The sequence below is a fragment of the Ruegeria sp. BG11 genome, assembly GCF_056538565.1.
Window position 1 is genome coordinate 223419 of sequence record NZ_JBQFTH010000006.1, and the last position, 55832, is coordinate 279250.

The window sequence follows — 55832 nt, forward strand, 5'->3', positions numbered from 1 at the left end:
AGATATCCTTGTACGACGACGTCGATGTAGCTCAGCAGCAGCGGATGATGATCTGTCGGAGCATTGTGCCGGTCCTTCGGCACCGCATAAACAGCGATTTCAACATCCTGCGTAAGCGGATGTGCGACCGACTGCGTGGCGGGAATGCGGTCATAGGCCCATTCACGCTCATCCAGCGCGGCCCAGTCGTTTTTGGGTACGTGGGCAATCATACCTTCGATCTCGGAATCTGGATCAGGGACCGCAGTTAGGAACGCGACCGAGCGCAAGTCGGTGTGCTTCCATGCCCGCCGCCAACCTTTGAGCTTTGCGGGCCGGGGATCGGGAAAGTCGTGTGTGGCCAGGTTCACTAGGCTGCCATAGCCAAAGAAATAGGGGTCTGCCATCAGCGCGAGATGTCCTTTGGGTCGATTGATGTATGTCAAACCGCTTTTTTGCCGGACATGCAATAAGATCACATCATTGATTTAGGGAGGCCCTTATGCGGATTACCAAACGGACGAATATCGCCGTGCGCCTGTTGATGTATTGCGCGGCGCATCCCGAAAGGCTGGTGACCAAGGCCGAGATTGCCGAGGTTTGCAACATTTCCGAGAACCATCTGGCCCAGGTGATCAACCAGTTGAGCCAGCTGAACTATCTGAGCACCCAACGGGGCCGCAATGGGGGCATGTCGCTGGCGCGCTCGGCTGATGAGATCCGGGTGGGGGCTGTGTTTCGCGATGTCGAAGGCGCATTGCCGATTGCCGAGTGTTTTGCGGATGCCGACAACACCTGCCCTCTGACAGATGCGTGTCGATTGAAGCTGGCGCTGAAGGACGCGGCTGAGGTGTTTTATGCCTCGTTGGACGATATCACGCTGGATGCTTTGGTTTGCGACAACGATCCTTTGTTGAAAATCCTGCAACCCGTCGCCTGCGTGCGTTAAGGGGTCAATCGCTGGCGCGCAGGATGCGGGCTGGTCTTACCGACAGCGGCCGCAGGGCGAAGGCAAGCCCAGCACCCAGTGTCACGACCATTCCGGCCAGTACGATGCCAACCGCCGAAGGCCAGATAACCGTATAGCCGGTGTCGAAGATGTAGGTGGCGACGGCCCAGCCCCCCAGGATGCCGACCAGAAGGGCGACGCCCCCGGCGGCCGCTCCCAGCAAGACAGCGCGCAGAGCAAAGCTGAACAGGATGCGCTGTCGGTTCGCCCCAAGTGTTTTTAGAACCGCAGCCTCGTAGCGTCGCGCAGGCTCTCCGGCGGCGGCTGCGCCGATCAGGACCAGAAACCCGGTCAAAAGCGAGACACCTGCCCCGTAGGAGGTTGCCGCCGCCAACCCGGCCAGCAGGCCCGACACCCGGTCAATCGCGTCCCGCACCCGGATCGCGGTGATATTGGGGTACTGGTTGGCCAGATCGCGCAGGATCGCGGTTTCGGCCTGTTCCTCGGCATAAACGGTGGCGATGAAACTGTGTGGTGCACCGGCCAGCGCCGAGGGGTTCATCGACATTATGAAGCCCATGCCTGCCGTCGAAAAGTCAACCTCGCGCAATGAGGTCAGGCGGGCCGTGATATCTCGGCCCAAGATGTTGACCGTCAGTTCATCTCCAAGGGTCAGGCCCATCTCTGCGGCCTCTTCCGCGGCGAAGCTGACCTGTGGTTCTCCAGAATAGTCTTCGGCCCACCAATCGCCTGCTGTAACGCGGGCGTTTTCGGGCGGGCGGGTCGAGTAGGTGATGCCTCGGTCGCCTTCCAGAACCCAATGGTCCCCGGCTGTGTCGCGCGCGGGGCGTCCGTTGATCTGGGTGATGATGCCGCGCAGCATCGGTGCGCTTTCGATGCGGCTGACGGATGGGTCGGATTCCAGACGCTCGGTGAAGCCCGGCATCTGGTCTTTTTGGATGTCGACAAAGAAATAAGATGGCGCTACGTCAGGCAAGTTGCCTGAGATCGCATTGCGTAAGGTCCCGTCAATCTGCCCGACGGCTGCCAGAACAGACAGGCCGAGACCGAGGGACAGGACCACCGATGCCGCGCCCTCCCGCGGGTCTGAAATAGCCGAGAGCGCCCATCGCAGGGCGGGACGACCGCGTGCGGCGGGTTTGCCCGCCCGGGCGAGGCGACCGATGGCGATGGCCGATAGGGAAAGCAGGATGAGCGCGCCTACCAAGCCAGCGCTGGTCCAGAGCGTCAGTCGGGCCGAGCCGCTGAACCACGCGGCGATTGCGATCAGCAGGACCAGCCCGAAACCGGTTGCCATGACATAGATGGGTCGGGGGAGGGCGCGGGCCGTGGTCAGCGCATCTCGAAACAGGGTGGCGGCCCGCACTTCCTCAGTTCGGGCCAGTGGCCAGAGGGTAAACAGGAAAGCGGTCAGAATGCCGTAGATCGCAGCCTCGGCCAGAGCTTGCGGGTAGAGGGCGAAAACCGCCGGGATCGGCAGCATGCTTTCGATCATTGGAGCCAAGGCCAGCGGTAAGACCCCGCCCAATGTTACGCCGATGGCTATTCCGATGCCCGACAAGAGCCCGATCTGGATCATATAGGTCTGGAAGATCGTCGCGCGGTTGGCCCCCAAGGTGCGCAAGGTGGCGATGGTTTCGGTCTTTTGCGACAGGTACGCTCGGACGGCTGCGGATACACCTATGCCTCCGACTGCCAGCCCCGAAAGGCCGACCAGAACCAGAAACGCGCTGAGGCGGTTGACGAATTCAGTGATGCCAGGTGCCCCGTTGCGGGCGTCGGTCCAGCGCATGCCGGTGCCATCGAAGGCTTCCTTGGCCTGCTGGGAGAGGTCTCCAAGATCAGTGCCTATGGGTAGATCAAGGCGGTATTTGGTCGAAAACAGCGTGCCCGGTGCCAATAGGCCGGAGGCCTGCAAGTCCTCGGTTCGGACCAGTGTTCTTGGCCCAAGGGCGAACCCGTCCGCAGCACCGTCTGGCTCGTGGTTCAGGACCGCCATCAGGACAAACTCCTGTGTGCCCAAGGCAAAACGATCTCCGACCGCCAGCCCTATCCGGTCGATCAATGCGGGTGCCATGACGGCACCAGGCAGTCCGTCTGCGCCCGCAAAAGCGTTGCCCAGAGGTATGTCCGGGACCAGAGTAACGGCCCCCACCAAAGGGTAAGTGCCATCCACCGCTTTGACTTGTGTCAGGGCCCGCTCGGTTCCGATGTCTTGCGCGGCGACAGCCATAGACCGGAAATCGACAACCTCGGATACCAGTTGCGCTGTCTCGTCCATCCAGCGCCGTTCTTCGTCGCTGGCAAAGCGATAGGTGAACTCAAGCTGCGCGTCTCCGCCCAGCAAGGCGGCCCCTTCCTGCGTCAACCCTGTCTGGATGGCCGAGCGGACCGTGCCGACCGCAGCGATGGCGGCAACCCCAAGGGCGAGACAGGCGAGGAAGATACGGAAGCCGCGGAGGCCTCCGCGCAGTTCACGACGTGCCAGCCGTCCGGCAAGTCGCAGGCTCATTCCGCGGCCTCTTGCTTGGTCTCATCCGAGATGCGACCGTCGCGCAGGCGCACAACGCGGTCGCAGCGCGCCGCCAGAGATGGGCTGTGCGTTACCAACACCAAGGTCGCGCCGTGCTTGTCCCGCAGACCGAACAGTAGATCGACGATAGCGGCACCGTTGGTTTCATCCAGATTGCCTGTAGGCTCATCCGCCAGAAGGATCTGAGGGCGCGGGGCCGAGGCGCGGGCTAGGGCAACCCGCTGCTGTTCACCCCCCGACAATTGCGCCGGATAGTGGTCGCGCCGATGGGACAGGCCGACGGTGTCGAGTTCTGCCTCTGCGCGGGTGAATGCGTCCTTGTGGCCGGCCAGCTCCAACGGGGTGGCGACGTTTTCCAGTGCTGTCATGGTAGGGATCAGGTGGAAATTCTGGAACACGATACCCATCGTGTCGCGCCGAAAGCGGGCCAGCGTATCCTCATCCATTGTCGTCAGATCCTGACCCAAAGCCGAGACGCGACCGCCGGTCGCTTGCTCCAACCCGCCCATCAGCATCAGCAGCGAAGATTTGCCCGACCCGGATGGCCCGATCAGCCCCAAACTCTCACCCTTCATCACGGACAAAGAGATTTCATGCAGAATATCGACCCGCCCGGCATTGCCATCCAACGACAAAGAGGCATTTTGGAGCGTAAGAACAGCTGAAGTCATCGGTCTTTCCATCGGAGGGCAGTCAATTGGGATATGGAGCGTTTGCAGCTTTGCGCAAGGTTCTGGTTTCAGGGCTGTTTGTCAGTTGGGGCTATACTGCAACAGCCGAGCCTGTCGTAATTGCAGCGCTGGGGGACTCGCTGACCCAAGGCTATGGGCTGGTCGAACAGGATGGGTTCGTCCCACAGCTGGAACGCTGGCTGCAGGCGAACGGGGCTGAGGTTCGTTTGATCAACGCAGGTGTCTCGGGGGACACAACGGCGGGCGGCGCGGCGCGGGTCGAGTGGACTTTGACGCCAGATGTGGACGCGATGATCGTTGCGCTGGGTGGCAACGACTTGCTGCGGGGTCTCGACCCCGACCTGTCGCGCGCCAACTTGACCGCAATCCTGAGCGCGGCTGAAACAAGCAAAGTCGACGTGTTACTGATCGGCATGCAGGCCCCCGGCAACTATGGGCCGGACTATAAACAGGCGTTCGACATGATTTACCCGGACTTGGCTGAACAGTTTGATGTCCTCTACGCCGAGAGTTTCTTTGACGGTCTCGCCTCGGGTGGTGATCCGAACGCAGTCAGCCAATACATGCAGCCGGACGGGATTCACCCGAATGCTAAAGGAGTCGCGCGGATTGTCGAGGCGCTTGGCCCATCTGTGCTGGAACTGGTCAAGATGTCGGGTGAACAGGGCTAGGGGACGTTAGACCACTGTGACAACCGTTCCGATTGGCACACGGTTGTAGAGATCCACCACGTGTTCGTTCATCATCCGGATACATCCGTTGGACGCTGCCCGTCCGATGGTCTGCGGCTGCGTTGTGCCGTGGATGCGGAAATAGGTGTCGACCCCGTTCTGGAACAGATAGAGCGCCCGCGCGCCCAACGGATTGTCCCCCCCGCCGGGCTGAACATAGTCGTTATCCTTGAAACGGGCATAGGCCACCGGATCCCGCTCGATCATCTCTTGCGTGGGCCGCCAGGTGGGCCATTCCTTCTTCACGTCGATGGTCGCAGTGCCGGTGAACTCCAACCCGGCTTTGCCGACCCCACAGCCATAGCGGACCGCCTTGCGCGGTTCGGTCACGTAATAAAGGTAGAATGATCGCGGCACGACCAGCAGTTGCCCCGGCTGAAACTGCTTTTTGATCCGGACAAATTGCGGTGTGGGATCATACTCGGCAGCCTTCTTGGCAACGGCAATACCGGGGAGAAGGCTCAGGGCCGTTCCAGCCAGAAAAACACGACGTGTGAACATGTGCGCCTCTTGAATTGACCTGAAAAATCATCACTCGAATTCCAGAATGATATCTTAATTGGTCAATTATGGGGCAGATATTACGAAATTGTGATGTGATGCCTGACGGCCACAAAAAAGGGCGAGGTTTACCCCCGCCCGTCAGAGTGGCTTATGCCAGCTCGATATTGTCCGCGCTTTCGCGACCGTCACGACCCGAGCGCAGCTCGTAGGTGACTTTCTGGTTGTCGGCCAGACCGGTCAGGCCCGAACGCTCGACAGCTGAGATATGAACGAAGATGTCTTTGCCGCCATCTTCGGGTGCGATAAAGCCGTAGCCTTTGGTGGTGTTGAACCATTTTACGGTGCCTGCAGGCATATCCGTGTCTCCTGTTTAGTGCTGCCCACGTGGATGCGGCAGCCTGGCGTCGTCGGTCTGGATCGAATGACTGAGCGCCGTAGAAGGAGACAGTGGGTCGAAATAGAAAAACGTTAGCCCTTTGGATATGGCATTGGGGCAGGGATGTGGCAAGGGTGGAATCGGTTAACGCGTTGGCAGCCATGAGCGCGTTGGGATGCCTTTATGAGAAACTACCGCCGCGTTCGAATACTCGGAGCGAAGTATTTCTTCACTGTCTCTCTGGCCGACAGGTCGTCCGATTTGTTGGTGCGAAACGTTGCGCATTTGCGTGCGGCTTTTGGGACGCCACGACAGGACCTGCTTTTCTGGTGCGATTCGTTTGTGGTCTTGCCCAATTGTTTGCACGCAATTTGGACTTCGCCACCGGGGGATGCGGATTACTCGACGCGTTGGGGCACAATCAAAGCTTGTTTAACTAATTGTGTAGACAAAACAAGTCGTAGTTCGGGCTTCAGCCCGGCACTCGCGATGTCAAACCTGCCCGTCTTGACAACTGGCAGATTTGCCGGGCTGAAGCCCGGCCTAAGGCAGAACAAACGCGAAGCGACTACTTGGCAACGCAAGTTTTGGAAGCACCGTATCCGTAGTGAAACGGATTGCCGCAACGACAAGGCGTATTGTTGTAGCAATTCGGTCAAGCATGGGCTCGTAGAACATCCAACCGATTGGCCGTATTCGTCGATCCATCGCAACATCCGCGCGGGTCGGGTGGGTCCATAGTGGAGTGATGGTTTTACCTTTGGTAAGCTCGGAGAGCCTTAGTGTAGATACGCGCAATTTGTAGGCCGGGCTTGAGCCCGACACCTACAACACTTCTCGTAGTGCCAAAAAATCTCTAACGGGATGCCTTTGCGGGTTTGTTCGAAATAGTCAGTTTTGCAAGCATGCTAGCGATGAAATCGAGCTGATCAGTGCGGGATCGGTCGGTACGAATTGCCGGTTGTCATCCGTTTATTCCACTCGTGGTTTCGTCGGTTCTTAGGACAACACTATCACCCCAATAAGTGATCTTACTTCGCGTCCCAGTTTCTAACTTAAACCAACAATCACTTTGCTCAATACTGGGGGCACGAAACGCAATTCCGTCAAGCCGTAGCAGTCCCCGACTGGTTCTGACTACTTCCACGATCCAATTTCCGCTTGTTTCTTTGTTTGTTAGCCGAATTCTGTTGGGTAGAGATGGATCAACATGAAGCGAGTAGGCGTAGTCGCCTACTACGAACTCTATCGTTCTTTCGCTGTCCAAATATGGAATGCTCTCGGATATCCGTTCCCATTCCATTGGCATGATCTACCGCGCAAACTTCTTATGCTTCAGGCGCTTGGGCTCCAGCGCGTTCGGTCCCAGACGGCGCTTTTTGTCCTCTTCGTAGTCCTCGAAGTTGCCTTCGAACCACTCGACATGCGCGTCGCCCTCAAATGCCAGAATATGCGTGCAAATCCGGTCGAGGAAAAAACGGTCGTGCGAAATCACAACGGCGCAACCGGCGAAATCGACCAGCGCATCTTCCAACGCGCGCAGGGTTTCGACGTCCAGATCGTTGGTCGGTTCGTCGAGGAGCAGGACGTTGCCGCCCTCTTTAAGAAGCCGCGCCATGTGGACGCGGTTGCGCTCACCGCCGGATAGCAGCGAGACTTTCTTCTGCTGGTCGCCGCCCTTGAAGTTGAAGGACGAGCAATAGGCGCGGGAATTGACCTGCGCGTCGCCCAGCTGGATGATCTCGGCGCCGCCGGTGATCGCCTCCCACACGGTATCGTTGTCCGCCAGATCGTCGCGGGACTGGTCGACATAGGACAGTTCAACCGTGTCGCCCAGCGTGATTGTTCCGCTGTCGGGCTGTTCCTGACCGGTCAGCATCTTAAACAGGGTCGATTTACCGGCACCGTTGGGGCCGATTACGCCGACGATGCCGCCGGGGGGCAGGGCAAAGTCCAGCCCTTCGATCAGTTGCTTGTCGCCCATGTGTTTCGACAGGCCCTCGACCTCGATCACCTTGCCGCCGAGACGCTGGCCGTTGGGGATGACGATCTGCGCGCGGGTCAGCTTTTCGCGCTCAGACTGTTCCGCCAGCTCGTTATAGGCGTTGATCCGGGCCTTGGATTTGGCCTGACGGGCCTTCTGGCCTTGACGCATCCACTCCAACTCGCGCTGCAGGGTCTTCTGCTTGGACTTGTCCTCACGCGCTTCCTGCTCCAGCCTTTTGGCCTTTTGTTCCAGCCACGCGGAGTAGTTGCCCTCGTAAGGAATGCCACGGCCGCGGTCGAGTTCCAGAATCCAGCCGGTGATGTCATCCAGGAAATAGCGGTCGTGGGTGACGATCAGGATGGTACCCTTGTAGTCGATCAGGTGCTGCTGCAGCCACGCGATGGTCTCGGCGTCCAGATGGTTGGTCGGTTCGTCGAGAAGCAGCATGTCGGGCGCTTCCAGCAGCAGTTTGCAGAGCGCCACGCGGCGCTTCTCACCGCCCGAAAGATTGGCGATGTTGGCGTCGTCCGGCGGGCAGCGCAGCGCCTCCATCGAGACGTCGATCTGGCTGTCGAGGTCCCACAGGTTTTCCGCGTCGATCGCGTCCTGGAGGGTGGTCATTTCCTCCATCAGCTCGTCCGAATAGTTCTCGGCGATCTCCATGGCGATTTCGTTGAACCGGTCGACCTTGGCCTTTTTCGCGGCCACGCCCAGCATGACATTTTCGCGGACGGTCAGCGATTCATCCAGCTGCGGTTCCTGCGGCAGATAGCCGACCTTGGCGCCCTCAGCCGCCCAAGCCTCGCCAGTGAAATCGGTGTCGAGGCCCGCCATGATCTTCATCAGTGTCGATTTGCCCGCGCCGTTGACGCCGACGACACCGATTTTCACGCCTGGCAGAAAGCTCAGGTGGATGTTTTCAAAGCACTTCTTGCCACCGGGATAGGTCTTGGAGACACCCTGCATGTGGTAGACATATTGATAGGCGGCCATGTCGCGTCCTCTGGGTCGGGGAAATTGGGTTGAAACGCTTGATATCCAAGCGGGGCGGGCGGGGCAAGCTGGTGGTTTCGTGATTTTTGCTTAGACCTTGGGCGGGCTAGGTTGGCTCAGGTTTGAGAGGCGCGTGAGATGTCAGAACTTGCGGAATTGATTGCCGGGTGGGCAAAGCCCGGTCGGGTCGATTGGATTGGAGTGCGTCCAGCCCGGCGGTCGGAGATCGTCACTTTGGGCGACGCTATGATTTCCGCCGATGGTTTGGATGGAGATCGCAGTCGCAGGGGCAAGAGGGCGGTGACCTTGATCCAGCAGGAGCATTTGGCGGCGATTGGCTCGTATCTAAGACAAGGGCAGATTGCGCCAAAGATATTGCGGCGCAATCTGGTGGTTTCGGGGATTAACCTCTCCGCGCTCAAAGGACGCGAGGTGCAGATGGGTGAGGCGGTTCTGCGCTTTACCGTGATCTGCGCACCTTGCAGCCGGATGGAGGAAGCGCTGGGAAAAGGCGGCTATTCTGCCGTGCGTGGGCATGGCGGGTGGTGTGCCGAAGTGTTGCGCCTTGGACGCGTTCGGGTGGGCGATACGGTGCAACCGATTGATTGACAAGCTGCTTCAGTTCTGAACATCAGCAAGGGATGTTGCGCAGCCAGATACCATATGCTCGACCCGGACAGGTCATTGGGCTGTTCGGAGGGTCCTTTGATCCTCCGCATCAAGGTCATGTGCATGTTACGCTTGAGGCGATGAAGGCTTTCGGTTTGGATCGTGTGTGGTGGCTGGTTTCTCCGGGTAACCCTCTGAAACAGCACGGGCCTGCGCCTTTGCCGCGTCGGTTAGAGGCCGCGCGGGCGGTAATGCAGCACCCTCGGGTGGACGTGACGGATATCGAGGTGCTGACGGGCACGCGGGCGACGGCGGATACTCTGGCGGCCCTCCGGCGGCTTTATCCTCAAGTTCGATTTGTCTGGATCATGGGGGCCGACAATCTGGCACAGTTTCATTGTTGGAAGGACTGGCGGCTGATCATGGACAGCGTCCCCGTGGGCGTTTTGGCGCGACCGGGGGATCGAATTTCCGCGCGGATGTCGCCAGCGGCGCGTGTCTACGCACCCTACAGGATTGACGGGCAGGCGCGGCATTTATTGGGGCGCGCGCAGGCTCCGGCATGGTGTTTCGCGAACGTGCCTATGGTAAATCTCAGTTCAACTGATCTTCGCAATCGCGGCATCTGGGCAAACGGAGTGTTGCCCGAATAGCCACATTGCCTGCATATTCTCATGCAATGGTTGTCCAAATTTCATCTCTGGGATTTTAATTGACCCATGGTTGATCGTATTTCACGCCGTTTGTTTCTTGCAGGGTTGAGCGCAGCTGCGATCCCCGCTGCTGCTTTTGCGCAGGCCCCCTTGGTGTCCTTGCGGCCTCAGGCCCGTGGACCTCAGCTAACCGGGGCAGAGCGGTTCGTGCGCGCAGCCGGGCTGAGGGGCGATGTGATCTTTGCTGTGGCAGATGTTGAGACAGGCACCCAGCTTGAAGCGCTGGGGGGTGAGGCCGGGTTGCCTCCGGCCAGTGTGGGCAAGGCGCTGACCGCGCTCTATGCGTTGGACGTTCTGGGGCCAGATCATCGCTTTGAGACCAAGCTTCTGGCGGATGGGCCAATTGAGAATGGCATTCTAAAGGGCGACTTGATCCTTGTCGGTGGCGGCGATCCTCTGCTGGACACGGATGCATTGGCAAGCATGGCAGCTAATCTGCGCGAGGCCGGGGTAACCGAGGTGCGCGGGGCGTTCAAGGTCTATGACGGAGCGTTGCCCTATGTGTTCAGCATCGACCCAGGGCAGCCAGATCATCTGGGCTATAGCCCGGCGATCAGTGGAATTTCTTTGAACTTCAACCGCGTTCATTTCGAATGGAAGCGGGCCGGGACGAACTACAACGTCACGATGGATGCGCGCAGCGCCAAGTACCGTCCGGATGTCGATATGGCTGTGATGCGGGTGGAACCGCGCAGCCTACCGATCTACACCTATCAACCCAGCGCACGTCAGGACCGCTGGACCGTGGCCAAAGGCGCGCTGGGCAATGGCGGCGCACGCTGGTTGCCTGTTCGAAAACCTGCACTTTATGCGGGCGATGTTTTTCGCACGCTTGCCCGCTCAAACGGGGTTGTTCTGGGTCGTGTGCAAGTCACGCAGGAAACCCCGAAAGGCACTGCGTTAGTTGTGCATCAGAGTGACCGGTTAGAAAGCATCCTGCGTGGGATGCTAAAATACTCGACCAATCTGACGGCAGAAATGGTTGGTATGGCGGCTACGAAAGCACGCGGGATCAGGCCGAGTGATCTGGCGGATTCGGCAGCTGAGATGAACCGCTGGGCGGCGGAGAGTTATGGGGCCACCCAGATCGCCATGGTGGACCATTCGGGCCTGGGTGATGCGTCCCGCATGCCTCCGGGTGATCTGGTGAAGGCGCTTGTTGCGGCGCGCAAAACCGGGGCGCTGCGGCCCCTGCTCAAACCTTTCACGCTGACCGATAGTCAGGGACGGGCGGTCAAGGATCACCCCATCAAGGTGAATGCAAAAACCGGAACGCTGAACTTCGTCTCAGGTCTGGGTGGGTTTCTGACCACGGCTGACGGGTCTGAACTGGCCTTTGCGATCTTTACGGCAGATGTGGACCACCGCGCCACGATCCCGCGTGAACAACGCGAGCGACCAGAAGGTGCGCGCAGTTGGAACCGCCGGTCGCGCAAGCTTCAGCGGGCGTTGATTGAACGCTGGGGGTCTCTCTACGGCAGTTGAGCCTAAACTGCGTGGCGCGCGCGGGCACCGCGTTCGATGGCGGCAGCGTGCAGGCGGTCGATGTTCAATTCATAGCGGATTTCTTCCAACAAACGCAGCTCGGTCTCGGCTAGCGAGCCGTCTGCGGCGGCCACGTCACAGGCCAGCGCATAAGCCGTTTCGTTCAGGCGTTCGGGCAAGTTGTCTCGGATCAGGCCGAAGAGAGCATCCAGTCCGTCTTCCTGCTCGAACAGGTCGAACACGATTTGCGAAACCCGGCGGGTGCGGTCGATGTCATAACCCGCAAAAACCGGCAGCATATTCACCGCGCCTTCGATCTTGACCAGTTCGGCGGTGCGGATCGTCTCATCCGACGCCGAGATCGCGACCATGATCGCCACAAGGCAATCTTGCGGAGACATCGGGTGTGGTATTTGATCGGTCATTGGGTCGTCCTGAGTCATTTGCTGCCGTCGCACGATAGGAGGGCTGGCGGGCAGGTTCAACGGCTTTTGCGGGCGCGTGTCAGAGAATTGGCAGTGGTCCCCGCGTTTTGCTCTGGCGCAGCACGAAGTTGCTGCGGGTGTCACGGACCAGACCTGACTTCAGAAGGCGCTGCATTATGAAAAGCTCAAGATCTTCGGGCGATTTGGCATAGACCTTGAGGAGGAAGTCATGATCTCCAGTAATCGACGCACATTCCACGATCTGAGGTTCTGTCTCAACCAGACGGAGGAAGGCGTTGATGTTGTCTTCCTGATGGCTCTGCAACGCGACGTGGATATAAGCAATTGCGTTCAGTCCGACAGACTTAGCGCGGACCTGCGCAGAGTAGCCCGATATAACGCCCGATGCCTCAAGATCCCGCACCCGACGCCAGCATTGCGAGGCGGACAGGCCCGTGCGGTCTGCAAGCTCCTGCATCGATAGTCGGCCATCGGTTTGCAGCTGTTGCAGGATGGCCAGATCGGCAGGTTGAAATGTTTGTGTCAATTTCTCACCAGACGCAAAATGAATACTTCAACTTTAGTCGATTTCTCCATCCAGAGAAACTGAATTCGCCATCTCCCTTGAATAGAATGTCTGCGAAGGGGAGGAGAAGATGCCGAAAACAACGAAATACCGCGCTAAAATCGCCGATGCGAAGGGTCATATCGCGTATACCGCTGAAGAGGACGCCGTTTGGGCTGATCTCTACTCGGCGCAGCAGGACAACGTGCAGAAATACATGGCGCGCGACTATCTCGACGGCCTGAAACGGTTGGAGTTGCCGAAGACCCGTGTGCCCTCCTGCACGGATATCTCGGAACGTTTGTTGGACCTAACTGGATGGCGGGTTCAGCCTGTGCCGGCTCTGATCGGGTTCGAGACCTTCTTCGGGATGCTGGCTGACAGGGTGTTTCCGGCAGCGTCCTTCATCCGCTCACGCGAGGATTTCGACTATATTGAAGAGCCGGACATCTTTCACGAGATCTTTGGGCATACGCCCTTGCTCAGCGATCCCAGATTTGCGGCGTTCAGTCAGGCCATCGGTAAGGCCGGAGTGCAGGCTGGGCCAAAGGATTATGCTTGGCTGATCCGGCTTTATTGGTTTTCGGTCGAGTTCGGACTACGGTGGCAGGATGGTGAAATCAAAGCGCTGGGTTCGGGGCTGGCGTCCTCGCCCACTGAACTTGTCTATGCGGTCGAAAGCGATATTCCGGACCGGGACCCGTTTGACGTGCAGACGATCCTGCGCACCCCATATAGGATCGACATGCACCAGATGGGCTACTTTGTTCTGCAAGACCCCGAGGCGCTGTTCGCCGCGGCCGACAGGGACCTGTTGGCAGATGTAAGGCAGGCGCAGTCGCTCGGTCTATTGCCCAACAAGTTCCTACCCAAAGCAACAGCAGCGGAGTGAACGAAAATGACCACAACAGGACAAACCTGCAACTTGTCAGACCGTACGTGCGTACCTTGTTCCGGCGGCATTCCAGCCCTGACGGCAGACGAGGCGAATGCTCATTTGGGCGAGCTGTCTTCGGAATGGACACTGAATGCCGGGTCGACCGAGCTAAGCCGCCACTTCGCGTTTAAGGGTTTCGCTAAAGCGACATATCTGGCCAATCTCTGTGTATGGCTGGCGGATCAGCAGGGCCACCATCCCGATATTTCGTTCGGCTGGGGCTATGTGGATGTCAGGCTGACGACCCACGAAATCGGCGGGCTCAGCGAGAATGACTTTATCTGGGCGGCGAAACTGGATCAACTGACCGCCTAAAACGGCCTTGTTCCTCGAAAAACCCCTCGCTTTTATTGACTCATGCTGCACCGGCACAATAGGAGGGGCCGGTCGGTTGCAAAGGGCGATCGGCGCTGTTTTTCCCGATGGAGCAAATCTGATGTCTGAACTGCGTGAAACCGCAATGTCGTCCAAGGCCTGGCCTTTTGAAGAGGCGCGCCGGTTGCTCAAACGCTATCAGAAGAACGCTCCGGAGAAGGGATTTGTGCTGTTCGAGACCGGCTATGGCCCCTCGGGCCTGCCGCATATCGGCACCTTTGGTGAGGTCGCGCGAACCACGATGGTCAAGCGCGCGTTTGAGGCGCTGTCGGATATCCCAACCAAGCTGATCTGTTTTTCGGACGATCTGGACGGTATGCGAAAAGTGCCCAGCAACGTGCCGAACCCGGAGATTCTGGAGCAGCACCTGCAGCGTCCGCTGACTTCGGTTCCCGATCCATTCGGTGAATACGAAAGCTTTGGGGCGCACAACAACGCTATGCTACGCCGATTCCTCGACACCTTTGGATTCGAGTATGAGTTCTATTCGGCGAAGGAATTCTACGAGTCTGGACAATTTGACGAGATCCTAAAGCGTGCTGTCGAACGCTATGACGAAATCATGGCAATCATGCTGAAGAGTCTCCGCGAAGAACGGCAGCAAACTTATTCGATCTTCCTGCCGTTGCACCCTGAAAGCGGGCGGGTAATGTATGTGCCGATGAAAAAGGTCTGTGCCGAGACCTACACCGTGACCTTTGATGATGAGACGGGCAAGGAATGGACCGTTCCCGTAACTGGTGGCAACGTCAAGCTGCAGTGGAAGCCGGACTTTGGCGCGCGCTGGGCTGCGCTTGGTGTCGATTTCGAGATGTACGGCAAGGAACACGCCACCAACGAAAAGATCTATGACGCTATCTGCCGTGCTTTGGGTGGCCGAGCGCCCGAGCATTTCTCGTATGAGTTGTTTTTGGATGAAAACGGTCAGAAGATATCGAAGTCGTCCGGCAATGGCGTGTCGATTGACGAATGGTTGACCTATGCGCCGACGGAAAGCCTGTCGTATTTCATGTATCAAAAGCCCAAGACGGCCAAGCGGATGCATTTCGACGTCATTCCCAAGGCCTACGATGAATACCATCAGCAGCTGCGGGCCTATCCGGGGCAGGAGCTGAAGGCGCAGCTGAACAACCCGGTCTGGCATATTCATGGCGGTGATGTTCCGGAGTCGACCCTGATCGTACCGTTTGCCATGTTGCTTAACCTGGCTTCGGTTTCCGGGGCCGAGGACAAAGAGTCGCTTTGGGGCTTTATCCGCCGTTACGCGCCTGAGGCGACGGCAGAAAGCCACCCCGATCTGGACTTGGCGGCCGGTTTTGCCGTGCGTTACTTCAACGATTTCGTCAAACCAACGCGCAAGCACCGCGCCCCGACGGAGCAAGAGCGCGAGGCGTTGGAGGCTCTGAAAGCCGCGCTTGAGGCATATGACGGCCCGACCGAGGATGAGGCGCTGCAATCGGTGGTCTATTCCATCGGGCGCGAGCGGTTTGACCCGATGCGTGGCTGGTTCACCGCCCTCTACGAGGTACTTTTGGGTGCCTCGCAAGGCCCGCGTTTTGGTGGCTTCATTGCCCTCTATGGCGTGCCGGAAACGATCGCGCTGATCGACAAGGCCTTGGCCGGAGAGCTGGTCTGATTTGACCTGATCCCGCATGGGGCTACCGTTCCGTCAGGAGGTAGCCCTATGCGTCGTTTACTGCTTGCCCTGTCCCTGAGTGCTGGTCTGGCCTCGGGTGCATTTGCCCAGAGCACCGAGATCGAGGCCAATATCGCGGCCCAGATTCAGGCCTTCAAGGCGGATGATTTCGCCACGGCCTTTACCTTTGCCAGCCCCAATATCCAGCGTCTTTTCGGAAACCCGGACAATTTCGGAGCGATGGTGCGCAATGGCTATCCCATGGTCTGGCGTCCCTCTCACGTGCGGTTTCTGGAATTGCGCGAGGTCGCAGGCGCGTTGTGGCAAAAGGTCATGATCACTGATGGCGATGGCGCGGTTCACATTCTCGACTATCAGATGATCCAGCAGGAAAATGGCTGGAAGATCAACGGCGTGCAGCTATTGGGTCGCGCCGACCCCGCAGCCTGATGCAACACCACCGTCACGGTCGCATGAGTGGCGGTTAATCCCTTTTGGATACTCAGATCGTCGCGTTCGGGATGGACCTGAACACGGCGTTTGAACGTGCAGCCATTGGGCCGCGCGACGAGGAAAGGGATTTCTATGAACACGGCAATCACCGACGGCATTGTGTTCATGCCGCCTGCTTTCGAAAACGGTCTGGGCGTGTGGTCTGCGGGCGATGGTACGCCGGGCTCACCGACCTATGATGGCTCGGGCACCGGGGCATTTGTGCCGTCGGATGCGGATTTTGGCGGCTGTCTTGAGATCCTGAAGATCAACAGTCCGCAACAACTGCGCTACATGGGCCAACCCCGATCCTGCCGGGGTGCTATTTGCAGATCAAGGCGCGGGTCAAGGCGATCAGTGGCCCTCTGCCCGAGGTGCGGATCGCCGCCTGGGCCGGTGCAGCAGGCGACACCCATCTGACAGGCGTGATCGAGCAAGGCCCAGCCACCCAGCTGACAAGTTATGGCGCAGTGACTGAGATCACCGCGATTGTGGGCACCGGGCGACGTCCCGGCGTGGATATGGCTTGGGGTGTAAGTGCGCTCTACGGTCATTTCGGTATTGATATTGAGGGCGCCAACGGGGCCGTCATCCGCGTCGATGATCTGGAGATCACCGATGTCACCGGCGTGTTCCTGCGTGAGATCATCAGCCGTGTGGACGTGCGCGACTATGGCGCGGTGGGCGACAGCATTGCCGACGACTCGGCCGCGTTCGAGGCGGCGGATCAGGCCGCTGGAGGCCGCCGCATTTTTGTGCCCCAAGGCACCTATCGTCTGGCCGAGAACACCACACTGTCTTCTGAGGTCGAGTTTGAAGGCACGGTCACGATGCCTGACGACAAGATGCTTTTGCTGCTGAAAAACTATGACCTGCCCGCCTATATTGCAGCTTTCGGGAATGAAGAGCTGGCCTTCAAGAAGGCGTTTCAGGCGTTGCTGAACAACTCGGACCATGAATCGCTGGATCTGGGCGGTCGCAAGATCGAGGTGACGGCCCCAATCGACATGTTTGCCGCCGTTCCCAACAAGCCGGGGTTTTCGACCCGTCGTGTCATCCGCAACGGTCAGTTCGATGTCAAAAGCAGCTCGGCTTGGGATACCGAGACCTTCACCTCGGTCGCGACCTATGATCCGGCGGATTCGACCCGTCTGACCAATGTGGCCAACGTGGCGAATATCCCCATCGGCTCGCTGGTTCAGGGCAGCGGCGTCGGACGCGAGATTTACGTGCGCGGCAAGGATGAAAGCGCCGGAGAGCTGACGCTGAACGCACCGATGTATGACGCGGCAGGCACCCAGACCTTCACCTTCGTGTCCTTCAAATACCTGCTGGATTTCGGCAATTTCGGAGTGCTGCGCAAGTTCGGGATGGAGCAGATCGAGTTCCAGTGCAACGGCCGCTGCAGCGCCATTCGTCTGGCACCTGCGGGCAGCACGTTCTCATTGTCGGATTGTTTCATCAGCCGTCCGCTGGATCGCGGCATCACCTCAATCGGGACGGGCTGTAAAGGGATGCTGATCGACAATTGCCAGTTCCTGTCCTCGGAAGAGTCCTTCATTGTCCCGGATCGCAAGTCGATCGCGCTGAACACTACCTCGAATGACGTGAAGATCCGCCACAACCGGGCAGTGCGCTTCAAGCATTTTGCGGTTATCGGCAGGGACAACAATATGATCCTTGGCAACCACTTCTTCCAGGGCGACAGTATCCCGCAGGGGGTGCGGACCGCAGGGCTGATCATGATCGGCACCTATAACAGCTCGACCATTGCCGAGAACTACGTGGACAATTGCTTTGTGCAGTGGACGAATGAGCGTGACACGACGCCCGCCTATGTCTCGGGCTATTCCTTCAGCGCTATGAGCATCACCGACAATATCTTCTATTCCAGCGAAGCGCCGCCCTGGTTCAGCTATATTGTGATCCGTCCGCACGGTCCGGGGCATTTTCTGAACGGGCTGGCGGTGACCGGCAACAAGTTCCGCTCTAACGGAACGGACCTAGAGCGCGCCGACCGGGTGGATACGTCCTTTGCGGATCTGGATGCGGATCAGCACATCAACGTCACGTTCAGCAACAACACCTATCACGGTATTGACGCCAAGGTCGAAAACCCGCTGCGGGTGCGGCACAGCCAGAACTCGGCCTCGCAGGTCTGGACCATCGACTCGGACGGTCGGTTGCCGTTTGGCGCCAAGGCGCGCAGTTGTGATGCGGTGGCGGTTCTGGGGCCGCTCAGAACGGCGCTTGGGTCGGTGCGCTATTCCTTTCCCTATGCCGATGTCGAACAGGGCAGCAATGGCGACACCGTCCAATTGCGCTGGGCCGAAAGCCTGAGCGGTGATGTCTCGGTACAAATGCGTCTGGAAGAGTAGAGATACCAGCAAGTCGCCCCTTTAACGGGGCGACTTCGCTTTGGGCGGCAGGAAAGACAAGACGTTTGGGAATCCTGTGCTAGGCTGAGGGTAAGCCAAAGGAGGACTCAGATGCCGACCATAGCCAAAACCGCCAGCGTTCAGACCGTTATCACGACATTTGAGATGACACCCGGCACCTGTCAGGACCTGCTTGAGGCGCTGACGGATGCCTATTCCGAATTCATCTCAAAACAGCCTGGTTTTGTATCCGCCGGCCTGCATGTCAACGACGCACAGACCCGGATTGCCAATTATTCGCAATGGGAACGGCGCGAGGATTTTCTGGCCATGCTACGCACCCCGGAAATGCGCGACCGCAACCGCAAGATCAATGAGCTGTGCAAGAGTTTCGAGCCGGTCATGTATGACGTGGCTGAGACATTCAATTGACGCAGGTCCGGTGTCCCGGTGTCAGATGTCTGTAGCTTCGACGCGGTAAGCTTTGCCAAACCCGCCGTTCAGCAGCCCATCTTCAATCTCAAAGCGGACAAAGCTGAAATCGGCGAAATCTGCATAGAGTTTAGCCTTGGGGCGCAGTGACAGATACCTCTGGCGGAGGTTGTCATGATGCGCCGTTCCCCTTGCAACCAAACGAGCCGTCGCGTGCAAGGTCAGCCGAGGATGCGTCAGCGGATCCCCCTTAGGGCCTGGATCCCCGATCAGAAGGGCGCAGGCAGGGTTGTTCTGTAGCGCCCGGCTATGATCCGACAGGCTTGAAATCAACGAGATCGGCTGCCCCTTGGCGTCTGTTGCCAGCGCAATTCGCGATACTGATGGCAAAGCGGTGCTCGGTCTCAGAACGGCGAGCGCAGCATGAGTCGCCTCATCCATCAATTCGCGGATCAGGCCCCGGGCGGTTTCGTCCAGCGGTTGGTAGGGGTCTTTGGTTGGCATTGTGCCTCGCATTGGTGAGCGTGAGGGTAATCCTATACCCGCTGATCTTTGTGTGCGAGCCGTGTTCTGCCTCGGCTTCGCCACAAAGTCCCTGTATCGCGATGGCATGATGTTTCGCAAATCCAATCTGGACGAACCCTTGTCGACCAAACGTCAGCGCCGGGCTGAAGCCGCCCGGCGACGCGCACTCTCTCCGGTGCGTATTCTGCTTATGGTTCTGTGCCTGCCGCTGACCGTCGCGTTGATCTCTTTCAACATGTTCGTGCGCCTTTCGGACTATGGTCGGGATGAAGCTATGGTCCATCTGATCGCGCTGGCCGGCTGCGATGCCTCTCGGGCCGTTGGGTTCGGCACCTTTTACGAAGGTTATGCGGGCTATCATCCGCGCAACGACCCCGACGGTGATGGAGTGGCCTGTGGACCGGATGTGGCGCAGCGTCAAACGGCCCCCTCGCCAAGTACGACCACGCCCCGCGAAACAACCGCCAACCAAAGGTCCTTGGGCAACGCCAAGTTCATCAAGCCCTAAAACCCGTGGGTTGAGGGCCGTTACCTCCGCGACCGCTTGGCCTGTGACGCTGCGGGAATCTGCCAGTTCATGCTATGATGCACGGCGTTGGTACCAGTTTGGTGCCTCCATCGGGCAATTTTGCCCAGCTTGGGAGGACAAAGATGTTTGCACGCGTAACTCAATTTAAAATGAAGCCCGGCACGCGCGAGGCGGCCACGGCGAAGATGAACGAATTGAAATCTGAAATCATGGGCATGCCCGGCATGCACTGTTTTACCAACGTGATGAACGAGGATGGGACCGGATATGTGATCTCGGTGGTCGAAAGTGAGGATATCTCGAACGCAAACGCTCCAAAAGTGGCCGAGCTTTGGGGGCATTTCGCCGAGTTCATGGAAGCGCCGCCAACCCCAGCAGGTTTTGACGTGATTGCCCATTGGGACAAAGGCTGAACGCACGTTTGATCGGAGGCCGATCCGCGCCACTTCAGGCAATGCTACGAGAGCAGAGACGCTGCACAGGTGCGAAACTTGCGCACCTCTGGCGCTGCACCTTCCAGTGAGAATTCACTCAGGTGGTCTTGCGTGAAGGCATAGGCTGTTTGGTTAAACTCAAGGCCATCCAAGACGTTGCCAAAACCGGTGTCTGAGACGAACAAGGACATCGCATCGTCCGACAGCTTGTGTCGTGGCGTTCCGATCTCAATCGAGTTTGGGCCTTCAAACCGCATGGCAAACCACGGCGTTTGCGTCCAGCCTTCGGCGCGGCGTGTGATTTCGAGGGTATAGAGCGGCTGCGCCGGATCGTAAGTGAGCCGGATCTCCTCTGCTTCGGTTTCGTGTGTCAACGTGCAGATATCGCCAATCGTGGCGTTCCACGCATAGGCGGGGCTGCCGAGCAGCAGTGAGAGCAGGACAAAGCGCATGGCATGGAACCTAGCCGCAGATTGCCCTTTGGCAAGTGTGTGACGGGCTAACCCTTCATTGCATTCAACAAGTCCAGCAGCCGCTTTCGGTCATCATCGTCAGCATAGTCACCGGTGGCCAAGCGCTGGGCAATGCTCAGTCGCAGGCGTTCCTGCTGGGTGCGGACATCTTCGCTGGCGGTTTCGGCCAGGGTTTTCAAGATCGCCGCCACGGCCTGCTTGCGATTGGTGCTGGGGCTGGCGATATAGTCAACAAGGCTTTGCTTACCGGAATCGAGGATGTTTTCGGCCAGATCGCGCAGTTGCGCGCCATTGGGCAGCAGCGGGGTGGGGGCGTCTTCGGGCGGCAGGATGTCCGGTACGCTGCGCGGGGTTTCGGCCAGCGCATTTGCACCGTCGACAAAGGCCTCTGTGATCATCCGGGTGATCCTGATCGCGCGCGGGTCCTTGAACAGGGCCGAGGCGATGGCCACGCCGTAATCCGTATAAACCCACGGGTTGATCCGCCGCCCGCCGCGGCCTTTGGGTTTTGAGATCACATTCTGTGATTGCAAATCGGCGACCTCGGCGTCGGTCAGCTGAAAGCGGTAGCCCTCGAACAGGTCCTTGTTGCGCGAGACGGCCTGATTGAAGGCGCTGACGGATTTTCCGTAGAACTGCGCCAGATCTTCGGCCAGCACCACTCGGGTGCCGCGCACCCGGTGAATGGCGCTTTGGACCTCATGCGTTGAGGGGAGGTTTTTGTGGTTCGTCATGGCAACCGTTTGGAATCACAATTTGTGATTTCAAACGTGGAGGAGAGGGCGCTGGGCTGCAAGGGTGGAGTGCAAAGCTTGGAAACTAATCAATACATACGGATATCACAGCCGCTTGATTGTGTGGCGCTATTTGGTAACTACCCAACATGGTTAAGGCTGTCTTCATTGCTTCGTCGCATTCTCACTACAAAGACCGACCCGGTGAAGTATACCATTTTCCGAAACGGCAATACATGTCTCGCGTCGCGCAGACAGTTGGAGACTGGGTAATATTCTACGCAGGCCGCCTGGGCGGGAACCGAGGTTATTACGCTGTCCAACGTGTCGAGAAAGTAGTCGACGATCCCGCAGATGCCACACATGCATACGCCATCCTAGATCGCAGTACTTTGTTAGATTTCGAAAACGAAGTGCCGCGCGTCGATCCATTGGGCAATACGTATGAAAGCGGGCTTCCACCCTCTGGAGGCGTGAATGCCTCAGCGGTCAGACTGATATCAGACGCGGACTTTTCTCGGATAGTGAATGAAGGAATGAGAGAGGTGAGTGACGCTGAAGCAATTCCTCGTCATGACGGCTTTTCAGATATCCAAGCTCCGTTTCATGTTCCAAGTAATTTCTCTGAGGTACGCGAGAGAATTCTAACTTCAAGAGCCTTTCGAGATGCCAGTTTCGCTAGGCAAGTTAAGCGAGCCTATCAAGCTCGTTGCGCAATGTCAGGATTGGAATTGCGAAACGGAAGTGGGCGCCCGGAAGTCGAGGCCGCACACATTGTTCCCGTGAGTGAAAACGGGCCAGACAGTGTTAAAAATGGTATGGCTCTATCGGGAACAATTCATTGGATGTTTGATCGTGGTTTGCTATCGGTAGATGAAGATCTCTCGATACTAATCGCTAAAGACAGCGTTGCTGCACCAGTGGCCGACAGGTTGTTTACACCTGAACGAGAACTGATCGTTCCAGACACATTTACGCTACGTCCGCACGAGAAGTTTTTGAATTGGCATAGAACCAATCGTTTCAAGGGCTGAGCGTCACCGCTTGCGCCTCTTCACATTACCACCCCGCTGCCCCGGCCGTCCGGCCGTTGACCGTCCGCGTGATTTCACTGCGTCTTCCGAGGCTTTCTCGACCGCCCATTGGCGCGCCATGGGGTCGTCGGCGACGGCGAGGTCGACCGCTTCCAGACGTTTGATCTCATCCCGGATGTTGGCGGCATCTTCGAATTCCAGGTTCTCGGCGGCTTTGCGCATCTTCTCGCGCAGGCCGTCCAAATGGGCCTCGAGATTGGCACCGTGCATCGGCTTGTCGATGGTGGCGGTGACGCGGTTCATGTCGACATCGCCTTCGTAGAGACCGGCCAGAACGTCCTCGACATTCTTCTTCACCGTTTCGGGCGTGATGCCGTGTTCCTCGTTATAGGCGATCTGCTTGGCACGGCGGCGGTTGGTCTCGTTCAGGGCGCGCTCCATCGAGCCGGTGATCTTGTCGGCATACATGATCACCCGACCATCAGCGTTCCGCGCAGCACGGCCAATGGTCTGGACCAGAGAGGTCTCGGACCGTAGGAAGCCTTCTTTATCCGCGTCAAGAATGGCGACCAGCCCACATTCGGGAATGTCGAGCCCTTCGCGCAGAAGGTTGATACCGACCAGCACGTCGAACGCCCCCAGCCGCAGGTCGCGCAGGATTTCGATCCGTTCCAGCGTGTCGATATCCGAATGCATGTAGCGGACCTTGATGCCCTGTTCGTGAAGGTATTCGGTCAGGTCCTCGGCCATACGTTTGGTCAGGGTCGTGACCAGCGTGCGGAAGCCATTGGCCGAGACCTTGCGCACCTCGTCCAGCAGGTCGTCGACCTGCATCGAAACGGGACGGATTTCGACCTCGGGGTCCAGAAGGCCGGTGGGGCGGATCACCTGTTCGGTGAAAACGCCGCCGGTCTGTTCGATCTCCCATTTCGCAGGGGTGGCCGAGACAAACACGGATTGCGGGCGCATCGCGTCCCATTCCTCGAACTTGAGGGGGCGGTTGTCCATGCAGGAGGGCAGGCGGAACCCGTGTTCGGCCAGTGTGAATTTACGCCGATAGTCGCCCCGGTACATGCCGCCGATCTGCGGGACGGAGACGTGGGATTCGTCGGCAAAGACGATGGCGTTGTCGGGGATGAATTCGAATAGGGTCGGGGGCGGTTCGCCCGGCGCGCGGCCGGTCAGATAGCGCGAGTAGTTCTCGATCCCGTTGCAGACGCCGGTGGCCTCCAGCATTTCCAGATCGAAATTGGTGCGTTGCTCCAGACGTTGGGCTTCCAGCAGTTTGCCTTCGCCCACCAGTTGGTCCAGCCGGATGCGCAGTTCCTTTTTGATCCCGATGATCGCTTGCTGCATCGTCGGTTTCGGCGTCACGTAGTGCGAGTTTGCGTAGACGCGCACCTGCTCCATCGTTGCCGTGCGTTCGCCGGTCAGGGGGTCGAATTCGGTGATCTGTTCCAGTTCCTCGCCGAAGAAAGACAGCTTCCAGGCGCGGTCCTCGAGGTGGGCGGGCCAGATCTCCAGCGAGTCACCCCGAACCCGGAAGGACCCGCGCTGAAACGCCTGATCGTTCCGGCGGTATTGCTGGGCGACGAGATCGGCCATGACCTGCCGTTGATCGTATTCATTGCCGACCTTCAGATCCTGCGTCATCGCCCCGTAGGTCTCGACCGAGCCAATACCGTAGATGCAGGACACCGAGGCGACGATGATCACGTCATCGCGTTCAAGCAGCGCGCGCGTTGCCGAGTGGCGCATCCGGTCGATCTGTTCGTTGATCTGCGATTCTTTCTCGATATACGTGTCCGAGCGCGGCACGTAGGCCTCGGGCTGGTAGTAGTCGTAGTAAGATACGAAATACTCGACTGAGTTTTCGGGGAAGAAGCCTTTGAATTCGCCGTACAGCTGCGCGGCCAGTGTCTTGTTGGGTGCAAGGATGATGGCGGGGCGCTGCGTTTCCTCGATCACCTTAGCCATGGTGAAGGTCTTGCCCGTGCCGGTCGCGCCAAGCAGAACCTGATCGCGCTCGCCGTCCAGAACGCCGCCCGCCAGCTCTTTGATGGCTGTGGGCTGGTCCCCGGCAGGCGCAAAATCGGTGTGCATCACGAACGCCTTGCCGCCCTCAAGCTTGAGGCGGGCGCGGACGTCTTCTGAGGTCAGCTGGGTCTTGTCGGAATGAGCATAGGCCATTGAGGGGGGATTCCTTTCGCGCCTGATTTTGATCTGTTTTTGTTCCGGTTCAAGGGGGCATTTCCATTGCACGCAATTGCGACAATTGCGGACTTGTCCGAATGGATGCTGTGACGCATAAACAAAGCCAGCCAAGTGAGTACGGAGAGGCGAGATGCGCGCACGGATTTACCAGCCTTCGCGGAATGCGATGACCTCTGGCATGGCCGAGACCCGCAAGTGGGTTTTGGAATATGCGCCTGCGTCTTCGCGTGAAGTTGATCCGCTGATGGGCTGGACCTCATCCGATGACACCCAGACCCAGGTGCGCCTGAAATTCGATACCAAGGAGGAGGCGCTGGATTACGCCAAGGACAATGGTATCGACGTGCAGGTCAGCGAGCCGCACAAGCGCAAGCCCAACCTGCGTCCGCGTGGGTATGGCGAGAACTTCGCAACGGACCGTCGCAGTCCCTGGACGCACTAAATGATCGAAATTCGACTGGCCGATCCCATGTCGGATGTCTTGCGCCCTGTTATTGAGGCGCATTTTGCCCATAGCGAACAAGCGGGTCCGGCGGAAAGCAATCATACCATGGGACCCGACGCCTTGTCGGGTGACGGCATCCGCTTCTGGGGTCTTTTCGAAGAGGGTCGCGCCTTGGGCTGCGGCGCGTTGAAGACGCTGCCAGATGGTACGGCCGAAGTGAAATCCGTTCACGTTGTCGAAGCCGCACGCGGGCGCGGTCTGGCGCGGATGATGATGGCGCATCTTGCCGATCTTGCAGCCAATGAGGGCACAAAGGCGCTTGTGCTTGAAACGGGTGCGGCACATCTGCCGGATTATGCGGCTGCGCGTAAGCTCTATGAGGCGCTGGGTTATTCCTATTGCGGCCCGATCCATGGGTATGAAGAGGATCCAAACAGCGCCTTCATGCGCTTGGCTCTTGAACCCCGCCCTTAAAACCAGCAAGAAGGGCGCAGCGGTCCCTTAGCTCAACTGGATAGAGCAGCTGACTTCTAATCAGCAGGTTGAGGGTTCGAGTCCTTCAGGGATCGCCATTTTCACTCAAATCAAACGCACGGCTTGTCCGACCTGTAGTTCGTTTTGGCGGGAAGGGTCAGAAGGGCTGGCTGAGGGGGTCGCGCCAGCCCTTCTTTAGAGGGTTACTGAGTGGTAGGTAAATCAGTAACCAATGATTAACAAATGCGCACAGCGCGCGAAATTGGGGGATTCCCGTAGTTACTGTGCCGCTACGCGGGATCCTGTGGTGTTCAAACGGGATAGATGGGACCTGAGAACAGCCGCTTCATGTGGTTTCAGAATGGGTGCAGCCGTCGGCCCATAAGCGTCGGAAGTTACCCGCAGCTCGGGGAAAAGTGACAGTATTTCAGCGCGCTGCGGGCGATCCAGCGCTCCGATCGAAGTCGGGGTCACAAAAAAACTCTCGCTAAGGACGCCTTCAGATCTGATGATCTGATGCTGATCGAACATAATATGCCAATAGCTGACATGCCCGCCTTCGCGAATCGATACTCCGTCCATGCCGCATAGGAACTTGGCTGCCACCAATGCGTGGGGCGCGCCAAACAGAAGCTCGGCTACGCTGGTGTCGATCATCATCCGGTGCTGCTGCGAGACGACTAGTTGTCTCGGGTTCCCCAGCGTGTTGGGGGCAAAGACCACAGGGGCAAAGCGCCCGGTTGCCGGAACGGATGTGCTCCCGATCCACAGAACTGGCTGCAGGCCGTTGTCCCGTGTCCAGACCTTTTGACCGACGTGGATCTGCTGCACGGGAACCGAACCGTCGGCTGTTTCGATCAATGTGTCCTCAGCAAAGCAAGCCACATAGTCCGAATACAGCGAAGACCCCGTATTTGATCCCGCAACCTTGAAATAGGACGCCCCATCTATCAGCCGCTCTGAGGCTGCAAAACCCCAGACATCCGAAGTCACGCCGCTTTGCGAAAAGACATACAGCCGGATGACAGGGCCGGTCTCTAGGCCGTTTTCGTCAAGTTGCCGAATGTCGATGAAGGATTCGGATTCAACGGGCGTTCCGTTGGCTACAATCCCGCCGCCATCGGTTATGGTATGGCTGAAGGCCTGATCATCTTCGAACACATCCGGAGTGCCCGAGGTGTCACCCACGGTGACCGTGGTTCCCCCACCCGAAGTATATTGAAAAACGGTTCCAGTCGGCGTGTCCGAGTTGTTGCGGATCGGTGTGCCTACAATCCCAGCGCTGGGGCTGGACGTGACCATCATGTTTTCGCTGTCGATCGAAAAGAAACTTCGTAGAACCATCACACACCCATCATGTTTACTATTGCTTTGAGCTGCCCGAACAGACCATTCGCGACGCACCCTAGGGTGGTTCTTGGCCTCGACCAATTCACGTCATCTTGAGCGTCAGGCTTATTGAAGCTTCGCGAATTCAATTGTTGTTGCGGTGCCGATTGCATCGCAAGCAGACCTTGATCGGTGGCCCGGTTATAAAGTTATTGCAACCGGTTGCAAAAAAATCCATTGTTGCGCCAGATAACAGGATTCGAGGGTTTGGATGTTGAAGGTTGGGTTGCTGGGTGCCGGACGGATCGGGCGGGTGCATGCGCGGGCGATTTCGGCCCATCCGGGCAGTGTGCTATTTGCGGTCTCGGATGCCATGGCTCAGGCGGCCGAGGATCTGGCCCTTGAGCACGGCGCCGAGGCTCGAGCCTCGGACCAGATCATAGCTGATTCTGAAATTGACGCGGTGCTGATCGCGACGCCGACCGACACGCATTCGGACCTGATCGAAGCCGCAACAGCGGCGGGTAAAGCGGTTTTGTGCGAAAAACCCGTGGATCTCAACCTCCAGCGGGCCATTTCCTGCCTGCAGTCGGTTGCGGCTCATGGTCAGCCCGTGATGATTGGTTTCAACCGTCGGTTTGATCCCAGCTTTTCGGCATTGAAAGCAGCTGTGGATGCAGGCGAGATCGGCAAGGCCGAATTGCTGTCGGTCACCTCGTTTGACCCAGCTCCGCCGCCGGTGAGCTATGTCAAGGTTTCGGGCGGCCTTTTCCGGGACATGATGATCCACGATTTCGACATGGCGAATTTCCTGATGGGTGGGGTTCCGACGACGATTTCCGCTGTCGGCGCGTCGATCGTCGACCCAGAAATCGGCGCGGCCGGAGACGTGGATACCGCCGTTGTCACAATGACTTACGCGGATGGTCGTATCGCGGTCATCAAGAATTCACGCCGGGCAGCCTATGGCTATGATCAGCGGGTCGAGTTGCTGGGTTCCGAAGGTCTTCTGCAGGCGCAGAACATGCTGGAAAACACGGTTGTCAAATCGACCTCTTCCGGCGTTGTCGGCGCTAAACCGACCTATTTCTTTCTGGAACGCTACATGCCTGCCTACCAGGCGGAATGGGCCGCTTTTGTGGAGGCAGCGGCCTCGGGCACGCAGGTTCCGGTCTCGCTGGAAGATGGGGTCGCAGCCCTCGCAATGGCCGAGGCGGCAACGATATCGGCGCAGTCCGGTAGGCCGGTTCATCTGGCTGAAGTTTTGAAACCGGTTGCAAAATGATTGAATTTCTTCAAACTGAAAACAGCTCGGATACTGACCCGGGCAATACAGATTCGGCCCAACCGAATAAATGGGGCTGATAGCCTAGGACGAAAACAGACGGTTTTATGGGAGGAAACCAAATGAACAAGTTTGTGAAACGAGTACTGATGGCCAGTGCTGTCGCGGTGGCGGCCGCAAGCGGTGCCGCGGCTGAAGGCGAAAAGTACATCCTGGTCAGCCATGCCCCTGACAGTGACAGTTGGTGGAACACGATCAAGAACGGTATCGCTTTGGCCGGTGAGCAGATGGGTGTCGAGGTGGAATATCGCAACCCGCCCACTGGTGACCTTGCGGATATGGCGCGCATCATTGATCAGGCTGCGGCCTCCGGTCCCAATGGTATCATCACCACGTTGGCTGACCCGGATATTCTCGAAGGCCCGATCAAAGCTGCTGTAGATTCCGGGATCGACGTGATCATTATGAACACTGGGACACCCGACAAGGCGCGCGAAGTTGGCGCCCTGATGTATGTCGGGCAGCCCGAATACGACGCCGGCTACGCGGCTGGTCTTCGGGCGAAAGGTGACGGCATTGGCTCTTTCCTTTGTGTGAACCACTATATCGTCCAACCATCCAGCCAAGAGCGTTGCCAGGGCTTCGCGGACGGCCTGGGTATTGAACTTGGTGAACAGATGATCGACGCGGGACAGGACCCGGCGGAGATTAAGAACCGCGTTCTGGCCTACCTGTCGGCGAACCCAGAGACGGACGCTGTTTTGACGCTTGGCCCGACCTCTGCCGATCCAACCATCTTGGCGCTTCAAGAGAACGGCATGGCCGGTGACATTTATTTTGGCACGTTCGATCTGGGTGGCGAGATTGTCAAAGCCATCAAGGACGGTACCATTCAGTGGGGAATCGACCAACAGCCGTTCCTGCAGGCCTACCTGCCGGTTGTTGTTCTCACTAACTACCACCGTTACGGCGTTCTGCCAGGCAACAACATCAACTCTGGCCCCGGTTTCGTGACCGCGGACGGCCTGGAGAAAATCGAAGAATTCGCGGGCGAATACCGCTGATCTTCTTAACTGAGCGGGCGTGCTAGGACGCCCGCTCAATCCTACTTCCAAATTTTCTGGATCACCCGCGAGGGGAGGACCACAATGTCTGAGTCAGCTCAATCCACAGCAGTTGAAGATGAACGGATCAAAGAGATCTCGCCGCTGCGCCGTGCTCTGATCCGCCCAGAGCTGGGTGGAATTGTCGGCACCGTCGCCGTATTCACGTTTTTTCTGTTGTTTGCCTTCGATAGTGGCATGTTCACCAGTCAGGGTGTGCTGAACTGGTCAATCGTTTCGGCGCAGTTCATGATCATTGCCGTAGGGGCGTGCCTGCTCATGATCGCAGGCGAATTTGACTTATCGGTCGGTTCGATGATCGGCTTTGCCGGGATGATGATCGCGATCTTCTCAGTCACACTCAGCTGGCCCGTGTGGATGGCTATAATTGTGACGTTTGCTCTCTGCGTGTCGATTGGGGCCTTGAACGGTTTTATCGTGGTGCGAACTGGCCTGCCCAGCTTTATCGTGACTTTGGCCTTTCTGTTTATCCTACGCGGCTTCACCATTTATCTGCCGCAAACCATTGAGCGGAAGACGATCATCGGCGGAATCAAAGACGTCGCGGAAGGTGACTGGCTGGCATCGATCTTCGGTGGCAAAGTCGGACAAGGGTTCTTCACCTGGCTTGGCGAAAACGGCTTGATCGAAACGTTCGAGCGTGGAACGCGCGCGGGTCAGCCTGTTGTTGACGGTATTCCCATGCTGATTGTCTGGGCCATTGGTATCATTATTTTTGGTCACGTACTGCTTACCAAAACCAAGTTTGGTAACTGGATTTTCGCAGCGGGTGGCGACGCCGAGGCAGCGCGAAATTCAGGCGTGCCAGTGAACAAAGTCAAAATACTGATGTTCATGTTCACCGCCTTCTGCGCCACGGTCTTCGCAACTTGTCAGGTTATGGAGTTCGGCTCGGCTGGCGCGGACCGTGGTTTGCTTAAGGAGTTTGAAGCGATTATTGCGGTTGTAATTGGCGGCGCGCTGCTAACCGGCGGATATGGCTCGGTTCTGGGGGCTGCTTTGGGCGCTTTGATTTTTGGCGTGGTACAGCAGGGGCTGTTCTTTGCCGGCGTAGAAAGCTCATTGTTTAGGGTCTTCTTGGGGATCATCTTGTTGGGTGCCGTAATCCTGAACACCTATATCCGCCGCATCATCACAGGAGAACACTGAGATGACTGATGATACCAAGTTCCACCATGGGGACGTGCAGGATAACAAGCCGATCATTCGTATGGTCGACATCCAGAAACACTTCGGCTCGGTGATTGCGCTGGCCGGCGTCAGCTTTGATCTTAAACCGGGGGAATGCCACTGTCTTCTCGGCGACAATGGTGCAGGCAAGTCGACTTTCATCAAGACGATGTCGGGCGTTCACAAACCAACTTCGGGCGAGATTTTCTTCGAAGACAAGCCGATGCATTTTGAAGACCCGCGCGATGCTATTTCAGCGGGGATCGCAACAGTGCATCAGCATTTGGCCATGATCCCGCTGATGAGTGTCAGCCGCAATTTCTTTATGGGTAACGAACCTACGCGCAAAGTGGCGGGAATCAGCTTCTTCGATAAGAAACTGGCTGACGAAATCACTATGGAAGAGATGCGCAAGATGGGCATCAACCTGCGTGGCCCGGATCAGGCTGTGGGCACCCTGTCTGGAGGGGAACGCCAGACGGTTGCGATTGCGCGCGCGGTTCATTTCGGTGCTAAGATTCTGATTTTGGACGAGCCAACCTCGGCCCTTGGGGTGCGGCAAACTTCGAACGTGCTGGCGACCATCGACAAGGTGCGCAGCCAAGGCGTCGGTGTGGTTTTCATCAGCCACAACGTGCGCCACGCGCTGGCCGTCGGCGACCGCTTTACCGTGCTGAACCGGGGCAAAACGCTGGGCACCGCAAAACGCGGTGAGATCACACCTGAAGAACTACAGGACCTGATGGCAGGAGGGCAGGAATTGGCCCAATTGGAAGGGTCACTGGGCGGAACGGTTTAACACCGTTCCCCCAAAATTGGACCAACCGGTCCGACATCCAACGAAATCGCAGAATTGGCCAAATTGGCCTTGTGTTGAAAGGGATCACAATGGGCAAAACCGTCCGACTGACCGCAGCGCAAGCTTTGGTGCGCTATCTGGGCGCGCAGATGAATGAGGCCGGAGAGCCTTTTATCGCAGGTGTCTGGGCCATTTTCGGCCATGGCAATGTGGCCGGGCTGGGTGAGGCGCTGCATGGTGTCAAAGACACGCTGCCAACCTATCGCGGCCACAATGAACAGACGATGGCGCATTGCGCGATTGCCTATGCCAAACAGATGCGGCGCACGCGGGCGATGGCGGTGACCTCGTCCATCGGGCCGGGTGCGACCAATATGGTCACCGCTGCTGCGCTGGCCCATGTCAACCGCCTGCCGGTTCTTCTGCTGCCGGGCGACGTCTTCGCCTCGCGCGGGCCGGACCCGGTGTTGCAACAGATCGAAAGTTTTGGCGATGGCACCATCAGCGCCAATGACTGTTTCCGCCCGGTTAGCCGCTACTATGACCGTATCTCGCGCCCCGAGCATCTGCTGACTGCTCTGCCGCGTGCTTTCCGTACGATGACGGATCCGGCGGATTGTGGGCCGGTCACTTTGGCCTTCTGTCAGGACGTACAGGCTGAGGCCTATGATTACCCAGAAAGCTTCTTTGAACCGCGCGTGTGGTTCCAACGCCGTATTCGCCCGGATGAAGGCGAACTGGCGCGCGCTGTGGCCGCGATTTCAGCGGCCAAACGTCCGGTTATCGTTGCGGGCGGTGGGGTGCACTATTCGGACGCAACGGATGCGCTGCAGAGTTTTGCTGAGACACATAACATTCCGATCACAGAAACGCAGGCCGGCAAATCCGCTTTGGCCTGGGATCATCCCCTGAACCTCGGCCCAATTGGTGTGACGGGCGGTGAGCCTGCCAATGACATCTGCGCCGAGGCCGATCTGGTGCTGGCCGTTGGCACGCGCTTGCAGGATTTCACGACCGGCTCATGGGGCCTGTTTTCAAACCCCGCGCGCGAGATGGTCTGCCTCAACACAGCCGCCTATGATGCCGAGAAACACGGCGCGATGCCGTTGCAATCCGATGCGCGCGTTGGCTTGCAGGAGCTGGGCGCTTCGCTGCAGGGCTACAATGCTGATCCTGTGGCCGACACACTCAAAGCGGATTGGTTTGGCAAGGTTGACGCGCTGACAGATGCGCCGGGGGACGGGAACGCTCTGCCCACTGATATGCAGGTGGTGGGTGCAGTTCAGCGCGCCTCGAATGACGACACGGTGGTGATGTGTGCCGCTGGCACAATGCCGGGTGAGCTGCACAAGCTGTGGAAAGCGCCGCGACCCGGGGCGTATCACATGGAATACGGGTTCAGCTGCATGGGCTATGAGATCGCAGGCGCCATGGGCATCAAGATGGCCCAACCGGATCGCGACGTGATCTGCTTTACGGGCGACGGCACCTACATGATGGCGAACTCGGAAATGGCGACGGCGGCGATGATGGGCGTGTCCTTCACCGTTGTGATCACCGACAACCGGGGCTTTGGTTGCATCAACCGACTGCAAATGGGCACCGGCGGGGCCGAGTTTAACAACCTGCTGGATCACACTGTCCACGAAACCGCCTCGAACATTGATTTCGCGGCGCATGCGGCGGCGATGGGGGCGACCTCGGTCAAGGTCAGCTCGATCGCCGAGCTTGAGGACGCGCTGGCCAAACGCGGCGACATCTCAGGGCCTTATGTGGTGGTCATCGACACCGATCCGTACCCCTCTACCGAATATGGCGGCACATGGTGGGAAGTCGCGGTGCCCGAGGTCAGCACCCGCCCTGAAGTGAATGAAAAACGCGCGGCCTATGAGGTTGCCATCAAGGAAAGAAACACAAAATGAGCGTGAAAATCGGGATCTCTCCGATCGCGTGGCAGAATGACGATCTGCCGGACCTGACCGCTGCATACACAATGGAACAAGCGCTGCAGGAGTCGCGTCAGATTGGTTACACCGGCGTCGAACGGGGCCAGCGTATGCCCAGCGATACCGAGGGGCTGCGCGCCTATCTTGAGGGCAACGATATCGCGCTTTGTGGCGGCTGGTGTTCCGGTGCGTCGCTGATCAACGACTTCGCGTCGGAACAAGACGCGGTACGGGAACAGGTTGAACAGTTCGTGGCGTTGAACAGTCCGTGCATCGTTTACGCCGAATGCTCCAACACAATTCAGGGCCAGATCGGGACGCCGGTCAATGACCGTCCGAAACTGTCGAAGGATGAGGTGCTGTCCTACGCGGCCAAGCTGACCGAACTGGCAAAATGGATGGGTGATCAGGGCATGCCAATGGCCTATCACCACCACATGGGCACGATCATTGAAAGCGAAGATGACGTGAACTGGTTGATGGAAGGTTCAGGCCCCGAGGTGAAGCTGTGCTTTGACACCGGTCACCTGCTGTTTGGCGGTGGCGACGTAATAGCGACCCTGAACCGTTGGGGCGACCGCGTGCATCACGTGCATTTCAAGGATATCCGTCCGGCCGTCGTGCAGGATGTGCGGGAAAACAACCGCAGTTTCCTGGACGCCGTGATTGCAGGCGCGTTCACGGTGCCCAGTGACGGCTGCATTGATTTCCAAGCGGTCGCAAATGCGCTGAAAGCGATGGATTATGACGGTTGGATCGTCGTTGAGGCAGAACAGGACCCGGCCAAAGCGCCGCCCTATGAGTACTCTAAGAAGGGCTACGACCACATCGTTGACGTCTGCGGCAAGGCAGGATTGGAGATCACCGCGTAACACACCGCCCCAAGGGGCAACACCGAAGCCATGAGAAAGGAGAAAGTCATGGTAAATCAAGAACTCGGATATGTCGGCTATTTTGACCGGGAATCCTGTGATCTGGATGAATTCAAGGTGTTGACCTCACAGACCCTTTCGGTGGACGCGGTGCCGTTTGCTGCGTCTGTGGAAAACAATGTGCCCGTCTATGACATGCAGGCTTTGCGTCCGCTACTAGAGCAAGCAGACAATCGGCAGGCCTTGCTGGCCGAATGGGCTTGGGTTCTTGCCAAATCCGCAGGCGTCATCGCCCTGAAACAGGCGTATCCGGATACAAGTGTGATTGACCGGGCCACAGATGTGTTCCGCCAGATCATCGAAGACGAACGTCAGGGCGGCGGGGGTGAGGGCGACCACTTTGCGGCCTCTGGGGCCAATGACCGGATCTGGAACGCGTTGCAGAAACAGTGCCTGCGCGATCCCGAGGGCTTTGCGCTCTATTTCGGAAACACCTCGATTGCCGCCGCGTGTGAGGCTTGGCTAGGCCCGAACTATCAGGTCACGGCTCAGATCAACCAGGTGCGTCCCGGCGGGCAGGCACAGCAAGCGCACCGTGACTATCATCTTGGGTTTCAGACGGCAGACCGCGCAGCACGCTATCCCGCGCACGCGCATTTTCTGACGGCAGCTCTGACGTTGCAGGGCGCAGTAGCGCATTGCGATATGCCGGTGGAGTCTGGCCCAACCAAGCTGCTTCCGTTCTCGCAGCTTTATGCGCCCGGATATCTTGCCTTCCACGACACGGATCACCGCGCGCATTTCGAAGAAAACTATGTGCAGCTGCCTTTGCAGAAAGGTGATGCCGTGTTCTTCAACCCTGCGCTGTTTCATGCAGCCGGCGAAAACCGCAGTGCAGACATTCATCGCATGGCAAACCTGCTACAGGTGTCTTCGAGTTTTGGTCGAGCGATGGAGGCCGTGGATCGCCGCGCGATGTCCGAGGCGGTGTTTCCGTCGCTCAACGCTTTGAAACAACGGGGCGATCTGACCAGTGCAGAGCTTGAAGCCGCGATCGCCGCCACCGCCGAAGGTTATCCCTTCCCAACCAATCTCGACACGGACCCTCCGGTCGGGGGGAATGCGCCGGACAGTCAGGCGGATATCCTGCGCCGCGCGGTAGCCGAGGGGTGGTCTGAGGCGCAGCTATCGAACGCGCTTTCGGCGCAGACCACACGGCAATCCGCCTGAAATAAGAACCGGGCGGTCTGAAAGGCCGCCCAAAACCGGAGACCAATATGGCAGATTTGCTCAAGAAACCATTCGGCACCCGTGGCAAGGTCCACGACATCACCCCAGCCAGCGCCGGGTGGCGTTATGTCGGGTTCGGCCTCTACCACCTGCGCGCGGGCGACAAGGCGGCCGAGGTCACTGGAGATCGTGAGGTCATTCTGGTCATGGTCGAAGGCAAGGCACAGATCACCGGCGCCGGGCAGGATTGGGGCGTTCTGGGCGACCGGATGAATGTGTTCGAGAAATCACCGCCTCATTGCCTTTATCTGCCCAACGGCACCGAATGGGAGGCCGTGGCCGAAACCGATTGCGTCATCGCCGTCTGCTCAGCCCCCGGCAAAGGCGGGCATCAGGCCCGGCGGATTGGGCCGGATGGTATTACTCTGACCCAACGTGGCAAGGGCGTGAACACACGCCATATCAACAATATCGCGATGGAGAATGAAGACTACGCCGATAGCTTGCTGGTGACCGAGGTGTTCACCCCGAACGGCCATTGGTCCTCATACCCCAGTCACCGCCATGATGAGGATGACTTCCCGCGTATCACCTATCTTGAGGAAACGTACTACCACCGCCTCAACCCGGCAAACGGGTTCGGAATTCAGCGCGTCTATACTGATGACGGCCAGTTGGATGAGACGATGGCGGTCTCGGATGGCGATGTTGTGACCGTTCCGCGCGGCCATCACCCTTGCGGAGCACCCTATGGGTTTGAGATGTATTACCTGAACGTCATGGCCGGACCTTTGCGGAAATGGCGATTTGTTGCGGCCCCCGAGGTCGAATGGATCATGGAGCGTGACGGATGACCCCAGAATTTGCCACCTACCCCAGTCTGAACGACAAGACCGTTTTCATCACCGGCGGGGCTGGTGGGATCGGAGCCGAAACGGTTCGGGCCTTTGCTGCGCAGGGGGCCAAGGTGGGGTTTCTGGACCTCAACGCGGATGCAGGCCATGAGTTGCTGGCGGAGCTGGAAGGTGAGCTTGCCTTTGCCCAATGCGATCTGCGCAATATCGATGCGCTGCGCGAAGCGCTGGAGCAACTGACCGAGGAACTGGGCCCCGCTCATGTTCTGGTCAACAACGCGGCACAAGATGACCGACATGACTGGCGCGAGGTAACTGCGGACTATTGGGATGAACGTATGGCGACCAATATCCGCCATATGTTCTTTGCCATTCAGGCGGTTGCCCCTGCAATGATCGAACGGGGCGCAGGCTCCATCGTCAATCTGGGGTCGAATTCCTGGTGGGAGGCCGGCGCAGGTTTCCCTGCCTATGCCACCGCCAAATCTGCGGTTCATGGCCTCACCCGGACCATGGCACGCGAGCTGGGGGGTCACCGGATCCGCGTGAACACTGTTGTCCCCGGTTGGATCATGACCCAACGCCAGAAAGACCTGTGGGTCACGCCCGAGGCGCTGGCGAAGCAGGTTGACCGCCAATGCCTACCGGACCCGATCGACCCGGTCTACGTGGCACGGATGGTGGTATTTTTGGCCTCGGACGACGCCGCCATGTGCAGCGCCGGGAATTTCATGGTCGAAGGCGGCTCGATTTAGTAGATTCGCCACATCGTCTGGTCGTTAGGCACCGGCCAGCCAATTGATCTTCCGTCGCCCAAAATCTAAATGGAGCACCAACTTGACCATTTTTGACAGATAGTTTGGCACCTAAGAGCAGCTTCGCAGGAACCCGCCTCCCCAAATTGCTCCATTGAAAAGCAGCAGAGCGTACAAAACGGGCGTTTGATCAATAGCGAGCAATGTCTACTTAGCGCCACTAAGCAAGCGATTGCTTCCGGTATTTACTGGGTTGCAAGGAGACGAGCTAACTCTTTAATTGGTTTTGAAACCTGTCTCGTTTCATGCACTTTTTTTACTTCGGAAAAGACAATCTCTACAGTGACATCGTTGAAAGATATGGTCCAAAAACGAGGCGATAGAGCTTTCCATTTTGTTGTGCGCTCGCTGCCGCAAACTTCAGTAAAGTCCCACGCTTTCGTAGGATACAGTGCGTTGCGCAATCCTTCCACGTTGGTTGGGTTTTGCTCGAAATGGATAACGTCTGAAAATTTGAGAATTGCAATACCACCACCTGCTACAGGTGCAATATCGTAGCTAAGCAGCAAATCATAACCATCGAAAAACATAGCTGGTTTCTCTATGGTCCCAATAGTTGGAAAGTCTTCTTTTGGGCGGGTGCTTTCCATAGTTTTCTCTTGAAATGTGCTTTTTCAACAAAGAGAACCTTGGTGCAAACTACGGCATAAGGTCAACATGGGCTCTTCTCCCTCTTTCACCGCGTGCAGGCCGAAGGTCCGTTTCCTATCCTAGAGGGTCACAAACGCTGCCTGAGAAGGGCAATCTGTCTGGTCTCAGGGTTAAGCTTCGTAGTCATTCACCTCTAAATCGAGTTATGCCTGCGGCGGCGCGCCGAAAGCCCGGATCACGGCGCGGGCGGCGGCTTCTACTGGATCGTGGGTCTCTTTCAGGATGGTCACGCGGTCGAACCGGTCCGGGTCGCTGTTCACAGCGTGGCGTAGGGCGTTGCCAAAGGCTATGCGCAGCTCGGTTCCGATGTTGAATTTGCAGATCGAGGTGCCTTTGGCCAAGCGCGTGCGCTGCTCGACCGGCACGCCCGAGCCTCCGTGGATAACCAGCGGAACCTCGGTCAGCGCGTCGATCCGGGCGATGCGGTCTTCGTCAAGACCGCCTTCCTTGTTCTGCTGCAGGTGGACATTCCCGACCGAGATCGCCATCGCATCCACGCCTGTTTCACGAGCGAATTGCGCGGCTTCCTCGGGGTCAGTTCCGTTCGAGCCTTCTCCGCCGGAATAGCCGACAAATCCGATCTCACCTTCACAGGAAATCCCAGCCGCATGAGCCATTTCAGCAATGGCGGCGGTCTCGTCGATATTCTGCTGCAGCGGTTTACGCGACCCGTCGAACATCACTGACGTAAAACCGCTGTCCAACGCGATCTTACAGTCTTCATACGTGTAACCATGGTCCAGATGCGCGACCACGGGGACCGAGGCGCCCTCGGCCAGATGGCGGAACATTTTACCAAGGATGGGCAGGGGCGTGTGTTCGCGACAGCTGGGACCGGCTTGCAGGATGACCGGTGCGTTTTCGGCCTCGGCAGCGGCTACATAGGCGCGCATATCCTCCCAGCCGAGGGTTACCAAACCGCCTACGGCATAGCCCTGTTCATAAGCCGGCTGCAGGACGTCTTTCAGGGTGACAAGGGTCATTTAAACTTCGCGATCATGTCTTTGATGCCCGGAATCGTCTCGACCTGATAGGCATGGGTGGGTTGGAAATACTGCACCAACGATCGCTGCGTCAGCCCGCCGAGGATGGTGAAATAATACATCTCATAGCCCGGCAATACGCAGCAGGGATGATAGCCCTTGTCGATACAAACGGTCGAGCCATCGACGATGTGATAGGCATCGCCCGGTTCATTGTCTTCGCGCTGCAACATCTGCAGGCCCGAGCCCCAGTTGGGTTTGAAGCGGAAGTTATAGGTCTCGTCGTGGCGCGTCTCATCCGGCAGACGGTTGGTGTCGTGTTTGTGGCTCGGGAAGCCCGACCAGCCACCCTGACCAACCGTGAACAGCTCACTCACCAACAGGCGACCGACCTTGTCCTGTTGTTTTTGCCCCAGGATATGTTTGATCTTGCGATGCGTTTTGGTGTCGTCGCTGCCGTACTGCACGAGGTCATGCTCGCGCACATCGAACGGGTCCAGAACCTTGTCATACTTGGCCCCGGCGATGAAAACCTCGGCCTCATCCGACACGCAGACCAGCTGCGTTTTGGCGCCAACCGGGACATAGACGCCCTCTGGCTCACCATCCCACACGTCCTCGCCCCGGTTGCCCAGTTTGACGAATTGCACGCCTTCGACGTCCACATCCACGGAGCCGGTGGCGGGGGCGATGCAGGTCTCGTAGCCCGGCACCTGGTATTCGAACGCCTCTCCGCGCTTGAGTTTGACGATGTTGAAATAATTTAGTGGAACCAGCGGGTCGTCGACGTCGACGATGGCTTTGTTCTGGTTGTCATGGGGCGCAATATGCATGAGGGCCTCCTATTTGGTCGGGCCGGGGTGGTCGGCCAGAAACGCATCCAGCTCGGGCGTTGTGGGCATGGCGGGGGCGCATCCGGGCTTCGAAACCACGATGGATGCACAAGCCGAGCCGCGCATGACGGCTTCTTCTAGCGAATAGCCAGCGGCGACAGAGGCCAGCAAACCAGCCATAAAGCTGTCCCCTGCTCCGTTGGGTTTGACTGCGGTAACGGGGTAGATGCCTGTTTGAATCTCCTGACCGTCCATCATCGTGACGGCACCTTTTTCACCCATCTTGTATATGACGATGCGGCCCGGCTTTTCAGCCAATTCTTTGGCCTTTGCGAACCCTTTTTCGATACCGCCGGCCATGAAGCCGAATTCCTCGTCATTGCCGACAATCAGGTCGCTGGCCTTTCCGGCCCGGGACAGGACATCGGCCGCCACTTCGGGCGATGGCCAGCTATAAGGGCGATAGTCGATATCGAAAATTATTGGCAACCCTGCGGCGCGGGCATTGTCAAAAGCCCGAAACGTGGCGCTGCGTGACGGTTCCGCGGCAAAGACAGTTCCGGCGGATATCACGGCTGAGAATGCCGAAAAATCGATCCGGTCCATGTCCTCTTCGGTGACTTGGAAATCGACTGCCCCATTGCGGTAGATGACGTTCTGAAAATTCTCGATCCGGCTTTCATAAATCGCCAGGGATATGCGGAACTCACCGCCGACAACGCGGATGTAAGAGGTGTCGACACCGTAGTGTCGCAGGCGGTTTAGACAGAATCGACCAACTGCATCGTCCGAGACCGAGGTAACCAATGATGCCTGACTGCCGAGCTTGACCAGACCCGCGCAAATATTGGCAGAGGACCCGCCGAGATCGGCATGGAACGTGTCGGCATCCTCGCTTTTGACGCCGACCGGATCGGCAAACATATCCATTCCGGCACGGCCGAAAACCGCAAACCGATTTCCTTTGATGCCCTCGATCAAAGCGCTCACGTGATGTTCCTCCGGCGTAGCGTCGTCGGCAAAGTTTGGACCTTGCGTTGAATCGATTCACACGATACTGATTTTGCAACCGGTTGCAAATAATATGTTCGGAGCCGCGACAGATGTCTGAAATCGGAATTGGAATCGTTGGTGGCGGCTATATGGGCAAGGCGCATTCTGTTGCCATGTCCGCCGTGGGTGCCGTGTTCAACACTGCTCTGCGTCCGCGCCTTGAGGTGATTTGCGCCTCGTCCCCTGAAAGTGCCGAACGATACCGCGCGGCCTATGGGTTCCAGCGAGCGACCGACGATTGGCGCGCTCTGGTTGAGGATCCGAAGGTCGAAGCGATTGTCATCGCATCGCCTCAGGAAACGCACCGCCAGATCGCCGAGGCGGCCTTTGCCATGGGCAAACCGGTCCTGTGCGAAAAACCCTTGGGCGCATCACTCGAGGACAGTCAGGCGATGACGCGCGCGGCCGAGGATGCCGGCGTCGTCAACATGGTGGGTTTCAACTATATCCGCACCCCTGCCAGCCAATACGCGCGCCAGCTGATTACTGATGGTGAGATCGGCGACATCACCTGGTTTCGCGGCGAACATACCGAGGATTTCTATGCTGACCCCGACGCCCCTGCCACGTGGCGCACGACCGGCATGGCCAACGGCACGATCGGAGATCTGGCCCCGCATATGGTGAACGGCGCTCTGGCGCTGATCGGCCCGATTGCGCAGGTCATGGCTGATGTCGAAACCGTGCACCGCACGCGCCCGGGCGGAGAGGTCACGAATGACGATCACGCCCAGATGATGTGCCGCTTTGAAAACGGTGTGATGGGCAACCTCTATTTTAGCCGCGTCGCGACGGGTCGCAAGATGGGCTATGCCTATGAGATCTCGGGCACCAAGGGCGCAATCCGGTTCGATCAGGAAGATCAGAACGCCCTCTGGCTCTATCGCCGCGAAGGGCCGGAAGGGCGGCGCGGGTTCACAAAAATTCTGACCGGCCCCGCCCATCCGGATTATGAGCCCTTCTGTCAGGGCCCCGGCCATGGAACCGGCTATCAGGACCAGATCATCATCGAGGCCAAGGATTTCCTGCAGGCCATTCACACCGGCAATCCGGTCTGGCCGACCTTCCGCGACGGGCATGAGGTCAACCGGGTGCTGGCGGCTGCGCTGGCCTCGTCTGACCAGCGACAGTGGAAAGACATCAGCGATTTCTGATCGCTCAAGCTCGGAAAAATTGAAGAGAGACAAAGACCATGGCAAAGCTGAAATGGGGCATGATTGGTGGCGGCGAAGGCAGCCAGATCGGACCTGCCCATCGGTTGGGCGCACAGGCGGACGGTATGTTCGAGTTCGCGGCAGGCGCTCTGGATCACCGGCCCGAGGTGGGTCGTGAATATGCTCAGCGGTTGGGCATCAGCGCCGACCGCGCCTATGGCAGCTGGCAGGACATGCTAGCGGGCGAAAAGGACCGCCCCGACCGAATTGATCTGGTCACGATTGCCACGCCGAACTCAACCCACTTTGAAATAGCCAAAACGTTTTTACAGGGTGGCTTCAACGTCCTGTGCGAAAAGCCCATGACCATGACGGTCGAAGAAGGCGAAGAGATCGTGCGCGTGGCCGAGGCCTCGGGCAAGATATGCGCGGTGAACTACTGCTACTCGGCCTATCCCATGATCCGGCAGGCCCGCGCGATGGTGCGGGCAGGGGATATCGGCAAGGTGCGGCTGGTGGTGACCAATTTCAGCCATGGCCATCATGGCGATGCGACGGATGCCGATAACCCTCGGGTCCGCTGGCGCTATGACCCGGCGATGGCTGGTGTCTCTGGGCAGTTTGCCGATTGTGGCATTCATGCGCTGCATATGGCCAGTTTTGTCTGTGATGATCAGGTGAAATCCCTGTCCGCCGATATGGCCTCGACCATTTCCAGCCGCGAGCTGGAGGATGACGCGATGATCAATTTCCGCACCGAAGGCGGCACAGTCGGTCGCTTGTGGACGTCGTCCGTGGCGATCGGGCGGCAACACGGGTTCGACATTCAAGTGTTTGGTGAAACCGGCGGTTTGCGCTGGGCGTCCGAACAGCCCAATCAGCTGATCTACACGCCAGTCGGAGGGCGCACCCAGATCATCGAAAAGGGCGAGGGTGGTCTGCATGACGAAGTGCAACGACTGTCGCGCGTGGCCATCGCCCACCCCGAGGGCTTCCCGCTGGCTGTGGCCAATATCTACTGCGATCTGGCCGATGCGATCCGGGGTGAGGCCCGTGACGGTCTGCCCGGGGCTTCAGACGGTGTGCGTTCGATCGCCGCCGTTCATGCCGCCGTCGCGTCAGGCAAAGAGGAAGGCGCGTGGAAAGACGCTCGTCCGCCAATGTTCCAGTAATCACGGTCGGGGGCGCAGCGTTCCCCTCTCGATCACCCGGCAGGGGAAAATACGGGCCTCAGGGTATCTCTGAGGCTCTTTCAACATCTCCTCGACCAGATCCACAGAGGCGTTGATGATCTGCTTGATCGGCTGGTGAATGGTGGTCAGGTCAACACTCTCCCAACGGGACATTTCCATATCGTTCAGGCCGATGATGCCGATGTCGCGCCCCGGCGTCAGCCAATGATCCTTGAGGGCCGATAGCGCGCCAATCGACAGGATGTCATCGCCGCAAAAATACCCCTCGGCCGGGGTGTCGCCCAACAGCCGCAGCATCTCGGCCCTGCCAGCATCGAATGAGTAGTTCTGCGCGAAGGAATAGGATACCTCGAGGTTCGCATATTGCGCGGTTTCCTCGATGAACCCGCGATAACGGTCCATGGCCGACGTCGCATCCTTCGGCCCCCCCAGATACCCGACGCGTGTGTACCCCCGGGCCACCAGCTCTCGCGCGGCCATACGCCCGCATTCCACGTTATCGATGCCTACCACATGCACCTCGGGCGAGGTGGCCGAGCGGCCAAATGTATGAACGACGGGAACCCCAGCGTCGTGAAACGCCTTGGCAAAACTGGGGGGCAAGGTCGATGAGGCGACGATTGCCGCATCGACCGAGTATTGCCGCAACATCCGGACTGAATTGGCGGGCTCGGTCTCGTCGGTCAGGTTCACGATCAAAGGACGCAGTCCGCGCTCCTGCAAGGCCCGTGTGAACTGGTCGAATACCTCTAAAAAGATCGGGTTGTGGAAGTTGTTCGAGATCAGCCCGATCAGCTTGGTCCGCCCGGTTGTCAGCGACGAGGCCAGCGCATTGGGGCTATAGCCCAGCTCTTTCGCGGCTTTTTCCACCTTACTGCGGGTTTTGGCTGAAACCGAAGCCCCTTCGGTAAAAGTGCGCGAAACGGCTGATCGCGACACACCCGCCAGCGCGGCAACATCTTTGAGGGTGACGCTCATGGCAGGTGCCTTTTAGGCAATTGGGCGGGGATGGAGTTGGGCAGTGTCATGGTCACAGTATTATGCACCAAGACCGCTTTGCTGCAACCGGTTGCAACAATGACACAGGAATATCGGGCGAGGAGGCGCATCTTTCTAAAGAGGCATCTTGGGTGATGACAGACACGAACCCCCAACGAATCTATGCGAGCGAATTGCTTAAGTGGGGTACTGTAGTCGATTAACCGGCTACATAGTGGTTCTGGTGATCGAAGATCAGGCTATGCATCCAGCCCTTCCGCATTCTGGATAAGAGCTGCACATTTAACCTCGATCCCGAGGCTCGGTACGTGGGTGTTATCGGCAGGGCCATCGGATGATCGAGCAGGTCCGTCGCCGGTATCGCAAGTTGCACGACATCGCAATCATGCTGGGTACTGGGCTAATTGGAGCTTGGACGCCAACTCGGAAGAAAGGTGTTTCGGTTTGCCCAGGGCAAGCCGACCTGAGCTGCATCCGCAAGAACATCTCACTCGGCAATGAAAGGCGGCCATTCGCAGCCGGGTAGGCAAGACATAAAGTGTAGCGGGGCATCCAAGTAGGACTGCGCAAACGTAGGCTTGCACAATCGTTGGAAATGGCCCTGTGCTAACTCGATTGGCGATGTCTGACATTGAATCGAGCGATATGGGGTCTTTTAAGGGCTGCAACACGCGCCCTTGTTTTTGAACCCGTTCAATCGACCATGTACACCGTTTCGCCTGTGACTATTGCCCGTTGCGCCGCTTGCCCCATTCTGACCGCCCAGAGGCCGTCGATCAAACTTACATCCGGCTTAGCTTTTTCGCCACGAAGCAAGGCGAAGAAACCTTTGTGCTGATAGTAGGTCGACCCATTATGATCACCAGCCGCCAATAGGTTCGGGTCCACTGGAACGTCCATTGATACGGGGCCTTTGGGATTGCGCGGACTAATGATTACGCGCGGAGAAGGAGGAGCGCCCATGTGGTCCTGCCAAAAGCGCTGGGGGCCAGGAACCAACGCTTCGATTTTAGCGTCTGGTCCGACGGCTGATATCTCTTCCTGATAGCGAGAACCTTCGGCGAACATGCAAAGTTCCAACATCGCGCGCGCACCTGAAGCAAAATCAACAAGAACATAGCCGTGATCCAGAATATCTGGGGTTTGACCATCGTAGCTCTCGTCCAAATGGTTCACTGCCTGTCCACCACTTGCGGTTATACGCACCGGGTCGGATTGCAATATCAGACGCATGAGGTCGAAGAAGTGGCAGCATTTTTCGACAAAAGTGCCTCCAGTATTGCGGTTGAAACGGTTCCAGTGGCCGACCTTGTCCAAAAATGGAAAACGATGCTCGCGGATCGATAGCATTTTTATACCACCTGTCACCTGAGCCTTCTCGATCAGAGCTGCAACAGGAGGCATGTACCGGTATTCCATCGCAACCCAAATCGGGCAGGGGTAGTCGCGCTGCAACTGCTCGAGGCGAGCCCCGTCTTGCGGGTCGGTGAATAGTGGCTTTTCTACCAAAAGCGGAAGCGGACGTGTTTCAGCGATTTCGCAAATCTGGTCCACATGAAGATGGTTTGGGCTAACAATGACGACGCAGTCCAGTTCTTCAACCGCCAGAAGCTCTTGCACGGAACCCACCATGGCCGCATTTGGCGCAATTGCCTTGGCGGCATTTGCCATCTCTGAATCGGGCTCAAAGATCGCTGCTACATTGGTGCCTTCCAGCAATCTGATATTGTGCAGGTGCTCTTGCCCCATCATGCCGCATCCAATTAGCCCGTAATTGATGGTCCGGGTCATGTGCGATTCCTTTTACTTCAAACGTTGTACGTAGTTGGCCCGATCTGGGTCGAACCATGTTTTTGAGAATTCAACGGGTTCGGCATTTTCCGACCAGCTGAACCGCTCGATGTAGCCTACCGATTGGCCTGCTGGTTTGGTGAAGTCGGGAGGTGTCCAGTCCGGTAGCGGCCGGACCGAGACTCTGTCTTCGGCCCTTGCGATCCAAAAGCCCAATTGGCGCTGATAATAGCGATAGAGTGAGTCGGACAGTAGGCTCTGTTTGATCAGGCCCGCTGATTCGTCTAGCCAAATTTCCTCGACTGCGATGATTGTATCATTCAGGTAGCGCATGCGCCGGACGCGCGAACCGGCATCAGAAGCCCCGAATTTCGGCAGATTGGCCGGCTTCTTCAGATGGTCAACTGACAGGATATCCGCACGCGGCAGGCCACCCCCTTCGGGTAGTTCCAGCCTGAACATTGCATAGACGCTATTTTGTGTGCCGGTCTCGCGGATGTAGTTGCCTGAGCCCTGGATACGCTCCAACATCCCCTTTTTTTCTAGCTCAGAGAGCGATTTTCGGAGCGTTCCAACCGAGACATTCAACTCCGCCGCCATCTCTCGCTCGGGCGGCAAACGTTCACCATCGATAAGGCGCCCAGCCGCGACGTCGCGGATCAGGAGTTCCGCGATCTGAATATACACCGGCAGGGCATTTGGGTTTCGGTTGGAGGCAGACACGGTCGACGCTTCACTCGGTCGCAGGAAAAATTGATACACTATTGATCTACATCAAAGCGATTGCTACGCAAGAGGAAAGTCAAAGATGTACGGAGCGTGAGTCAAATGAGCATCGTCCCCATCACATCCCCCGATCTGGATGCGGCCGAAGTTTCGTGGTTTGCCGCGCTGTGTTCCGATGACTACCAGTTCCTTGGCGTGCCCGATGGCGACCTGCGGTCAAGCTGGGAGCATTGTTCCGGCATCGTGAAAGAGGCCGAAGCGCAGGGGTTCCGCAACATCCTATGCCCGTCCTCCTATCAGGTCGGTCAGGACACGCTGAGCTTTGTCGCGGGCTGCGCCCCAATCACCGACCGGATCAACCTGCTGGCCGCTGTACGCTGTGGCGAGATGCAACCGATCATGCTGGCCCGCACCATTGCGACGCTGGATCACATGCTGAACGGGCGGTTGACGGTCAACATCATCTCCTCCGACTTTCCCGGTGAGAAAGCCGACAGCGCGTTCCGCTATCAGCGCTCGCGCGAAGTGGTAAAGATTCTGAAGCAAGCCTGGACGCAGGACGAGATCAATCATGCAGGCGAGGTCTATAACTTCTCAGGTCTGATCACTGACCCGGCCAAGCCATACCAGATCGGCGGGCCGCTGCTCTATTTCGGTGGTTATTCCCCCTCTGCGCTGGACCTCTGTGGCGAACATTGTGACGTCTACCTGATGTGGCCCGAAACCAAGGAGCAACTGGCCGAGCGGATGAAGGCCGTTCATGCGGTCGCCGAGAACTACAACCGAACGCTGGATTACGGTTTGCGTGTCCACATGATCGTTCGCGATACCGAGGCTGAGGCGCAGGAATATGCGGATTTCATCGTCTCGAAGCTGGATGACGAATATGGTCGTGCAATCCGGGAACGGGCGCTAGACTCGACCTCTCTCGGCGTGGCGCATCAGGCCAAGAACCGTGATCTGGCCGATGAATATGGTTATGTCGAACCCGGTCTCTGGACCGGCGTTGGTCGTGCGCGTTCGGGCTGTGGCGCAGCGTTGGTCGGGTCGACCGATCAGGTTATGAGCAAGATTGAAGAATACCAAAAGATGGGCATCCGCGCCTTCATCTTTTCGGGCTATCCGCACATGGATGAAGCCAAACATTTCGGCGCCCGCGTGCTGCCCAACCTGAAAACCTGTTCGCTGCCCGTAGCTTATGGGCGCGTGCCTGCAACTACCCCGGCGACCCCGCTGGGCAACGGAGTTCGTCGCTGATGCAACGTGTGAAACTTTCTGAGTCGCTGGAAATGAGCCGCCTTGTCTATGGCATGTGGCGCTTGGGCGACGACGCAGACACATCGGCGGCACATGTCGAAGCCAAGATCCAGGCCTGTTTGGATCAGGGTATCACCACCTTCGATCAGGCCGATATCTATGGCGACTACGGGGCCGAGGCTGTCTTGGGCAATGCCCTGCGCGCCAATCCCGGACTGCGTCGGCAGATGGAGATCGTTACCAAATGCGACATCGTCGCGCCCTGTGGCCGTTACGCGGATGCCAAGGTGAAATACTACGACACCTCGCGCGCGCACATTGTGAAATCGGTGGACATGTCCTTGTCCGAAATGGCGATAGACCATATCGACTTGCTGCTGATCCACCGTCCCGACCCCATGATGGATCACCATGAGACCGGAGCGGCTCTGGACGAGATCGTCGCCAGCGGCAAGGTCGGCGGGGTGGGTGTGTCGAACTTCCGCCCGTGGGATTGGTCGCTGCTGCAATCCGCAATGAAAACCCAACTGGTCACCAACCAGATCGAGGTGTCTCTGGGTGAGATCAGCCCCTTCACCAACGGTGATCTGGCTTTTCACCAGCAACATGGCCATCCGTTGATGGCGTGGTCGCCGCTGGGTGGAGGTTTATTGATGGCCGGAAACCCGCCGGTGGGCGTTGTAGCGGACGAAATCGCCGCCGAGTTCGGCGTGGATCGCGCCGCGGTTGCCGTGGCCTTCTTGTTGGCGCATCCAGCCAACATCCTACCAGTTCTGGGCACCAACAATCTGGATCGGATCAAACGCGCGTCGGACGCTGTGAAAGTCAAACTGGATCGTGAAAGCTGGTACCGCCTTTATGAGGCGGCGCTGGGGCATGAGGTACCATGATGAATGCAATCTCAAAGGACATGACCCACACCTTCGTTCCGCATAAGGACGACACCCGCACTCTGCGCGACGCTTTCGGGCGTTTTGCGACCGGTGTCACGATCGTCACCTGCGACAGCGCGGACGGGCCGGTCTGCATTACGGCCAACAGCTTTTCGTCGCTTTCATTGGATCCGCCCTTGATCATGTGGGCGGGCGACCGCAACTCGCGCCGTTTCCCTTATTTCCACAAAGCCCGTCATTTCAGCGTGCATGTGCTGTCCTCTGAACAGGCCGAGCTGTGCTTTGGCTGTTCTAAAGATGCTTTTGCGCTGCGCGACATCGAGCATGAGCGCTGTGAGAACGGAACGCCGATCCTGCCGGACTGCCTGGCGCGGTTCGAATGTGAACAACACGCGTATCACGATGCGGGCGATCACGTTATTGTGGTGGGAAAGGTTCTTAAGGCCAGCATGGCGGATGGAGACGCGCTGACCTTTTACGCCGGGAAACTCGGCCAATTCGCGCAGCACTAAGCGCGATTTGACGACCGCGGGGCAAAACCCGCGGCTGAACAAGGGAGGATCCGCATGAGCGGACTGGCATCGGTGCTTGCACCGATTGCATTCGTGAACGAAACCGTGCTGCGTCTCGGCCGCGCGGTTGGTGTCGTTGCGATTGCACTCATGGTGATTGCGATCCTAATCCAAGTTTTCTTCCGGTATGTACTGGGCAATGCTCTGCCCTGGCCGGATGAGGCTGCGCGGTTTTGCATGCTCTGGATGACCGGGCTTATGGCGCCCACCGCGTTCCGGCGAGGCGGCTTTGTGGCCATTGATATGCTGGAGCGCTTTCTGCCGCGCTTGATCGGCCAATCGCTGAACCTGTTCCTGCTGCTGGTTTCACTCTCTGTCCTGCTGGTTGCCGTCAATATTGGCTGGTCCGAGGTCACCGGCTTTGGCGGCAAATTCGCCACCGCCGCGCTGTATCTGCCCACCTCTTTCGGGTTCGACGAATGGTACCGCATCCCGCGCAGTTGGATGATGGCCTCGTTGCTGGTGGGGATCATTCTGCTGATTTCGGTGAATATCGAGCTGATCCTCCGATCCTTCATCACTCTGCTCGGCGGGGGTCACCTGTTGCCTGAAATTCCTGATGCGGCAGTGGGGGCCGAATAAATGCTGATCTGGTTCCTACCCACCTTTCTGATTTTCCTGCTGATCGGCCTGCCGGTCTTTTTTGCCCTTTTGGCCGCGCCCGGTATCCTTCTTTGGCTGAACGGCCAGACCAACGACATCACGTTGCTCTATCGGAATGTCTATAACGGGATGGACAGCTTCCCGCTGATGGCGATCCCCTTTTTCATGCTCGCCGGAGAGCTGATGAACCGCGGCGGCATCACCATCCGCTTGGTCGAGTTCAGCCAGGCCCTGATGGGCCACCTGCGCGGCGGTCTTGCGCATGTGAACGTCCTCAGCTCGATCCTCTTCGCGGGCCTCTCGGGGTCCGCCGTGGCGGATACCTCGGCGCTTGGGTCGATGCTGATCCCAGCAATGGAGAAACAGGGCTATACCCGCAAATTCGCCGCCGCGATCACGGCGGCCAGTTCGGTGATCGGACCGATTATCCCACCTTCGGGCATCATGATCATCTACGCCTATGTCATGGGCGAAAGCGTCGCCGCGCTGTTCCTTGCGGGCATCGTGCCGGGCGTGATGGTCGGCGTTGGCCTGATGCTGATGATCAAACTCATGGCCGACCGTTATGACTTCCCGGTGGCCAGCCGAAAATACACATGGCCCGAACGGCGTCAGGCCAGCCTGAAAGCCTTCTTCCCGCTCATGACACCCGTGATCATTCTGGGCGGTATTCTGGGCGGTATCTTCACACCAACCGAGGCTGCCGCCGTCGCCGTGGGCTACGCCTTCATCATCGGCTTCTTCGTCCTGCGCACGCTGACGTGGAAAGAAGTGCCCGAGGTGCTCAGCAACGCAGGCATGACTTCCGCCGTCGTCCTTCTGCTGGTCGGCGCGGCGATGGCGTTCAAGACGGTTGTCAGTCTCAGCCACGCGCCGGAACAGCTGGCCTCGCTGATCCTCAGCTTGTCGGAAAACCCGCTGATCCTGCTGTTCCTGATCAACCTCCTGCTTTTCATCGTCGGCATGTTCCTGGATGCAGGCCCCGCGATTATCATTCTTGGCCCGATCCTTGGACCCATCTTCACCAGCCTCGGCGTGGACCCGATCCACTTTGCGATCATCATGAGCGTCAACCTGACCGTCGGCCTCGCCACACCTCCAATGGGCTTGGTGCTGTTCGTGGCCGCCGCCGTGTCGCGCGAGCGGGTCGAAACCATCGCCAAGGCGATCCTGCCGTTCCTAGCCGTTGAAATCATAGTGATCTTTCTGATCACCTATATCCCCGCACTATCCATGACGATCCCGAGGATAACGGGATTTGCAAACTAACTGAGTTCCACAGGGAGGAAACGCATGCTCAGAGACTTTCTCAAAACCGCAGCGGTGGCCACATCGCTTGTGGCCGCATCCGCCATGGCTGCTACGGCCGCTGATTACACGCTGCGCGCCACTGCCAACTCGAACGAAAATGACGAAGACTATGATGGTCTGATTGTCTTCAAGAACTATGTCGAGGCCGCGTCGAACGGCGCGATTGAGGTTGAACTTTTCATCGGAACCCAGCTTTGCTCAAACGGTGCGGAATGCCTGCAAGGCGTGGCAGATGGCACGATCGACATCTACATCTCCACCTCGGGCGGGGCCTCGGGCATCTTTCCTTACGTGCAGGTTCTGGACCTGCCTTACCTGATGGCTGATGACCGCATTGCCGAGCATGTTCTGTCGGGTGATTTCACCCGCACCATGCGCAATATGGCACTGGAGGACTCGGGCGGCGCGATCCGTCTGATGACCATTGGCAACACCGGTGGCTGGCGCAACTTCGCGAATACACAGCGCCGCATTGCCGAGCCTGCCGACATGGAAGGTCTGAAAATCCGCACAGTGGTCGCCGACCTGCCGCAGGAACTGGTCAAAGCTCTGGGCGCATCGCCGACGCCGATCCCATGGCCGGAACTGTTCACCAGCTTCCAGACCGGCGTGGTTGAGGGCTCCAAGAACGGTATCACCGACATCATGGGCATGAAGTTCCCGGATGCGGGCCTGCAATATGTCACGCTGGACGGCCACGCCTATATGGGCGCACTGTGGTGGATGAACAACGCCAAGTTCCAGGAGATGCCTGAGGATATGCGCCGCATCGTTGTCGACGGTTTCTATGCGCTGCAACAGGCCACCTTTGCCTCGCCCAAGCGCAAGTCGATTCAGGCCTATGAGGATTTTGTCGCCGGTGGCGGAGACCTCTATGTCCTGACGCCAGATCAGAAGGCAGCGTTCAAAGAGGCCGCAACCCCGGTGTATGACTGGTTCCAGTCCAACGTTGCCCGTGGGGACGAAATCTTTGGTGCGTTGACCGAAGCGGTTGCTGCGGCTGAGGCCGATGTAAACGCCTCACGCGATGCGGATCTGAACTAAGTACATAGGCCGGGCTTTATGGCCCGGCCCTCACCGAAACGGGTACATCCACCCTTTGTAGTCGTTGACCAGCACATGCGCCCTTTCGATCTGCTCTGGCGACATTTTCTTGACCACTTCCTCAAGGCTGATCGCCGCGTCGGGGTCGCCGCCAATGGCGCTGAGCGTGTACCACATATAGGCGCGCACCAGATCGGGTGCGGGCATGCCCAAACCCAATTCATAGTACCAGCCAACGCCCGACTGAGCCCCCGGGTGGCCTTTCATCGAGGCGCGGAGATACCATTCAAAGGCGCGTTCGTAGTCCTGCTCAACCCCAAGGCCCAGCCCGTACATCACGCCGATCAACTCTTCAGCCTCGGCGTTGCCCGAGCGCGCGGCTGGAAGAAGTTCCTCGCGCGCGGCTTCAAACTGTCCGGCTTCCATCATATCGCGCGCTTGCTCCAGTTCCGCCAGAGCCGGAGACGCAAATATGCAAAGGGCGAAAACAAGCTGACGCATGGGTTGGTTGCTCTCTTCTGGGTTGGGGCCGCTGCGGCACAGGATTTGCCGCGACCGTTAACCGATGATGACTTTATCCCATTTGATATGGAACAGGCCGCCGTTGGTCATCAACTGTTTTACGACCCGATCCTGTCGGGCAACCAGAACATCAGCTGCGCCCATTGTCACCACCCGGATTTTGGCACCTCTGACGGGTTATCGCTTGGCATAGGCGAAGGTGGGCAGGGGTTGGGGCCGGACCGCACACCCGGCACCGGGGCAGACAGAATACGCAAACGCATCCCTCGCAACTCTCCGGGCCTGTGGAATCTTGGGGCGAGGGAGATTCACACAGTCTTTCACGACGGCAGGCTGAGTAATTCAGACGTCTACGGCAACGGCTTCAATTCCCCAGCGCGGGAGTGGCTGCCCGAGGGCCTGAATTCCCTGCTGGCGGCGCAGGCTCTGTTTCCCCTGACCTCACAATTCGAGATGGCGGGCAATGTGGCCGAGAATGAGGTCACAGGCGCGGTGCATGATCGGATCGACAAAGGCTGGCCTATTCTGGCGAAACGCGTCCGCACCGATCCACGGTATGGTCCGGCCATCGTCGCCGCCTTTGACGAGGTCGAGACGACCGAAGACATCACGATCACGCAAGTCGCCAACGCTCTGGCCGCTTTCATGGCGATCGAGTGGCGGAGCACCGACAGCCCGTTTGACCACTACCTCGAGGGTGACACGAATGCCCTTTCGCCGGCCCAATTGGATGGGATGGAGCTTTTCTACGGCAAAGCCCGTTGCTCCAGCTGCCACGCCGGACCTCTCATGTCAGATCAGAAGTTCCATGCTTTAGGTTTGCCGCCCTTTGGACCGGGCCGTACCCGGCAGTGGGATCCTTTCGTCCGGGATGTAGGCCGCATGGGCGAAAGCAACCGCCTGGAGGATGCCTATAGGTTCCGCACCCCTATGTTGCGCAACGTTGCCCTGACCGCGCCCTACGGTCACAATGGCGCTTTCCCCGATCTGGAAAGCGTCATTCGCCACCACTTGAATCCGCAGGTAAGCCTGGACAACTGGAGTCCTGAAATGGCTGCTTTGCCCGAGGTGCCATGGTTGCAAAAAACCGATTTCATAGTGTGGGAGGACGACTATGAAATGGAGCGTCAACGCAATAAAAGCGACATTGTTCCGGTCCAACTCACAGAGTTGGAAATTCAAAACCTGATTGCTTTTCTGCAGTCGTTGACAGGTATCAGCGTAGATTCATTGAAGTTCGGAGTGCCGAAAGGATTTATTCCTTAGCCATCCCTCACATCGGCAAGGCTCTGTCGGAGAAGTCGTACCCTGCCGTCCTTGTTGGTTTTCTCTTTTGGGAAGATCTTGGGATGAAATGATTTGCAGAGAAGAAGACTCTGTCGAGCGTCGCGATACAAAAAAACAGGTATCTAAAACGGTATCAAACCAATTTGATCTGACAAGATAGGTCTAGATATCTGACGCACTGTTCTTGTGAGTGGCGTGTTTCCAGTATGGGGCAATTTCCCCACTGCGATCCTTGAATAGGGCTCCAAGAATCCGTCGCAAATTCTTGTCGACCCGCACTTTATATGAGGGTGCAAGCGGTCCCAAAGTTACAACGCAACTACGCACCAAGACGGAACTTGGTCGGTGTCATTCCGGTTTGACCCCGGAAAAAGCGCGTGAAATGGGACTTGTCTGAGTAGCCCAGGAATAGACCGATCTCCGCAATTGTCATCTTGTCATCTCTGAGGTGCTCTTTGGCGACATCGACACGCAGCCGTTTGATTTCGCGGGGGAGTGTTGTGCCTTGTTGTTGAAGCGCTTTCAGAAACCGTTCCGGCTGTATTCCCAGTAGTCCGGCCACAACCTCTGGTCCCAGATCGGTTTCATCCAGTTTGTCGCGTAAGACGGATCGCAAAGCGGCCACCACCGTTACTTCTTCGTTTTGTCGAGCTGAGGCTATGTGTTTGACAGAACCCTCGGAGGCATGGTGCAGAAACAACCATTCCACAGGAAAACTGATTTGCATTCCGGGATCAGGTCCCAAGCCAACTTCGATCCCTTTGTAGTTGACCGGTAGACCCGTAATATACCGGCTTTCCCACCGCACACGCGAAGAATCCCAGGATTCTCCGACGACAGTCTCCAGAAGCCGTACATAGATCGCGGCTCCAAAACCGGTCACTTGAATGGGTGGGACAGCGGGTTCCTGTTGCCTCTCGATACGATAGGTTGCTTTGTCCGCTTCGATGACAAGGCTGTGCCGCACGGAATTGGACTCCTGCGGGACAAGCCCAATAAAGCGGGTAAAGAACTCGAACAGCGAGTTTGTCGATTGTAGGGCTTGAGCGAACGGAGGCCATTCCCGCAGGTCAAAAGTCTCGCCTACATTCAGGCCAAGGTATCGGTCCCCAGACACGTCTGAGAAGGCATTTAGCAGACCGTAAACCAGCTCTGAGTGGACATAGACAGAAGGGTCAGACAACAGTTCGGACTTCAAGCCGACCTGATCCAAGGCCGGTTGCGGATCGAGCTCGCGGTCAGTGAGATACTGCAGAAACGGAGCTGCCAAAGCGAGGCGAATGAACCCTTCGCTATGCTCTTGAGAGGTGGAGTTGAACGGCAATTTCGTCTCCCTTTCAGGATCAAATGCTGTGATCAGTGGCCATTTTTGTAGTCACATTCGTACATCCTAATTCAAAAGGGGCAACCGAGCCAATGAAATCCAGACTATAGTTGGCAAAACATGAATATGAAGGGAGTACTTATGTCCGGCTTACGAATGTCTCTTTGCTCGACGGCAATTGTCGCGGCAGTTCTTTCTTTTTCGGCGACCGCGCAGGCTCAGGATCAAGAAGAACCCCAAACGCTGTTTACCAACGTGCATGTCTTCGACGGTGTGAATGAGCAACGCATTGAAAATGCCAGTGTTCTGGTCGAGGGCAATCTGATCAAGTCCGTCTCAACCGATGCCATTGATGCGCCGAGCGCGACGGTTATCGACGGCGGTGGGCGCACTCTGACACCGGGCTTTATAGAGAATCACGCGCACCTGATGCTCATGGGGCCATCGATTGCCGAGATGGAAACCAACTCGACCTGGGAGGATTTCGCCATCCACGGGACCCGGATGGCCGAAATGTACCTGATGCAGGGCTTCACGA

57 protein-coding genes, 1 tRNA gene and 1 pseudogene (2 of these 59 cut by a window edge) are annotated in these 55832 nt (G+C 58.0%); 37 read left to right on the forward strand and 22 right to left on the reverse strand.

Annotation, left to right across the window (positions count from 1 at the left end; all coding sequences use genetic code 11):
* Positions 1 to 386: the 5' portion of a gamma-glutamylcyclotransferase family protein gene (locus tag ACR0JF_RS12020; RefSeq protein ID WP_170378850.1), read on the reverse strand. Its footprint begins 226 nt before the window's first position; only the first 386 of its 612 coding nucleotides appear in the window; it begins with the start codon at positions 384 to 386; its stop codon lies beyond the left edge, outside the window.
* Between the two features lie 95 nt (positions 387 to 481).
* Here ACR0JF_RS12020 and ACR0JF_RS12025 point away from each other — a divergent pair, with 95 nt between their 5' ends.
* Positions 482 to 928, forward strand: coding sequence for an Rrf2 family transcriptional regulator (locus ACR0JF_RS12025; RefSeq protein ID WP_170378848.1), 447 nt, complete (start codon positions 482 to 484; stop codon positions 926 to 928).
* Between the two features lie 4 nt (positions 929 to 932).
* On the opposite strand, the gene ACR0JF_RS12030 is transcribed toward ACR0JF_RS12025, so the two are convergent.
* Entirely contained in the window at positions 933 to 3461 is a 2529-nt protein-coding gene (locus tag ACR0JF_RS12030) for an FtsX-like permease family protein (protein WP_170661141.1), read from the reverse strand.
* A complete protein-coding gene (locus tag ACR0JF_RS12035; protein WP_170661140.1) occupies positions 3458 to 4153 on the reverse strand; it encodes an ATP-binding cassette domain-containing protein in 696 nt (231 codons plus the stop codon). The genes ACR0JF_RS12030 and ACR0JF_RS12035 overlap by 4 nt, the downstream gene beginning before the upstream one ends.
* A gap of 26 nt (positions 4154 to 4179) precedes the next feature.
* Here ACR0JF_RS12035 and ACR0JF_RS12040 point away from each other — a divergent pair, with 26 nt between their 5' ends.
* Complete coding sequence (locus ACR0JF_RS12040; RefSeq protein ID WP_170661139.1) at positions 4180 to 4845, forward strand: arylesterase; 666 nt, start codon at positions 4180 to 4182, stop codon at positions 4843 to 4845.
* Between the two features lie 6 nt (positions 4846 to 4851).
* Here the strand turns inward: ACR0JF_RS12040 and ACR0JF_RS12045 are convergent, their stop codons facing one another.
* A complete protein-coding gene (locus ACR0JF_RS12045; RefSeq protein ID WP_170378840.1) occupies positions 4852 to 5406 on the reverse strand; it encodes a L,D-transpeptidase in 555 nt (184 codons plus the stop codon).
* A gap of 151 nt (positions 5407 to 5557) precedes the next feature.
* Positions 5558 to 5764, reverse strand: coding sequence for a cold-shock protein (locus ACR0JF_RS12050; protein ID WP_170378838.1), 207 nt, complete (start codon positions 5762 to 5764; stop codon positions 5558 to 5560).
* Positions 5765 to 5968: 204 nt separating this feature from the next.
* Here ACR0JF_RS12050 and ACR0JF_RS12055 point away from each other — a divergent pair, with 204 nt between their 5' ends.
* On the forward strand, positions 5969 to 6526 hold the full coding sequence (locus ACR0JF_RS12055; RefSeq protein WP_480669360.1) for an REP-associated tyrosine transposase: 558 nt from the start codon (positions 5969 to 5971) through the stop codon (positions 6524 to 6526).
* Between the two features lie 571 nt (positions 6527 to 7097).
* Here ACR0JF_RS12055 and ettA read toward each other — a convergent pair.
* Positions 7098 to 8765 (reverse strand): energy-dependent translational throttle protein EttA, encoded by a 1668-nt coding sequence (gene ettA, locus ACR0JF_RS12060; protein WP_170661138.1) that lies wholly within the window; start codon positions 8763 to 8765, stop codon positions 7098 to 7100.
* Positions 8766 to 8903: 138 nt separating this feature from the next.
* Between ettA and ACR0JF_RS12065 the strand changes: the two genes are divergently transcribed.
* From ACR0JF_RS12065 to dacB, 3 genes are all read left to right on the forward strand, one after another.
* Positions 8904 to 9374 carry an MOSC domain-containing protein gene (locus tag ACR0JF_RS12065; RefSeq protein WP_170661137.1) on the forward strand — a complete coding sequence of 157 codons (471 nt, stop codon included), beginning with the start codon at positions 8904 to 8906 and terminating at the stop codon, positions 9372 to 9374.
* Positions 9375 to 9406: 32 nt separating this feature from the next.
* Positions 9407 to 10027, forward strand: a complete 621-nt coding sequence (locus ACR0JF_RS12070; protein ID WP_170661136.1) for a nicotinate-nucleotide adenylyltransferase — start codon at positions 9407 to 9409, stop codon at positions 10025 to 10027.
* 66 nt (positions 10028 to 10093) lie between these two features.
* Complete coding sequence (gene dacB, locus ACR0JF_RS12075; protein WP_170661135.1) at positions 10094 to 11572, forward strand: D-alanyl-D-alanine carboxypeptidase/D-alanyl-D-alanine endopeptidase; 1479 nt, start codon at positions 10094 to 10096, stop codon at positions 11570 to 11572.
* A 2-nt stretch (positions 11573 to 11574) separates the two neighbouring features.
* Here dacB and ACR0JF_RS12080 read toward each other — a convergent pair whose 3' ends face one another.
* Together ACR0JF_RS12080 and ACR0JF_RS12085 are read right to left on the reverse strand one after the other, a co-directional pair.
* Positions 11575 to 11997 (reverse strand): tellurite resistance TerB family protein, encoded by a 423-nt coding sequence (locus tag ACR0JF_RS12080; protein ID WP_170661134.1) that lies wholly within the window; start codon positions 11995 to 11997, stop codon positions 11575 to 11577.
* Positions 11998 to 12076: 79 nt separating this feature from the next.
* Positions 12077 to 12568: an Lrp/AsnC family transcriptional regulator gene (locus tag ACR0JF_RS12085; RefSeq protein ID WP_480669395.1), complete on the reverse strand. Its 492-nt coding sequence runs from the start codon at positions 12566 to 12568 to the stop codon at positions 12077 to 12079.
* 85 nt (positions 12569 to 12653) lie between these two features.
* Between ACR0JF_RS12085 and phhA the strand changes: the two genes are divergently transcribed.
* The 6 genes and pseudogenes from phhA to ACR0JF_RS12115 all read left to right on the forward strand — a co-directional run bounded on the left by phhA (position 12654) and on the right by ACR0JF_RS12115 (position 18812).
* On the forward strand, positions 12654 to 13454 hold the full coding sequence (gene phhA / locus ACR0JF_RS12090) for a phenylalanine 4-monooxygenase (RefSeq protein WP_170661133.1): 801 nt from the start codon (positions 12654 to 12656) through the stop codon (positions 13452 to 13454).
* A gap of 6 nt (positions 13455 to 13460) precedes the next feature.
* Complete coding sequence (locus ACR0JF_RS12095; RefSeq protein WP_170661132.1) at positions 13461 to 13814, forward strand: 4a-hydroxytetrahydrobiopterin dehydratase; 354 nt, start codon at positions 13461 to 13463, stop codon at positions 13812 to 13814.
* A 121-nt stretch (positions 13815 to 13935) separates the two neighbouring features.
* On the forward strand, positions 13936 to 15510 hold the full coding sequence (locus tag ACR0JF_RS12100; protein ID WP_170661131.1) for a lysine--tRNA ligase: 1575 nt from the start codon (positions 13936 to 13938) through the stop codon (positions 15508 to 15510).
* A gap of 48 nt (positions 15511 to 15558) precedes the next feature.
* On the forward strand, positions 15559 to 15960 hold the full coding sequence (locus tag ACR0JF_RS12105) for a DUF4864 domain-containing protein (protein ID WP_170661130.1): 402 nt from the start codon (positions 15559 to 15561) through the stop codon (positions 15958 to 15960).
* A 135-nt stretch (positions 15961 to 16095) separates the two neighbouring features.
* A pseudogene (locus tag ACR0JF_RS12110) lies at positions 16096 to 18380 on the forward strand (glycosyl hydrolase family 28-related protein).
* Positions 18381 to 18491: 111 nt separating this feature from the next.
* Positions 18492 to 18812 carry an antibiotic biosynthesis monooxygenase family protein gene (locus tag ACR0JF_RS12115; RefSeq protein WP_170462743.1) on the forward strand — a complete coding sequence of 107 codons (321 nt, stop codon included), beginning with the start codon at positions 18492 to 18494 and terminating at the stop codon, positions 18810 to 18812.
* A 21-nt stretch (positions 18813 to 18833) separates the two neighbouring features.
* Here the strand turns inward: ACR0JF_RS12115 and ACR0JF_RS12120 are convergent, their stop codons facing one another.
* Positions 18834 to 19316: a pyridoxamine 5'-phosphate oxidase family protein gene (locus tag ACR0JF_RS12120; RefSeq protein ID WP_170661129.1), complete on the reverse strand. Its 483-nt coding sequence runs from the start codon at positions 19314 to 19316 to the stop codon at positions 18834 to 18836.
* A gap of 109 nt (positions 19317 to 19425) precedes the next feature.
* Here ACR0JF_RS12120 and ACR0JF_RS12125 point away from each other — a divergent pair, with 109 nt between their 5' ends.
* On the forward strand, positions 19426 to 19845 hold the full coding sequence (locus ACR0JF_RS12125; RefSeq protein ID WP_480669366.1) for an excalibur calcium-binding domain-containing protein: 420 nt from the start codon (positions 19426 to 19428) through the stop codon (positions 19843 to 19845).
* A 143-nt stretch (positions 19846 to 19988) separates the two neighbouring features.
* Positions 19989 to 20279: a hypothetical protein gene (locus tag ACR0JF_RS12130; protein ID WP_170468737.1), complete on the forward strand. Its 291-nt coding sequence runs from the start codon at positions 19989 to 19991 to the stop codon at positions 20277 to 20279.
* A gap of 44 nt (positions 20280 to 20323) precedes the next feature.
* On the opposite strand, the gene ACR0JF_RS12135 is transcribed toward ACR0JF_RS12130, so the two are convergent.
* Both ACR0JF_RS12135 and ACR0JF_RS12140 read right to left on the reverse strand, forming a co-directional pair.
* Positions 20324 to 20752 carry a hypothetical protein gene (locus ACR0JF_RS12135; RefSeq protein WP_170661128.1) on the reverse strand — a complete coding sequence of 143 codons (429 nt, stop codon included), beginning with the start codon at positions 20750 to 20752 and terminating at the stop codon, positions 20324 to 20326.
* Between the two features lie 47 nt (positions 20753 to 20799).
* Entirely contained in the window at positions 20800 to 21507 is a 708-nt protein-coding gene (locus ACR0JF_RS12140; protein WP_170661127.1) for an ORF6N domain-containing protein, read from the reverse strand.
* Between the two features lie 545 nt (positions 21508 to 22052).
* On the opposite strand from ACR0JF_RS12140, the gene ACR0JF_RS12145 reads away from it, so the two are divergent.
* A complete protein-coding gene (locus ACR0JF_RS12145) occupies positions 22053 to 22541 on the forward strand; it encodes an HNH endonuclease (protein WP_480669369.1) in 489 nt (162 codons plus the stop codon).
* A 3-nt stretch (positions 22542 to 22544) separates the two neighbouring features.
* Here the strand turns inward: ACR0JF_RS12145 and uvrB are convergent, their stop codons facing one another.
* Positions 22545 to 24731 carry an excinuclease ABC subunit UvrB gene (gene uvrB, locus ACR0JF_RS12150; protein WP_170661125.1) on the reverse strand — a complete coding sequence of 729 codons (2187 nt, stop codon included), beginning with the start codon at positions 24729 to 24731 and terminating at the stop codon, positions 22545 to 22547.
* A 154-nt stretch (positions 24732 to 24885) separates the two neighbouring features.
* On the opposite strand from uvrB, the gene ACR0JF_RS12155 reads away from it, so the two are divergent.
* The 3 genes from ACR0JF_RS12155 (at position 24886) to ACR0JF_RS12165 (ending at position 25772) form a co-directional block, all read left to right on the forward strand.
* Positions 24886 to 25197 carry an ETC complex I subunit gene (locus ACR0JF_RS12155; RefSeq protein WP_170661124.1) on the forward strand — a complete coding sequence of 104 codons (312 nt, stop codon included), beginning with the start codon at positions 24886 to 24888 and terminating at the stop codon, positions 25195 to 25197.
* Complete coding sequence (locus ACR0JF_RS12160) at positions 25198 to 25674, forward strand: GNAT family N-acetyltransferase (protein WP_170661123.1); 477 nt, start codon at positions 25198 to 25200, stop codon at positions 25672 to 25674.
* A 21-nt stretch (positions 25675 to 25695) separates the two neighbouring features.
* Positions 25696 to 25772, forward strand: a tRNA-Arg gene (locus tag ACR0JF_RS12165).
* Positions 25773 to 25953: 181 nt separating this feature from the next.
* Here the strand turns inward: ACR0JF_RS12165 and ACR0JF_RS12170 are convergent.
* Positions 25954 to 27018 (reverse strand): Hint domain-containing protein, encoded by a 1065-nt coding sequence (locus ACR0JF_RS12170; protein ID WP_170661122.1) that lies wholly within the window; start codon positions 27016 to 27018, stop codon positions 25954 to 25956.
* Positions 27019 to 27274: 256 nt separating this feature from the next.
* Here ACR0JF_RS12170 and iolG point away from each other — a divergent pair, with 256 nt between their 5' ends.
* The 9 genes from iolG (at position 27275) to ACR0JF_RS12215 (ending at position 37038) form a co-directional block, all read left to right on the forward strand.
* The gene (gene iolG, locus ACR0JF_RS12175; RefSeq protein WP_170661121.1) at positions 27275 to 28288 is read left to right on the forward strand and encodes an inositol 2-dehydrogenase; all 1014 of its coding nucleotides are present in this window, start codon (positions 27275 to 27277) and stop codon (positions 28286 to 28288) included.
* 122 nt (positions 28289 to 28410) lie between these two features.
* A complete protein-coding gene (locus tag ACR0JF_RS12180; RefSeq protein WP_170378787.1) occupies positions 28411 to 29352 on the forward strand; it encodes a sugar ABC transporter substrate-binding protein in 942 nt (313 codons plus the stop codon).
* Between the two features lie 84 nt (positions 29353 to 29436).
* The gene (locus tag ACR0JF_RS12185) at positions 29437 to 30561 is read left to right on the forward strand and encodes an ABC transporter permease (RefSeq protein ID WP_170378785.1); all 1125 of its coding nucleotides are present in this window, start codon (positions 29437 to 29439) and stop codon (positions 30559 to 30561) included.
* A gap of 1 nt (position 30562) precedes the next feature.
* The gene (locus ACR0JF_RS12190) at positions 30563 to 31381 is read left to right on the forward strand and encodes an ATP-binding cassette domain-containing protein (RefSeq protein ID WP_170661120.1); all 819 of its coding nucleotides are present in this window, start codon (positions 30563 to 30565) and stop codon (positions 31379 to 31381) included.
* An 89-nt stretch (positions 31382 to 31470) separates the two neighbouring features.
* Positions 31471 to 33303 (forward strand): 3D-(3,5/4)-trihydroxycyclohexane-1,2-dione acylhydrolase (decyclizing), encoded by a 1833-nt coding sequence (gene iolD / locus ACR0JF_RS12195; protein WP_170661119.1) that lies wholly within the window; start codon positions 31471 to 31473, stop codon positions 33301 to 33303.
* Positions 33300 to 34199: a myo-inosose-2 dehydratase gene (gene iolE / locus ACR0JF_RS12200; protein WP_170661118.1), complete on the forward strand. Its 900-nt coding sequence runs from the start codon at positions 33300 to 33302 to the stop codon at positions 34197 to 34199. The genes iolD and iolE overlap by 4 nt, the downstream gene beginning before the upstream one ends.
* A gap of 48 nt (positions 34200 to 34247) precedes the next feature.
* A complete protein-coding gene (locus tag ACR0JF_RS12205; protein ID WP_170661117.1) occupies positions 34248 to 35429 on the forward strand; it encodes a phytanoyl-CoA dioxygenase family protein in 1182 nt (393 codons plus the stop codon).
* A gap of 47 nt (positions 35430 to 35476) precedes the next feature.
* Entirely contained in the window at positions 35477 to 36283 is an 807-nt protein-coding gene (iolB, locus tag ACR0JF_RS12210; protein ID WP_170661116.1) for a 5-deoxy-glucuronate isomerase, read from the forward strand.
* Complete coding sequence (locus ACR0JF_RS12215; RefSeq protein ID WP_170661115.1) at positions 36280 to 37038, forward strand: SDR family oxidoreductase; 759 nt, start codon at positions 36280 to 36282, stop codon at positions 37036 to 37038. Before iolB ends, ACR0JF_RS12215 begins: the two co-directional genes overlap by 4 nt.
* A 245-nt stretch (positions 37039 to 37283) precedes the next feature.
* Here the strand turns inward: ACR0JF_RS12215 and ACR0JF_RS12220 are convergent, their stop codons facing one another.
* The 4 genes from ACR0JF_RS12220 to iolC form a co-directional block, all read right to left on the reverse strand.
* Entirely contained in the window at positions 37284 to 37688 is a 405-nt protein-coding gene (locus ACR0JF_RS12220; RefSeq protein WP_170661114.1) for a hypothetical protein, read from the reverse strand.
* 204 nt (positions 37689 to 37892) lie between these two features.
* Positions 37893 to 38732, reverse strand: coding sequence for a class II fructose-bisphosphate aldolase (locus ACR0JF_RS12225; RefSeq protein WP_170661113.1), 840 nt, complete (start codon positions 38730 to 38732; stop codon positions 37893 to 37895).
* Positions 38729 to 39565: a 5-deoxy-glucuronate isomerase gene (locus ACR0JF_RS12230; RefSeq protein WP_170661112.1), complete on the reverse strand. Its 837-nt coding sequence runs from the start codon at positions 39563 to 39565 to the stop codon at positions 38729 to 38731. The genes ACR0JF_RS12225 and ACR0JF_RS12230 overlap by 4 nt, the downstream gene beginning before the upstream one ends.
* Before the next feature lie 9 nt (positions 39566 to 39574).
* Positions 39575 to 40555 (reverse strand): 5-dehydro-2-deoxygluconokinase, encoded by a 981-nt coding sequence (gene iolC, locus ACR0JF_RS12235; RefSeq protein WP_170661111.1) that lies wholly within the window; start codon positions 40553 to 40555, stop codon positions 39575 to 39577.
* 113 nt (positions 40556 to 40668) lie between these two features.
* On the opposite strand from iolC, the gene ACR0JF_RS12240 reads away from it, so the two are divergent.
* Positions 40669 to 41772, forward strand: coding sequence for a Gfo/Idh/MocA family protein (locus ACR0JF_RS12240; RefSeq protein WP_170661110.1), 1104 nt, complete (start codon positions 40669 to 40671; stop codon positions 41770 to 41772).
* 38 nt (positions 41773 to 41810) lie between these two features.
* The gene (locus tag ACR0JF_RS12245) at positions 41811 to 42944 is read left to right on the forward strand and encodes a Gfo/Idh/MocA family protein (RefSeq protein ID WP_170661109.1); all 1134 of its coding nucleotides are present in this window, start codon (positions 41811 to 41813) and stop codon (positions 42942 to 42944) included.
* On the opposite strand, the gene ACR0JF_RS12250 is transcribed toward ACR0JF_RS12245, so the two are convergent.
* The 3 genes from ACR0JF_RS12250 to ACR0JF_RS12260 all read right to left on the reverse strand — a co-directional run bounded on the left by ACR0JF_RS12250 (position 42945) and on the right by ACR0JF_RS12260 (position 46478).
* Positions 42945 to 43943 carry a LacI family DNA-binding transcriptional regulator gene (locus tag ACR0JF_RS12250; protein WP_170661108.1) on the reverse strand — a complete coding sequence of 333 codons (999 nt, stop codon included), beginning with the start codon at positions 43941 to 43943 and terminating at the stop codon, positions 42945 to 42947.
* Positions 43944 to 44657: 714 nt separating this feature from the next.
* On the reverse strand, positions 44658 to 45755 hold the full coding sequence (locus tag ACR0JF_RS12255; RefSeq protein WP_170661107.1) for a Gfo/Idh/MocA family protein: 1098 nt from the start codon (positions 45753 to 45755) through the stop codon (positions 44658 to 44660).
* 12 nt (positions 45756 to 45767) lie between these two features.
* The gene (locus ACR0JF_RS12260) at positions 45768 to 46478 is read right to left on the reverse strand and encodes a GntR family transcriptional regulator (protein ID WP_170661106.1); all 711 of its coding nucleotides are present in this window, start codon (positions 46476 to 46478) and stop codon (positions 45768 to 45770) included.
* Between the two features lie 105 nt (positions 46479 to 46583).
* Between ACR0JF_RS12260 and ACR0JF_RS12265 the strand changes: the two genes are divergently transcribed.
* The 6 genes from ACR0JF_RS12265 to ACR0JF_RS12290 are packed head-to-tail and all read left to right on the forward strand — an operon-like array spanning position 46584 to position 52161.
* Entirely contained in the window at positions 46584 to 47738 is a 1155-nt protein-coding gene (locus ACR0JF_RS12265) for an LLM class flavin-dependent oxidoreductase (RefSeq protein ID WP_170661105.1), read from the forward strand.
* Positions 47738 to 48628 (forward strand): aldo/keto reductase, encoded by an 891-nt coding sequence (locus ACR0JF_RS12270; protein ID WP_170661104.1) that lies wholly within the window; start codon positions 47738 to 47740, stop codon positions 48626 to 48628. Before ACR0JF_RS12265 ends, ACR0JF_RS12270 begins: the two co-directional genes overlap by 1 nt.
* Positions 48628 to 49143, forward strand: a complete 516-nt coding sequence (locus ACR0JF_RS12275; protein ID WP_170487878.1) for a flavin reductase family protein — start codon at positions 48628 to 48630, stop codon at positions 49141 to 49143. The genes ACR0JF_RS12270 and ACR0JF_RS12275 overlap by 1 nt, the downstream gene beginning before the upstream one ends.
* A gap of 54 nt (positions 49144 to 49197) precedes the next feature.
* Positions 49198 to 49785 carry a TRAP transporter small permease subunit gene (locus ACR0JF_RS12280; RefSeq protein WP_170661103.1) on the forward strand — a complete coding sequence of 196 codons (588 nt, stop codon included), beginning with the start codon at positions 49198 to 49200 and terminating at the stop codon, positions 49783 to 49785.
* Complete coding sequence (locus ACR0JF_RS12285; RefSeq protein ID WP_170378746.1) at positions 49786 to 51075, forward strand: TRAP transporter large permease; 1290 nt, start codon at positions 49786 to 49788, stop codon at positions 51073 to 51075. It begins immediately after the preceding gene.
* Positions 51076 to 51099: 24 nt separating this feature from the next.
* Positions 51100 to 52161: a TRAP transporter substrate-binding protein gene (locus ACR0JF_RS12290; RefSeq protein WP_170661102.1), complete on the forward strand. Its 1062-nt coding sequence runs from the start codon at positions 51100 to 51102 to the stop codon at positions 52159 to 52161.
* 30 nt (positions 52162 to 52191) lie between these two features.
* Here ACR0JF_RS12290 and ACR0JF_RS12295 read toward each other — a convergent pair whose 3' ends face one another.
* Positions 52192 to 52662, reverse strand: coding sequence for a tetratricopeptide repeat protein (locus ACR0JF_RS12295; RefSeq protein ID WP_170478075.1), 471 nt, complete (start codon positions 52660 to 52662; stop codon positions 52192 to 52194).
* Between the two features lie 45 nt (positions 52663 to 52707).
* On the opposite strand from ACR0JF_RS12295, the gene ACR0JF_RS12300 reads away from it, so the two are divergent.
* Positions 52708 to 53949: a cytochrome c peroxidase gene (locus ACR0JF_RS12300; protein ID WP_170661101.1), complete on the forward strand. Its 1242-nt coding sequence runs from the start codon at positions 52708 to 52710 to the stop codon at positions 53947 to 53949.
* Positions 53950 to 54289: 340 nt separating this feature from the next.
* Here the strand turns inward: ACR0JF_RS12300 and ACR0JF_RS12305 are convergent, their stop codons facing one another.
* Positions 54290 to 55294, reverse strand: coding sequence for an AraC family transcriptional regulator (locus ACR0JF_RS12305; RefSeq protein WP_170661100.1), 1005 nt, complete (start codon positions 55292 to 55294; stop codon positions 54290 to 54292).
* A gap of 141 nt (positions 55295 to 55435) precedes the next feature.
* On the opposite strand from ACR0JF_RS12305, the gene ACR0JF_RS12310 reads away from it, so the two are divergent.
* Positions 55436 to 55832 carry the beginning of an amidohydrolase family protein gene (locus tag ACR0JF_RS12310; protein ID WP_170661099.1) on the forward strand. It continues 1001 nt past the right edge of the window, so the window shows 397 of its 1398 coding nt (coding positions 1–397); it begins with the start codon at positions 55436 to 55438; its stop codon lies off the right edge, out of view.

Bases quoted from the DNA above. Each gene is read 5' to 3' on its own strand.
- ACR0JF_RS12025 (WP_170378848.1), top strand. From the start codon at position 482: ATGCGGATTACCAAACGGACGAATATCGCCGTGCGCCTGTTGATGTAT.
- ACR0JF_RS12030 (WP_170661141.1), bottom strand. From the start codon at position 3,461: ATGAGCCTGCGACTTGCCGGACGGCTGGCACGTCGTGAACTGCGCGGA.
- ACR0JF_RS12035 (WP_170661140.1), bottom strand. From the start codon at position 4,153: ATGACTTCAGCTGTTCTTACGCTCCAAAATGCCTCTTTGTCGTTGGAT.
- ACR0JF_RS12045 (WP_170378840.1), bottom strand. From the start codon at position 5,406: ATGTTCACACGTCGTGTTTTTCTGGCTGGAACGGCCCTGAGCCTTCTC.
- ACR0JF_RS12050 (WP_170378838.1), bottom strand. From the start codon at position 5,764: ATGCCTGCAGGCACCGTAAAATGGTTCAACACCACCAAAGGCTACGGC.
- ACR0JF_RS12055 (WP_480669360.1), top strand. From the start codon at position 5,969: ATGAGAAACTACCGCCGCGTTCGAATACTCGGAGCGAAGTATTTCTTC.
- ettA (WP_170661138.1), bottom strand. From the start codon at position 8,765: ATGGCCGCCTATCAATATGTCTACCACATGCAGGGTGTCTCCAAGACC.
- ACR0JF_RS12065 (WP_170661137.1), top strand. From the start codon at position 8,904: ATGTCAGAACTTGCGGAATTGATTGCCGGGTGGGCAAAGCCCGGTCGG.
- ACR0JF_RS12070 (WP_170661136.1), top strand. From the start codon at position 9,407: ATGTTGCGCAGCCAGATACCATATGCTCGACCCGGACAGGTCATTGGG.
- dacB (WP_170661135.1), top strand. From the start codon at position 10,094: ATGGTTGATCGTATTTCACGCCGTTTGTTTCTTGCAGGGTTGAGCGCA.
- ACR0JF_RS12080 (WP_170661134.1), bottom strand. From the start codon at position 11,997: ATGACCGATCAAATACCACACCCGATGTCTCCGCAAGATTGCCTTGTG.
- phhA (WP_170661133.1), top strand. From the start codon at position 12,654: ATGCCGAAAACAACGAAATACCGCGCTAAAATCGCCGATGCGAAGGGT.
- ACR0JF_RS12095 (WP_170661132.1), top strand. From the start codon at position 13,461: ATGACCACAACAGGACAAACCTGCAACTTGTCAGACCGTACGTGCGTA.
- ACR0JF_RS12100 (WP_170661131.1), top strand. From the start codon at position 13,936: ATGTCTGAACTGCGTGAAACCGCAATGTCGTCCAAGGCCTGGCCTTTT.
- ACR0JF_RS12105 (WP_170661130.1), top strand. From the start codon at position 15,559: ATGCGTCGTTTACTGCTTGCCCTGTCCCTGAGTGCTGGTCTGGCCTCG.
- ACR0JF_RS12115 (WP_170462743.1), top strand. From the start codon at position 18,492: ATGCCGACCATAGCCAAAACCGCCAGCGTTCAGACCGTTATCACGACA.
- ACR0JF_RS12120 (WP_170661129.1), bottom strand. From the start codon at position 19,316: ATGCCAACCAAAGACCCCTACCAACCGCTGGACGAAACCGCCCGGGGC.
- ACR0JF_RS12125 (WP_480669366.1), top strand. From the start codon at position 19,426: ATGTTTCGCAAATCCAATCTGGACGAACCCTTGTCGACCAAACGTCAG.
- ACR0JF_RS12130 (WP_170468737.1), top strand. From the start codon at position 19,989: ATGTTTGCACGCGTAACTCAATTTAAAATGAAGCCCGGCACGCGCGAG.
- ACR0JF_RS12135 (WP_170661128.1), bottom strand. From the start codon at position 20,752: ATGCGCTTTGTCCTGCTCTCACTGCTGCTCGGCAGCCCCGCCTATGCG.
- ACR0JF_RS12140 (WP_170661127.1), bottom strand. From the start codon at position 21,507: ATGACGAACCACAAAAACCTCCCCTCAACGCATGAGGTCCAAAGCGCC.
- uvrB (WP_170661125.1), bottom strand. From the start codon at position 24,731: ATGGCCTATGCTCATTCCGACAAGACCCAGCTGACCTCAGAAGACGTC.
- ACR0JF_RS12155 (WP_170661124.1), top strand. From the start codon at position 24,886: ATGCGCGCACGGATTTACCAGCCTTCGCGGAATGCGATGACCTCTGGC.
- ACR0JF_RS12160 (WP_170661123.1), top strand. From the start codon at position 25,198: ATGATCGAAATTCGACTGGCCGATCCCATGTCGGATGTCTTGCGCCCT.
- ACR0JF_RS12170 (WP_170661122.1), bottom strand. From the start codon at position 27,018: ATGGTTCTACGAAGTTTCTTTTCGATCGACAGCGAAAACATGATGGTC.
- iolG (WP_170661121.1), top strand. From the start codon at position 27,275: ATGTTGAAGGTTGGGTTGCTGGGTGCCGGACGGATCGGGCGGGTGCAT.
- ACR0JF_RS12180 (WP_170378787.1), top strand. From the start codon at position 28,411: ATGAACAAGTTTGTGAAACGAGTACTGATGGCCAGTGCTGTCGCGGTG.
- ACR0JF_RS12185 (WP_170378785.1), top strand. From the start codon at position 29,437: ATGTCTGAGTCAGCTCAATCCACAGCAGTTGAAGATGAACGGATCAAA.
- ACR0JF_RS12190 (WP_170661120.1), top strand. From the start codon at position 30,563: ATGACTGATGATACCAAGTTCCACCATGGGGACGTGCAGGATAACAAG.
- iolD (WP_170661119.1), top strand. From the start codon at position 31,471: ATGGGCAAAACCGTCCGACTGACCGCAGCGCAAGCTTTGGTGCGCTAT.
- iolE (WP_170661118.1), top strand. From the start codon at position 33,300: ATGAGCGTGAAAATCGGGATCTCTCCGATCGCGTGGCAGAATGACGAT.
- ACR0JF_RS12205 (WP_170661117.1), top strand. From the start codon at position 34,248: ATGGTAAATCAAGAACTCGGATATGTCGGCTATTTTGACCGGGAATCC.
- iolB (WP_170661116.1), top strand. From the start codon at position 35,477: ATGGCAGATTTGCTCAAGAAACCATTCGGCACCCGTGGCAAGGTCCAC.
- ACR0JF_RS12215 (WP_170661115.1), top strand. From the start codon at position 36,280: ATGACCCCAGAATTTGCCACCTACCCCAGTCTGAACGACAAGACCGTT.
- ACR0JF_RS12220 (WP_170661114.1), bottom strand. From the start codon at position 37,688: ATGGAAAGCACCCGCCCAAAAGAAGACTTTCCAACTATTGGGACCATA.
- ACR0JF_RS12225 (WP_170661113.1), bottom strand. From the start codon at position 38,732: ATGACCCTTGTCACCCTGAAAGACGTCCTGCAGCCGGCTTATGAACAG.
- ACR0JF_RS12230 (WP_170661112.1), bottom strand. From the start codon at position 39,565: ATGCATATTGCGCCCCATGACAACCAGAACAAAGCCATCGTCGACGTC.
- ACR0JF_RS12240 (WP_170661110.1), top strand. From the start codon at position 40,669: ATGTCTGAAATCGGAATTGGAATCGTTGGTGGCGGCTATATGGGCAAG.
- ACR0JF_RS12245 (WP_170661109.1), top strand. From the start codon at position 41,811: ATGGCAAAGCTGAAATGGGGCATGATTGGTGGCGGCGAAGGCAGCCAG.
- ACR0JF_RS12250 (WP_170661108.1), bottom strand. From the start codon at position 43,943: ATGAGCGTCACCCTCAAAGATGTTGCCGCGCTGGCGGGTGTGTCGCGA.
- ACR0JF_RS12255 (WP_170661107.1), bottom strand. From the start codon at position 45,755: ATGACCCGGACCATCAATTACGGGCTAATTGGATGCGGCATGATGGGG.
- ACR0JF_RS12265 (WP_170661105.1), top strand. From the start codon at position 46,584: ATGAGCATCGTCCCCATCACATCCCCCGATCTGGATGCGGCCGAAGTT.
- ACR0JF_RS12270 (WP_170661104.1), top strand. From the start codon at position 47,738: ATGCAACGTGTGAAACTTTCTGAGTCGCTGGAAATGAGCCGCCTTGTC.
- ACR0JF_RS12275 (WP_170487878.1), top strand. From the start codon at position 48,628: ATGAATGCAATCTCAAAGGACATGACCCACACCTTCGTTCCGCATAAG.
- ACR0JF_RS12280 (WP_170661103.1), top strand. From the start codon at position 49,198: ATGAGCGGACTGGCATCGGTGCTTGCACCGATTGCATTCGTGAACGAA.
- ACR0JF_RS12285 (WP_170378746.1), top strand. From the start codon at position 49,786: ATGCTGATCTGGTTCCTACCCACCTTTCTGATTTTCCTGCTGATCGGC.
- ACR0JF_RS12290 (WP_170661102.1), top strand. From the start codon at position 51,100: ATGCTCAGAGACTTTCTCAAAACCGCAGCGGTGGCCACATCGCTTGTG.
- ACR0JF_RS12295 (WP_170478075.1), bottom strand. From the start codon at position 52,662: ATGCGTCAGCTTGTTTTCGCCCTTTGCATATTTGCGTCTCCGGCTCTG.